The sequence below is a fragment of the Agromyces sp. S2-1-8 genome (assembly GCF_021129215.1).
Classification (GTDB): Bacteria; Actinomycetota; Actinomycetes; order Actinomycetales; family Microbacteriaceae; genus Agromyces; species Agromyces chromiiresistens.
Genome location: NZ_JAJOLP010000001.1, coordinates 2,567,015 through 2,622,826, shown reverse-complemented (window position 1 = coordinate 2,622,826; position 55,812 = coordinate 2,567,015). Strand labels below are relative to the sequence as shown.

Genomic DNA, 55,812 nt, shown 5'->3' with positions numbered 1-55,812 from the left:
CAACGGCCCGATCGAGACGCGTGCGCGACAGCGCTTCGTGCTCCTCGACGAGTGGTCGCCAGCGGGCGCGTCCGACCTCGGCGACGACGAGGCGCTCGCCCGGCTGTTCGCGGGGTACGCCCGGGGGCACGGTCCCGTCTCGGCTCGCGACTTCGCCTGGTGGACCGGGCTCACGCTCACGCAGGCTCGCGCCGCGGTCGATCTGGCGGGCGGCGCGGTCACCGCATGGGACGACGAGCGATTCGTCGCAGCCGACGCGCCGAACACGGGCCGTTCCGCGTCGGGGCATCACGTGCTCGCGCCGTTCGACGAGTACTTCCTCGGCTATGGCGATCGCTCCGCCTTCTGCTCCCCCGACGACGCGCTGCGCGTCGTGCCGGGCAAGAACGGCCTGTTCCTGCCGATCCTGGTGCGCGACGGCGAAGTGGTGGGCACGTGGCGCCGCTCCCCCGAGCGGCGTGCCGGCACCACCGTGACGCTCGCACCCTTCCTGGCTGGGTGCGAGCTCGACGGGTTCCGGCCCGCCCTCGATCGCTGGGCGGCGTTCTGGTCGGCCCGGCTCGCCGGGGTCGAGGTGGAGCCGACCGAGGTGGGGCCGACCGCCTGACGGCACGGCGCCGCACATTCGCGCGGGGACGCGTCCCCATGGCGCCGCCGGAACGACGAAGGGTCGGACGCCCGAGGCATCCGACCCTGTCGATCGCGCCGCGCGACCTACTGCTGGAAGTCCGCCTGCAGCTCGAGCGTGATGGTGACCTGGTCGCCGAGCAGCACGCCGCCGGTCTCGAGGGCGGTGTTGTACAGGAGGCCGAAGTCCTCGCGGTTGATGACGGCCTTCGCCGACGCGCCGCCCTTGTAGTTGCCGTAGGGGTCGCCGCCGAAGCCGCCGAACTCGAAGTCGAACGTGACGGGCTTCGTGATGCCGCGGATCGTGAGGTCGCCGTCGACCTTGAAGTCGCCCTTCTCGACGCGCACCCCGGTCGAGACGAAGTCGATCGTCGGGTAGGTCTCGGCTTCGAAGAAGTCGCCGGTGCGCAGGTGGGCGTCGCGGTTGGGCTCGTTCGTCGACACCGACGCGACCTCGGCCGAGGCGGTCACGGACGACTCGAGCGGGTTCTCCGCGGTCACGAAGGTCGCGTCGAAGCGCTCGAACTTGCCCTTGACCTTGCTGATCATGAGGTGGCGGATCTGGAAGCCGACCTCGCTGTGGGCGGTGTCGATCTTCCAGGTGCCAGCGCGATAGCCGGGGATCTCGATCGTCGGGGCGGTGGTCGTCATAGCTCGCTGTTCTCCAGTTCGATATCTCGGGGCCGATCGGCCTCACGTATGCAAACGCATGGATCTGCCGGATCTATTCCCGGAACCGGGGAACTTTCTTCGCGGACTCCCGACCCGCTCGACATTCAGCTCAGTTCGCGCCGCAGGGCGAGCACGCGCGTCACGGCGTCGTCGAGCCGCGCCTCGGAGATGCGCCCGGACGCCACGGCGTCCGTGATCGCCCCGACGAGCCCGTCGACCGAGATGCCGAACTCGGAGGGATCGGCGGGAAGCACGTAGAGCAGCAGGTCGGCACCGGCCGCCACGGCGCGCACCGCGTTCTCCCCGGGGTCGGCGTACTCGGGGAGCCCGTTGTGCTGCAGCATCAGCATGTCGTCGGTCACCACGACGCCGTCGAACCCGAGCTCGTCGCGGAGGATGCGGTGCCACGCGGGCGAGAGCGACGCCGGCGCCGGGTCGATGGCGGGATACGCGAGGTGTCCCGTCATCACGAGCTCCGCCCCCGCGTCGATCCCGGCGGTGAACGGGAGCGCCGGGCCGGTACGCCACGCGGCGAGGTCGAGCGGCGCGCTCGGAACGCTCGAGTGCGAGTCGCCGGGCGCGGCACCGTGCCCGGGGAAGTGCTTGAGCGTCGTGGCGACGACGCCGCGCTCGCCTCGGACGGCCGCCGCGACGCGATCGGCTGCCGCTTGCGGGTCGGTGCCGAGCACTCGTCCGGCGATGAACGAGTCGGGGTCGTCCGTGACGTCGGCGATGACGCCGAAGTTGACGTTCGCCCCGCCCGCGTCGACGCTCTGCGCGCGAGCCGCGAACGCCGCGGTCGTGTCGGACGACGGTGCAGCGCGGAGGGTTCCGGCACTCGCCGCCGTGTCCCAGTCGAGACGCTGCACCTCGCCGCCCTCCTCGTCGACGGCGATGAGCGGCGGGAGTGCGGGATCGACCGTGAGCGCACCGGTCAGTGCGCGCAGCGACGCCGCGTCGCCCGCGATGTTGTCGCCCATGAGGATGACTCCCGACACCCCCTGGTCGAGATAGGTGCGCAGCGGTCCAGGATCGGTGCCGGGTGCGTGCAGCATCAGGAGTGCGGCCGCCTTCTCGGCCGCGGTCATCGTCGAGACCCGGTCGGAGACCCAGTCCTCGGAGGCGTCGGCCGTCGGCGTGGCCATGGCCGTCGGCGTCGCGGATCCCTCGGTGCCGGCCGTCGCTCGCGTGGGCGCGCTCGCGGGTGCGCACCCGACGAGGAGCGCCGCTGCGACGGCGAGCACGGCGGGCGGGAGAAGGCGGGGGGAACGCACCCGGCGAGTGTACGCTGCGTGTCTGATCGGGCGCCGAGCGGGGGCGTGGGTAGACTCGCGGCCTCGGGAGGGGTGAGTCGATGCGCCGCAGACGCCTGATCGTGCACGCCGCGACCGCGCTGATCCTCGTCGCGGCCATCGGAGCGACGGCGTCGCCCGCTGCGGCTGAAGACTATCCCAGCTGGGACGAGGTCGAGGCGGCGAAGCAGAGCGTCGCGGCCAGGGCGGCCGAGGCGGATCGCATCACGGCCATCGTCGACGGTCTCGAGCAGGAGGCCGGCCGGCTCGGCGACGTCGCCGTGGAGGCCGCCGCGACCGCCGCGACGGCGGAAGCCGAGCACCGCGCGGCCGCCGCTCGGGCCCGGCAACTCCGATCCGACGCGGACGCGGCGGCCGGGACGGCCGACGAGGCCACCGCACGGTTCGCCCATCTGAGTTCGGTGCTCGCGCGCACCGGGGGCGCCGATGTCGCACTCCGGCTCTTCGTCGAGGCGGGCGACGGCGGTGACGTCGGAGATCTCCTGGACGGACTGAGTCGCGGCGCGCAGCTCAGCGACCTCGCAGCGGGACTCGCCGCGCGGGCCGATGCCGCCCAGGCCGAGTCGGCCTCGGTCAGCGCGCAGGCGGATGTCGCCGAGCGCGAACGCGGGCGTCTCGCGGCGGCGGCGGAGACCGCGGCCGATCAGGCGCGCGCCGCTCATGAGGCGGCCGAAGCGCGCGTCGCCGAACAGCGGCAGGCGCTCGACACGCTCTACGCGCAGCTCGCGAGCCTGCGCGACCGCTCGGTCGAGCTCGAACGCCGGTACCGCATCGGCGAGCAGGCGCGTCTCGAAGCCGAGGCCCGCGAACGCGCGGCGGCCGAGGCGGCCGAGAACGCCGCCGACTCCGGCGGCGGATCGGGCGGCGATGCTCCGCCGCCGGGCATGGTCGTCGACCCCGATGCGGCCAAGGCGTACGCGGCGGGCGCCGTCGGTCGCTTCGAATGGGGCTCCGCCCAGTTCGAGTGCCTCGTGCTGCTGTGGACGCGCGAGTCGAGCTGGCGGGCCGATGCGTACAACGCGTCGAGCGGAGCGTACGGGATCCCGCAGTCGCTGCCCGGCAGCAAGATGGCCGCCGCCGGCGCCGACTGGCGCACCAACGCCGCGACGCAGATCGAATGGGGCCTGTCGTACATCTCGGGCCGCTACGGCGCCCCGTGCGGTGCGTGGGCGCACTCCGAGCAGTTCAATTGGTATTGATGGATTCCGACGACCTCCTCTTCCGCCGACATGCCGCCGAGGGTGTGCTCCTCCTCGGCGGCGGCGCGGCCATCCTGCTGCAGCTCGCCGACCCCCGTGTGGCGCACGGCGTGGCACGGCACAGCGACTTCGCGCATCGGCCGCTCGACCGGCTGTTCGGCACGCTCGACTACGTCTACGCGATCGGGTTCGGCGACGACGCGATCGTGCGCGAGGCCGTGCGGCGGGTGAACCGACGCCATGGCCCCGTGCGCAACGGCGGGGGCGCGGAATCCCCCGCCTACAGCGCCTTCGACGCCGATGCCCAGCGCTGGGTGGCGTCGACGATCCTCGCGACGGCCCTCACCCTCCAGGAACGTCTCTGGGGTCCGCTCGACCCGCACGTCGCCGACGTCGTGGTGCGAGGCTACGGCGAACTCGGCATCGGCCTGCAGGCCGGCCGCGCGGGATGGCCCTCGACCCGGACCGGGTTCGATGCCTGGTGGAGCGGCCGCCTGGCGACGGTCGAGGTCGGTGACGAGGCACGCCGCATCGCACGCACCCTCCTCACCGCTTCGCCGGCGCTGCCACCCGGCTCGCGGTTCCTCCTGCCGTTCGTCAGGCTGATCACCGCGGCGCTGCTGCCGCCCTCGGTGCGAGACGCGTACGGCTTCCGCTGGACGCCGCGCGCCGAGCGCGTGAGCCACGCCTGGCTGCGCGCCGTCGCGATCGCCTGGCCCCACCTGCCGGCGAGCATCAGGCACGCCCCGATGCGGGCCTCGCTCACGCGCGCGAGCCGCGCGAACCGGTACGCTGGGCGGTGAGGCAGAGGACGACGATGACCCCGCAGGCACCGCACCGCAACGATGCGCTCGACAGCATCGATCGCCGAATCGTGGCCGAACTCAGCCGCGACGGACGGCTCTCCGTGCGCACGCTCGCCGACCGCGTGCACATCTCGCGCACGGCCGCCCACAACCGCCTGCAGCAGCTGCAGCAGCGCGGCGTCATCACGGGCTTCGGGGCGCAGATCGACCGCCGCTCGATCGGGCTCCACATCTCGGCGCTCGTCGTCGTGCGCATCGGCGACGTGTCCTGGGAGGAGATCGCGGCGAAGCTCGCGACGCTCCCCTTCGTCGAGAAGGTGCAGGCGGTCTCGGGCGACATCGACATCATCCTCACGGTGAGCGCGCCCGATCACGAGCAGCTGAGCCAGGCGATCCTGCGCGACATCCACGACATGCCCGGTGTCGTGTCGACGCGCAGCCATCTCATCCTCGAGGAGATCGACGGGCGACCACCCGCGCAGACCCTGGACATCTGGCGCACCTGACCGCACCGGTCGCGGACGATCGGCACGCATTCGGATCGTCGCAAGCCGTTCGTTCACGCTTGCGTGACACGCCCGCCGCCGCGGGCGAGCATGTCGCACGATGGGCACATGAGCCTCAATGTCGAGCACCTCCCGACGCGCACCCTTCCCGCCGAGAAGCCGCTCCGGCTCCTCGACAACGCCGGCCACGCGGTGTCCGGCGAGTCCACCGGCGGGTTCTCGCTGCCCGACGTCGAGACCCTCCTCGACCTCTACCGAAAGATGGTCGTCGCACGACGCTTCGACGTGCAGGTCACGGCACTCACCAAGCAGGGTCGGCTCGCGACCTATCCCTCGGCGTTCGGCCAGGAGGGTTGCGAGATCGGCGCCGTCGCGTCCCTCGACGCCGTCGACTGGCTCTTCCCGACCTATCGCGACAGCATCGCACTCCTCACTCGCGGCATCGCGCCCGGCGAGATCCTGCAGTCGTTCCGGGGCGACTGGCACAACGGCTACGACCAGCATGCGTACCGCACGGCCGCGCAGGCGACGCCGCTCGCGACGCAGGCGCTGCACGCGGTCGGGCTCGCGCACGCCGCCCGCCTTCGCCACGACCCGATCGTCGCGCTCACCTTCATCGGCGACGGCGCGACGAGTGAGGGCGACACGCACGAGGCCTTCAACTTCGCCGCGGTCTGGCAGACCCCGACCGTCTTCGTCGTGCAGAACAACCAGTACGCCATCAGCGTGCCGCTCGCGCGCCAGACGCGCGCGGCGACCCTCGCCGACAAGGCCGTCGGCTACGGCATGCCCGGGTTCCACGTCGACGGCAACGACGTGGCCGCGATGTACGCGGTCACGACGGCCGCGGTCGAACGGGCGAGGGCCGGCGGCGGCCCGACGCTCGTCGAGGGCGTCACCTACCGCATCGAATCGCACACGAACTCCGACGACCCGACCCGCTACCGCTCCTCGCGCGAGGTCGAGCACTGGAAGCGGCGCGACCCGATCGAGCGGCTCGAGAAGTACCTGGTCTCCGAGGGCGCCCTCACCGAGAGCCTGCGCGCCGACATCACGGACGCCGCCGAAGATCTCGCGGCCGCGACGCGCGAGGTCATGACCGTCGAGGCCGAGCTCGACCCGCTCGAGCTGTTCGATCACGTCTACTCGCGGCCGCGTGCCGCCCTCGCCGAGCAGCGCGCCTTCCTCGAGGCCGAGCTCGCCGAGGCCGCGCAGGAGGCCGGCCGATGACCGCCACCGCGACCGCAGGCGCCCGCGCCGAGGCATCCCCGACCGAACTGACGATGGCGGGGGCGCTGGGCGCCGCACTGCGCGATGCGATGGCCGCCGACGACCGCGTCGTCGTCTACGGCGAGGACGTCGGCCCGCTCGGCGGCGTGTTCCGGGTGACCGACGGCCTGCAGGCGCAGTTCGGCGAAGACCGCATCTGGGACTCGCCGCTCGCCGAGTCGGGCATCATCGGCACCGCCGTCGGCATGGCGATGTACGGCCTGCGCCCGGTCGTCGAGATGCAGTTCGACGCGTTCAGCTACCCCGCGTTCGAGCAGATGGTCTCGCACGTCGCCAAGATGCGCAACCGCACCAAGGGCCGCGTCACGCTGCCGATGGTCGTGCGGATCCCGTGCGCCGGCGCGATCGGCGGCGTCGAGCACCACTCCGACTCCTCCGAGTCGTACTGGGCGTCGACACCGGGCCTCACGGTCGTCATGCCCTCGAACCCCGCCGACGCCTACTCGATGCTGCGCGAGGCGATCGACAGCGACGACCCCGTGGTGTTCATGGAACCGAAGAGCCGGTACTGGGCGAGGGCCCCGCTCGCACTGCCGGTGACGACGGCGCCCATGGATCGTGCCGTCGTCGTGCGCGAGGGCACCGACGTCACGCTCCTCGCTTACGGGCCGACCGTCCGCACCGCGCTCGAGGCCGCCGACGCGGCGATCGACGAAGGGCTCTCGATCGAGGTCGTCGACCTGCGGAGCCTCTCCCCCTTCGACGACGAGACGGTCGGCGCGTCGGTGCGCAAGACGTCGCGCGCCGCCGTCATCCACGAGGCCGCCCAGTTCGGCGGCTACGGAGCGGAGGTCGCAGCCCGGGTGACCGAGCGCAACTTCCACCATCTCGCGGCGCCGATCCTGCGCATCGCGGGCTTCGACATCCCGTACCCGTCGCCGAAGCTCGAGGAGCACCACCTGCCGACGGCCGACCGCGTGCTCGCAGCACTCGACACCTGGGAGTGGGACGCATGACCCGCGAGTTCATCCTGCCCGACCTGGGCGAGGGCCTCACCGAAGCCGAGATCGTCGCCTGGCTCGTCGCGCCCGGCGACGAGGTCGCGATCGACCAGCCCGTCGTCGAACTCGAGTCGGCGAAGTCGGTCGTGCAGCTGCCGACGCCCTTCGCCGGCGTCGTCGAGTCGCTCGGCGGCGAGGTCGGCGAGACGTTGCACGCCGGCGCGGTGCTGCTGACGCTCGATGCCGCGACCGCGGCGACCGCGGCGACCGCCGGGGATGACTCGACCACGGCGGCCTCGGCGGCCGACGTCGCCTCGCCGGGTGCGGTTCCGGTGGCCGCCGAACCGGGCGTCGCCGCTCCGACCGATGTCGCGACCGAGGAATCGGGCGCCGTGCTGATCGGCTACGGGACTCGCACGAGCGGCGCAACCAAGCGCGCGGCCTCCGCGCCCGCACGATTCGGCCGTCGCCGCAGCGGCGGCGCTGGCGGCGGAGCCTCGACCGGCGCCGGTGCGAACGCGCCGACGATGCTCGACCCCGCGCGACGCTCCCCCGTCGTCTCCCCCATCGTGCGCCGTCTCGCACGTCAGCACGGGTTCGACGCGAGCCGGCTGACCGGCACTGGCCCCGACCACCTCGTCATGCGGCGCGACGTCGAGGCGTACATCGGCGAGCAGCAGGCGCAACGCCCCGGAGCCGACACTGCGCCGACTCGCGTCGGGGCATCCGCACCCGACGCCGCCCCGGCTGCCGCCCCCACCATGGCGGCCGGCGACGAGCGGCTGCCGCTCGACCGCGTCGCGCGGGCCGCCGCCTCGCACTTCTCGCGCTCCCGCCGCGAGATCCCCGAGGCGACCGTCTGGATGGACGTCGACGCGACCGCGCTCGTCGAGGCCCGGCGTCACCTGAACGAGGCGACCGGTGAACGCTTCGGCACCACGGCGCTCGTCGCGCGCTTCGTGGTGGCCGCGCTGCGCCGTCACCCCCGGCTCAACTCGAGCTACGACGCCGAACGCGGCGAGCTCGTGCTGCACGGCGCCGTCAACCTCGGACTCGCCGCGCAGACGCCACGTGGGCTGATGGTGCCCGTCGTGCACGACGCCGAGCGCATGACCCTGCGCGAACTGCGCGACGCGATCGGCGTGCAGACCGAGGCGGCGACGACGGGCGCGTTCGCCCCGAACGCCCTCACGGGGGGAACGTTCACGCTGAACAACTACGGCACCCTCGGGGTCGACGGTTCGGCTGCGATCATCAACCACCCCGAGGCGGCGATGCTCGGCATCGGGCGCCTCGTGGAGCGCCCCTGGGTGGTCGACGGCGCGTTGGCCGTGCGGACGGTGACGGAACTCACGCTTTCGTTCGACCATCGGGTGTGCGACGGCGCCGAGGCTGCGGCGTTCCTGACGTTCGTGGCGCGCTGCATCGAGCACCCGATCTCGGTGCTCGCCGAGCTCTGAGGCGGGCGGGCCCCGTCGATCGGCCGATCAGAAGAACTCGTCGGGCGTGCCCGCGGCGCGCTCGACGTCGCGGGTGTCGACACCCGCGGCGCGCAGCTTGGCGACCGACACCCGGAGGCCCGACTCCATCTGCGCCGCCCAGGCGTCGGACTCGCGGGCGCTCGTCTCTGCGGCGCGGGCGCGCGCGTCGGCCGACTCGGCCGCGTCGCGCGCGTCGCGCACCTGGCGCAGCGCGAGCGAGATGCCGTAGTAGGCGGCCACCATGGTCGCGATCGGCGCCGCGACGATCGCGAGCGCGCTGATCGCACCGGCCGACGGGCCGAAGGCGACGACGAACGCGAACGCGATGAACAGCACGACGATCGCGACGAGCACGACGAGCATGAATCGCAGGTCGCGGCCCCAGGGACGGACGTCGTTCGACGGGGCGGGCGGCATCGCAACGGTGTCGTCGGTCGACTCGGGTGCCGGTGCGAAATCGGGCACCGTCGGCTGGTCGTCGCGGCTCGGACGGGCGTACGCGTCTGACATTCGGACTCCGCTCCTACGTTCTGATCGACCCCCCAATTCTGGGCCGCCCCTGTCGGGGGGTCAAGGAACCGCGCCGGGCGCGGGCGGATGCCTCAGGCGGCGCGCCGCCTGGCGAGGCCGCGTTCGATCGTGGCGATGATCGCCGGGTCGTCGGGCTCGGTGGTCGGCCGGAAGCGGTGCACCTCGCCATCGGGGAGGATGACGAACTTCTCGAAGTTCCACTTCACGCGGCCGGCCTTGCCGCGGGCATCCTGCACCTTCGTCAGCTCCTCGTAGAGCGGGTGACGGTGACGGCCGTTGACCTTGGTCTTCTCCATGAGCGGGAAGCTCACGCCGTACGTCATCGAGCAGAACTCCTTGATGTCGTCGGCCTCGCCGGGCTCCTGCCCGGCGAACTGGTTGCACGGGAAGCCGATGACGGTGAAGCCCTGGTCTTCGTACTCGCGCTGCAGGGCTTCGAGCTTCTCGTACTGCGGGGTGAGCCCGCAGCGCGACGCGACGTTCACCACCATGACGACCTCGTCGGCGTGGTCGGCGAGCGAGGCGGGCTCGCCGTCGATGGTCGTGAGCGGGATGTCTCGGATCTGCACGCCTTCGAGCCTACGCCGCCGCGCGCTCGGTGTGGGCGGGTGCCGCTACGATCGCAACGCCCTACCGGAAGGATCCGACCCGATGCACCGCGCCCCGATCGCCGTTCATGCCTCCTCCGACGGCGGCCGGCGATGATGGGGGTCAGTCATGCGGTGAGCGGAGCGGCCGCCTGGATCGCCGTGACCGGCACCGTGCCGTACCTCTCGAGCGGTGCCCTTCCGCTCGACCCGGTCGCCGTGCTCGCAGGCTCACTGGTCTGCGCCGGAGCGGCCCTCCTCCCCGACGCCGATCATCACAGCGCGACCATCGCGCAGTCGGTGCCGGTGCTCGGCCGGTTGACCGCCCGCACCGTCGAGGCCGTCTCCGGCGGGCACCGGCACGGGGCTCACTCACTCCTTGGCGCATTCGTGGTCACGGGCGCGGCGTGGGCGCTCACCTTCGCGACCGTGGAGGTCGACGGAGTGGGTCCGCTCTCGATCGGCGTCGCCGCAGGCGTCGCCGCGCTCACGTGCTTCGGCGTCAAGGCGCGCGACTTCGTCGATTCGTGGTTCACCGCATGGATCGCGGGTCTCGCGCTCGCACTCGTGCTCATCGTCGTGGCGCCGGGCGGACTCGCCTGGTTCCCGCTCGCGGTCGCGCTCGGGTTCGTCGCCCACCTCGCCGGCGATGCGCTCACGACGGGCGGCCTGCCCGGTCTTCTCTGGCCGTGGATGCCGCGGCCGCCGTCCTTCGTGCGTGCCGTGCCGCTCGTGAACCGCGTCTGGCTGCCGAACGGGTTCGTCGCGCTGCCTTTGCTCGGCGACACCGGGTCGTGGCGAGAGAAGGCCCTCGGCGGGCTGCTGGCGCTCTATTGCACGGTCGCGGTCGCCGCTGAGGTGCTGCGCGCGATCGGCATCGAACTCGGGGCGTGACCTCTCGCGTCCGCCGGAGTCCCGCGCGGCCGCGGCCATGCGGCCATGCGGCCGCGGCAGACTACCGGCGGCGGCTGCGCTGCCCCGGGCGCCGCCAGCGGCGCGCGCGCTGCTCGGATGGGCTTCTACTGGCTGTTCGGGTATTCGGCGAGGTCCCGGTGCTCCTGAACGCCGGTCTCAACAACCACGGATCAAACTCAGCACGTACGACGTTGCATTGCGGGTGACTAGCGAGAGACGTTCAGGGGCCACGGGGCTCGCGAACGAGCGACGACCAACTCGCTCGTGGATTGGTTTGGGCGGCGTCGTGCCAATTGCCTGTAGTCAACAAAGCGCCGACTGAGGCCTGTCCGCTGGGAGGGCCAGGCAACGTCGTTCATCGTTCGAACACGACCTCGCCCCCGACGACGGCCAAGGCGGTCTGCAGCGACACGATCGCTTCAGCGGGCAGCTCGAACGGGTCGCCCGTCGCGACCGCGAGATCGGCCCGCTCGCCGACCCGGACCCGACCCGGACGCCCGAGCACGAGCTCGGTCGACCCCGACGTGTAGGCCGCGAACGCCTGCTCGAGCGTGAGCGCCTGGTGCTCGGCGTCGAGCGTCGGCGGCACGGCCCCCTCGGGGAGCGGCGGCAGCGGGACCCCGGGAGGCGGCGGCGCCCAGCGGTTCATGACGACGTGGATCGCGAGCCACGGATCGGGCGGTGACACCGGCCAGTCGGAGCCCATCGCGAGCTCGGCCCCGCCGTCGGCCATCGCGCGGAACGGGTAACCGGCGAGCATCCGCTCCTCGCCGATCATCGGCACGACGTACGGGTCGGGAGCGGCCCACAGGCCCTGGATGTTCGCGGTGATGCCGAGCGGGCCGAATCGCGCGGCGTCCTCGGGCCGGACCATCGACAGGTGCGCGATGTGGTGGCGGGGCGCCGCCCACCCCGCGCCGTCAGCGCGTGCCGCCTCCCGTGCCGCCTCGATCGCGTCGAGCGCGACCCGGATGCCGCGGTCGCCCATGATGTGCAGGTGCAGCGCGAAGCCTGCCGCGTCGAGCTGGGCGACGAACGCCCGGATCACGTCCTCGTCGAAGTGCAGCTCACCGGCGAACCCGTCGCCGTGGTTGCAGTAGGGCTCGAGCAGCGCTGCCGTCTCGCCGTGTGGCACACCGTCGATCATCGCCTTCGCCGTCGAGGTGGAGAATCCCGCGAGAGCGTTGCGCGTACGCAGCTCGACGAACCGGGCCACGAGCGCCGGCACCTCGTGGAGCTGCAGCCCGGGCGCGATCCAGAGCGCCCCCGAAACCGAACTCCGCAGCTCGCCCGAGGCGATGCCGCGCAGGTACGCGGGCGTGCAGTCGGCCTTGCCGTTGTACTCGCCGAGGATCGCCTCGTGCCAGCCCGTCACGCCGATCGACCACAGGTACTCCTGCGCGTTCAGCAGGCCGGCGAGCACCTCGTCCTCGGTGGCCGGCGGGATCACCCGTCCGACCAACTCGGCCGCGGTCTCGTTGAGGTACCCGGTCGGGTCGCCGTCGGCGTCGAGGTGGATGTGCCCGTTGTGCGGCTGCGGGGTGTCGCGATCGACGCCCGCGAGCTCGAGCGCCCGCGAGTTGACCCACAGCGTGTGGTGCCCGGCGTCGCTCAGCGCGACGGGGCGGTCGGGCACGATCGCGTCGAGCACCTGCCTGGTGGGCGCCGGGAACAGCTCGTGGCTCCACCCGCCACCCGTGAGCCATCCGGCGTCGCTGCGCTCGGCGCCGGCGCGAATCAGCTCGAGCGTCTCCTCGACGCTCTGCGCCGGCGTGAGGTCGAGGCTCAGCCGTTCGACACCCGCGAACGCCGCGTGCACGTGCGCGTCCACGAACCCAGGGTGGATGACGCCGCCTGCGGCGTCGACGATGCGTGTCGCGTCACCGCGGAGCGCGAGCACGTCGGCATCGGCACCGACGCGCACGATTCGGTCGCCCGCGACGGCGACCGCGGTGTGCACGGTGCGCACGCGCCCGTCGAAGACGCGCCCGTTCACGATGACGAGGTCGGCGGGTTCGGTCATGTCGGTCTCGATTCTCTGCATCAAGCTCGGGGTTCGGGATCCCTCGGGCGAGGCATCCGGTCGGGTGACGCCGCCTCAGACGAGGCGGAACACGCGGATGATGACGAAGCCCGGCTCGGCCCGGGCGTACCCGACGAACTGGGACTCGGTGAGCCACTGCAGCTCGGGGTGGTCGGTGCGGAACTGGAACGCGGTGCGGTAGTAGAGGTCCTGCTCGGCCACGTCCTCGCCGGCCTCGATGCGCGCCCAGGTCGCCTCGTCGGTGCGCCAGATGCCCCGGTTCACGACCTCGACGGCGGCCGGGCCCGAATCGAGCGAGGCCTCGATGACGTAGCGGGCGTCGAGCTCGACGACGAGCCCGCGACCGACCCACCAGTCGCCGCCGCTGTTCAGCACGACACCGCCCAGCCGGGGCCCGTCGAACGTGCCGCCCGAGACACGGGCGAAGTGCCGCCCCTCCCCCGGCGTCGACCCGCCGAGCGGCAGCTCCTCGTCGACCTGGCAGCGCAGCTCGAAGCAGTACTCGAAGGCGGGTTCCATCAGCGAGGTCGACATGGGTGGGGTGGCTCCCTTCGTTCGGGGATCAGGCGGGATCAGGCGTCGGGGACCATGGCGCTCGAGCGCGTGGCGGTCGGCAGTGACTGCGTACGACCCAGTCTGCGCCGTCTGGGCGTCCAGCCCTCGCGCGGGATCGAGTCGAGCAGCAGTCGGGTGTACTCGGCCGAGGGATCGTCGAGGATCTGCGCGGCGGTGCCGCGCTCCTCGATGCGCCCCTGCCGCATGACCACGACCTGGTCGCACAGGCGCCGGATGACCGTGAGGTCGTGTGTGATCATGAGCAGCGCGACGCCCGTCTCGCGACGGATCGAGTCGAGGAGCGTCAGGATCTCGACCTGCGTCGTCACGTCGAGCGCCGACACCGCCTCGTCGAGCACGAGCAGCACGGGGTCGGCCGCGAGCGCACGGGCGATCGCGACGCGCTGCCGCTGCCCGCCCGAGAGGGCGCGCGGCCGACTGTCGAGCAGGCTCGTGTCGAGCCGCACCTGCGACATGAGCTCGGCGACGCGGGCCTCGACGGCGACCTTCGCGTCGCGCGGTCGGTGCACCCGCACCGCCTCGACGAGGCACTGCCGCACCGTCTGGCGGCGGTCGAGCGACTGGTACGGGTCCTGGAACACCATCTGCGCGATCTTCGCGCGGCGCCGTCGTTCGGCGCCGCGGCGCGCGGGCACGCTCCAGTCCTCGCCGTCGACCGTGATCGTGCCGCCGTCGGCGCGCTCGAGCCCGAGCAGCAGGCGCGCGGTGGTCGACTTGCCCGACCCCGACTCGCCCACGATGCCGAGCGAGCCGCCTGGTGCGAGCTCCATCGACACGTCGTCGACGGCGACGAGGGTCTCCCGGCGGCCGTTCGCACCGCGCACCTGGTACGCCTTGCGGAGGTTCGCCAGCGTCATGATCGGGTGCGACGCCGGGGCATCCGCCTCGATCGGGGGCGCCTCGTCGAGCGACGCCGACATGAGCACCCTCGTGTAGTCCCCCCGCGCGTCCTGCCGCATGGTCGCGGCGCGCAGCGTCTCGACGATGCGCCCGTGCTGCATGACGTTCACCCGGTCGCAGACGGCTCCGGCGAGCGCGAGGTCGTGCGTGATGAACAGCAGCGAGAGCTCGCGATGGGCGCGCAGGTCGGCGATGACGGCCATGACCTCCTCCTGCGTGGTCACGTCGAGCGCCGTCGTGATCTCATCGGCGAGCAGGAGGTCGGGGTCCATCGCGAGCGTCGCGGCGATCATGACGCGCTGCAGCAGGCCGCCGGACAGCTCGGCGGGATGCTGCAGCATGCGCCGGGCGGGATCGGTGATGCCGACCTCGTCGAGGAGGTCCATGGCGCGCTTCGCCGCGGCATCGGGCTTCACGTCGGCGACGTGCACGAGGGCCTCCGTCATGAAGTCGCCGATCGTGCGGAGCGGGTTGAGGTGCGCCCGCGGCGTCTGGAACACCATGCCGAGACGGCGGGCGCGCACGTCGCGGAGCTCGCGCCCGCTCATCGCCCCCAGGTCGCGCCCGTCGATGCGGATCGTGCCGCTCGTCGTGAACCCGTCGGGCAGGAGGCCCGCGACGGCGCGCACGGTGAGGGTCTTGCCCGACCCCGATTCGCCGACGAGACCGACCGCCTCGCCGCGGCCGACCGAGAGCGTGCTGCCGAAGACGAGCTGACGCGGGCCGTCGGCGCCGGCCGCGAACACGTCGAGGCCCTCGATCTCGAGCACGGGTGCGTTCATCGTTCCTTCTCCTCGGCCCAGACGGTAACGCGGGCGCCGACGATGCCGACGGCGAGCACGGTGACGACGACGAGGATCGCCGGGAAGATCGACTGCTCGGGGGCGCCCGCGAGGATGCTCGCCTGGCCGCTCGAGATCATCGATCCCCAGTCGGGCGCGGGCGGCTGCTGCCCGAGGCCGAGGAACGAGATCGCGGCGAGGTCGAGCATCGCGTACCCGAAGCCCACCGCCATCTGCGCTGCGACGATCGGGATCATCGCCGGCACGAGATGGCGGAAGCAGATCGCGAGACTCGAGACGCCCTGCACCCGGAGCGCCGCGATGTACGGCTTGCCGAGCTCACGAGAGGCGGCGGTACGGGTCAGCCGGCCGACGACGGGGACGTAGGCGATCGCGAGCGCGACGACCGGGGCGACGAGCCCCTTGCCGAACAGCGTCACCGCGAGCACCGCGATCACGAGGCCCGGGATCGCGAAGATGACGTCGACGAGTCGTGCGATGCCGCCCGACACCCACCCGCCGAACCACGCCGCGGCGAGCGCGAGCCCCACTCCGAGGAGGGTCGAGAGCAGCACCACGACGACGGGTGCGAACACGCTCGCCCCGGCGCCGACGAGCACCCGCGAGAGGATGTCGCGGCCGAGGTCGTCGGCGCCGAAGAGGTGCGCGGCGCTCGGTGCACTGTTCACGGGGCCGACGTAGAGCTCGTACGGGTCGTAGGGTGCGAGCCACGGTCCGGCGACCGCGACGATGACGACGACCGCGAGCACGGCGAGCGCGACGACGAACGTCCAGTCGCGCTTCGCCGCGCGACGGGCCCCGGCGGGCACGGCCCCCTGTGCGATCTGCGCGACGCTCATGCGAGGGCACCTCCTTCGACGCTCGTCGGGTCGATGAGCGCGCTGACGAGGTCGGCGGCCGCGTTCAGCACGACGAAGATCGTCACGAGCAGGAGCGACACGATCTGCACGACCGGCAGGTCGGCGCGGGCCGCCGCCTGCACGAGGAGCGATCCGATGCCGCCGAGCCCGAAGGCCACCTCGGCGATCGCCGACGCCGCGAAAAGGCCCGCGATCGTCGTGCCGGCGATGGCGAGGATCTGCGGCGACGCGTTGCGGAAGACGTGCGCCCCGAACACCCGGCGACGCGGGATGCCGCGCACCTTGGCCGTGTCGACGTGCTCGGAGTGGAGCTGTGCGACGAGCGCGCTGCGGGTGACCCGGCTGATGTAGGCGATGAACAGCACCGCGAGCGAGATCGCGGGCAGCACGAGGTGCCACAGGCGATCCCAGACCCCGTCGCCCTCGCCGTACACGGGGAACCAGCCGAGGCTCTTCGCGAAGATCCAGATGAGCAGGATCGCGACGACGAACGTCGGCAGCGCCATTCCCAGCGACGTCGCCGTCGCCACGGCACGGTCGACCGCGCGGCCCCTGGTCGCGGCCAGGATGCCGGAGCCCACGCCGAACACGAGGATCAGCACGACCGTCAGCAGCACGAGCTGGAGGGTGATGGCGAACCGCGGCGCCACGAGCGTCGTCACCGCCGTCTTGTAGACGAACGACCGCCCGAAGTCGCCCTGGATCGCCCCCGTGAGCCACTCCCAGTACCGCTGCCAGACCGGGTCGTCGAGGTGGTACTCGGCCCGGATCTCGGCGATGAGCTCGGGCGTCGGCTTCGCGCCCCCGGCGAGCGCCGCGATCGGGTCGCCGGTGAGCAGCACCGCCGAGTAGATGACGATGCTCGCGAGGAGGAGCGTCAGCAGCAGGCCGCCGAGCCGCCCCAGCAGCATCCGTGTCAGGGTGTTCACCGCGCCGTTCCTCTCTTCGTGCTCTGTTCGCGGACGCAGCCCCGCATGCGCAAGCGCCGGCCGGCCTACTGGCCGCCGAGGTGCAGCGCCCAGGGGCTGCTGTACGCGGCGACCGACGTGGTGACGCCCGTGAGGTCGTCGTTCAGGTAGGTGAGCTGGTACGTGCCCGCGAGCGTGACCTGCGGCTGGTCGGGCGCGTAGACGGCCTGCGCGGCGACGAACTCGTTCGCGGCCGCCTCCGCGTCGGTCGCGTTGCGCGCGGCCATCATGTGCGCAGTCACCTCGCCGTCGTCGTAGCCGCTCCAGTTGAAGATGCCGCCCTGTTCGGCGGGCAGCACGAACAGCGACGGGTAGCCGAGCACGCCCGGGGTCTCGAGGTACCCCTGGGTGGCGACGAAGTCGACGCCCTCGCGCTTGGCCGGGTCGTAGAACAGCGCACCGAAGTCGGAGGCCTGCATCTCGTCGATCACGAGGTCGAGGCCGATCTTCTCGCCCGCGGCCTGCATGATCGTCGCGGTCTGCTCGAACTCCTTGGCGCCCGCGGGCACGGCGATGACGAGCGGCTCGCTCACGTCCTCGCCGCTGTCGGCGACGAGCTGCTTCGCCTGCTCGAGGTCGACCTCGGGGTCCGTGAGCGCGTCGTAGCCGGCCTGGTACACGTCGGCCTCCGCCATCGACTGGAACGAGAACTCCGGCACGAGCGTCTTCTGCACGTAGCCGAGGCCGTTCACGACAGTCTGCAGGTACTGGTCGCGGTCGATGGCGAGACTCAGCGCCTGGCGGATCTTCGGGTTCGCCGCGGGACCCGTGGCGGTCGTCGGGCCGAAGCTGTACGACGCGGTCGAGTGGCCGATCGTGAGGGTGCCGGCGCCGTCGCCCTCGAAGACCGCGCGCGAGCTCGGCGAGACGTTGATGGCCCCGTCGATCTCGCCCTGCGTGAGGGCGGTCGCGAGCGTCGACCCCTCGTTCACGAAGGTGTAGGTCAGCGTCTTCACGAGCGGCGCGCCGTTCCAGTAGTCCGCGTTCGCGGTCGTCGTGATCGCGCTGCCCGGCTTCCAGCCGCCGTCGGCGAGCTCGTACGGGCCCGTGCACATGAGGCCGCCGTCGGGCGTGCCGAGCGCGTCGCCCGCCGCCTCGCCGAACGCCCGCTGCATGACGGCGCCGCCCTGGCCGGCGAGCGCGTCGCGGAAGGTCGAGTCGGGGGCGACGAAGTGCACGGTGACCTCGTTCGGGCCGGTCGCGACGATGCCCGTGGCGGGATCGGGCACGACGAGCGCGAAGGCGCCGTACCACTGCGACTCGGGGTTCATGCCCTGCTGGAGGCTGTAGACCACGTCGTCGGCCGTCACGGGGCTGCCGTCCCAGAAGGTCACGTCGTCGCGCAACTCGATGACGAAGGTCACGGGGTCGACGAACTCGGCGCTCGTCGCGATGCCGGGCTCGATCGAGAAGTCGGGCTGCAGCGAGAGCAGGTTGTCGCACAGGTTGGGGATGATCAGGTTCGCCGAGGCGGCCGGGTTCAGGGTGGCGGGCTCGCCCTCGGCGATCGCCCACGTGACCTCGTCGACGGCCTTCGTGCCGGCGGGCAGCGAGTCGACGATCGTCAGCTCGCCGGGGTCTCCGTCGACATCGGCGCCGTCACGCGGGGTGCACGCGGTCAGGGCGAGCAACGCGGCGCAGGCGACGGCGCCTGCCGCGAGTCGGGGTCCGTTCATGGTGGGGTCCGTTCGGTCGGTGGTGCGAGGGTGATGGGGATGACGCCGCCGGTGTTCAGGCGAGCAGGAAGACGCGGATGCAGACCTGGCCGTCCTCGTCGCGGGCGAGGCCGACGAACTGGTGCTCGGCGAGCCAGCGGTGCTGGGGCGCGTCGGTCTGGAAGACCGGCGCCGTGCGGAAGTAGAGGCCCGGGTCGTCCTCGGGCACGTGCTCGCCACGGTCCATCCGCTCGAGCACCTCGGGGGTCGCCCGGAAGTACCCGCGGTTGAGGATGTCGATCACCGCGCGGTCGTCGGCTCGGATCAGGTACCGGGCCTCGAGCTGGGCGGTGCCGAAGCGTTCGACCGCCCAGTCGCCGCCGCCGGCGAGCACCTCGCCGTTCAGCCGCGGCCCGGTGACGCTGCCGCCCGAGACGGGCGTGAAGGAGAGCTGCTCGTCGGGGCCGCGGCCGATGTGGAAGTCGGGGTCGATCGTGGCGCGGATCTCGAAGACGTACTCGAGGTTCGGCCACGACGTGGGAGCGATGGGGTTCACGGCAGTTCTCCTTCGAGGACGGTGAAGTGCAGTTGGAATCCGTCGGCTCCGCCGACGACGAGCGACTGGGTGTTCGGGCGGGTCGCCCCCCACGTCCACGGATCGGCACCCGTGCCGGTCTGCGGCAGGAACTCGGGGTAGTCGCTGCTCGAGACGTGAACACGTAACCGGTGCCCCGCCCGCAGCCGGTACCCGACCTGGCCGAGGTCGATCTCGATGACCGCGGGGTCGGCGTCGTTCGCCTCCAGCAGCTGCACCTGGCCGCGTGCGATGCGGAGCGCGGTGCGGTCGGGTGCGACGTCGAGCACCCGCACGAAGCAGTCCATGACGGGGCCGTCGGACGCGATGCGGAGCTGCGCCGAGACCGGGCCCGCGAGGTCGACGTCGGCCACGGCCTCGTCCGACTCGAAACGCAGCACGTCGGCGCGGTCGCCGAGCTCCGCCTCGTCGGGGGCGAAGAGCAGGAACGAGAACGCATCGGGCACACTCGAGGGCACGAGGTCGTCCGGGTCGTGAGTCCACCTGAGCACCGACTCGGTCGGGGCGGGCGCGGCGGCGAGGCATCCGTCGCCCGTCGCGTACCGGCTGACGCGACGCGCACCCTCGGGCGGCCAGACCGGGCTCTCGCGCATCTCCCCGGTGCCCGCGAGGCTCCAGGTCACGCGCGGCAGCTCGGCCGCCGCCCCGTTGCCGCGCACGAAGACCTCGAAGAACGCGAGCGCAGGGTCGAGCGTGCGCGGCAGCAGGTCGCGGATCTGCGCGTCGCTGCGATCGGCGACCCGGTCGCCGTCGGCCTCGTGCAGCTGGTAGCTCTCGTGGTCGATCGACTCGATGCGCAGGTAGTGGTGCGCGTCCCAGTTCGGGCGCTGCGAGATCCGCTCGACGTCGGCCCACGAGAGCGGTGCGCAGTTGTCCCACCAGCCGATCGTGTGCAGCGAGGGCACCGAGCGCCCGGCGAACGGGTCGCCGTTCGGGAAGCGCCTGAGCAGGACGGGGTTCGGGTACCACTGGTCGTAGCTCAGCCCGCGCGCGCCGACCTGGCTCATGAACTCCTCGGCCTGGGCGGCGAAGTCGCGGCGCGACCAGTCGGGCTCCCACTGCAGCATGTCGTTGTCGAAGAACTGCGTGAGCGGGTACATGTAGGTGACCCCCCACTCGACCGCGCGCGTGCGTCGCGAGGGGTCGCGGTGCACGGGCTCGCCAAGGCCGGTGCCCGTGACGCGCGGGGCGATGGCCTTGAGCGCCGGGTGCCCGCTCGCGGCGGCGGCCCACTGCGTGTAGCCGTAGTAGCTGTCGCCCCACATCGCGACGCGGCCGTTCGACCACGGCTGACAGGTGATCCACTCGATCGTGTCGTAGCCGTCGTCGACCTCGTTCACGAAGAGCAGCGCATCGCCCTCGGACCGGAACTTGCCGCGCACGTCCTGCGCGACGACCCGGTAGCCGTGTCCGGTGAGGTACTCGGCGACCTGCGGGATGAAGCAGTAGACGCCGGACTTGTCGTACGGCAGTCGGATCAGGATGGTGTCGCCGGGTGCAGTATCGGCGGCATCGGGTGCGCCGGGAAGGTAGACGTCGCCGGCGAGCAGCACCCCGTCGCGCATTCGGATCCGGGCGGGGACCGAGAGCGGGCTCTCGGGCGCCGGGGGGATGCGCTGGATGTCGGGCATGTCACTCCTTCGAGACGGGGCGTCCTGCGACGCGGTGACGGTCACGTTACGGACGTGGATCTAAATAGTCAAGTCTGACTAGACAAGAATCGCGGAACCGCTACACTCGGCAGAGTCGAGTGCGAGGCATCCGCATCGCAGGAGAGGAGAAACCCGCCGATGGCACGACCCTCCGTCGCCGCCGAGCGCCGCGAGCAGATCCTCGACGCGACCATGGCGACCATCGCCGAGCACGGCATCCACGGCACGACGCTCGACCGCATCGCCACCGCGACCGGCATGTCGCGCGGCCACGTGCGCCACTTCGTCGGCAACCGCGACAAGCTCCTGCTCGACACAGCGACCGCACTCTTCGCCGACCAGACCGGCGAGGTCGGCACGATACTGCCCGCCGGCACGTCCGACCTCGAGTCGGCGCTCGACTACCTCTTCGGCCCGGCGTTCAACTCACCCGACCGCGAGAACGCGGTCGTGCTGGGGTTCGTACAGCTCTCACGCACGGACCCCGAAATCGCGCAGGTGCTCACCAGCGCCTATACAGCCACGCGGGTGCAGCTCGCCGACCTCGTCGCCTCAGACCATCCCGATGCATCGCCGGATACCTGCACGACCGCGGCGTACGGCGTGTTGACCTGCGCACTCGGCTCGGTGTTTCTCGGCGATTTCGACGCCGACCCCACGCGCGCCGCGCGCTCCCGCGCGGCCGCCGAAGCGCTTCTCGCCGCGCTCTGAGGTTGGGCGCATACACGCCCAATGCGCACCGCCGCGACGTCCATGCAATTGTGCGCCGCTCCTCGGGCTTGATCAGTTCGGAATGCGGACGTCCTGCCGACACTCGGTTGCGGTCGCTGATCACTTGAGGAAGATCCTCAACAGAATGATCAGCAGCCCGAGCGCAGCGGTGGCACACGCACCGCCCATCGCCAGTACCAGATGACCCGTCGGTTGGCGAACGCGATCCACCTGAGAATGGCCAGAACGAGAACACCCATCCAGAGGGTGGACAAAGATGCGACCTCCACTCCCAGCACACTCCGAGAGCCCCGAGGGCGAGCGAGATCAACGGCGGGACCGTCGCGTACAGCAACCCAATCGATCGCCCAAATGCGAACCGGATGGACTCCCGCACACGGATCGGCTCACCCTCCGCGCGAGCTCCCTGGACGGCGATGGCAACGATATACATCTGCGAGAGCCAAAGGACGAGCATGCTGACGATGGTGACGCCCATGGTGTTCAACGAACGCCCACTGTCGTCCGACACCGCGATGACGACGCTGACGAGCACCATGCCGGAGACAAGCTCCGGCGTCACAAGCCCATGCCGCAAGCGAGGCATCGACCACGGACTCTCGAAGCGAGCGGGGCCCGCTCGATCAGCCATTCATTCACCCCCGCGGGCCCACTCCGCGGAAACTGAAGGTGATTCGCGAGCCGATGCGCCGTGCCTCACCAGACCCTATGTCGACCCGCAAATCCCCGCACCGACGATCGATCTCGGATTCTTGGCGAGCGGGCCGACGGCAGTCACCGACTCCGTCGTGCGATCTTGGTGATGCACCATCATGGGCCCGGTGTCATGATGACGGGACGTGACCAGCGAGGGGGAATGCGCATGTCGATCGAAGCAAGCACCAGGACGGGGCTGACGAGGGATCAGTTGGCCGAGGAGGTGACGCGCCTTTCGACGCCCGACCGCTTGTCGACGCCGTTCGGTGACTTCGAGTTCTTCGACGGCGTGCCTACGCCCGAATCGGTTCAGACCATCTTCGACGGGCTCGACCTCGTCCGCGGCATCACAGCTTTCCTCGACACGATCCCGGGTGCGTCGCTTGTCGCCATGCGGCACGGGCTGCGCGTCGCCGGCGTCGACTCGCCCGACAAGATCGCATTCACCGATCCGAAGTGCAACTCTGGTGCGCTGTGGCTCACGCCGAACACCGAGACCACCTACGGAGTTGCGTTCCTTGACCTGCGGGCGTGGGGTCCAACGGTCATCGAGGCACCCCCGCAGGCGCTCGGCGTCGTCGACGACTTCTGGTTCCGGTACGTCGCCGACATGGGAATCGCGGGCCCCGACAAGGGCGCCGGCGGCAAGTACCTCTTCCTCCCTCCGGGATACGACGGCGAGCGGCCCGACGGGTACTTCACCTACGAAAGCCCGACGTTCACGAACTTCGTGGTGATCCGCGCCCTGGGCGGGGTGCCCGCCATCAAGCAGTCCCGCATCTATCGACAGAGCGATGCCGCCGCTCCGCCGGAGAACACCTTCGTGAACATCGCCGACCAGGTGTTCAACACGATCCACTCGAACGACTTCTCGTTCTTCGAAGAGGTCGCCGAGATCGTCGCCGAAGAACCCACCGCGGCACTCGACCCGGAGCGCGCGGGGACGCTGGCCGCCCTCGGCATCGCACAGGGGAAGCCCTTCGCGCCCGATGAGCATCGGCGCGGCGTGCTCGACGCCGCCGCCCGCATTGGTGCCGGGATGGCGCGCGCCAACCTCTACCGGCCTCGCAACCCGGAGTCGTACCGCTGGGACGGATCCTCGTGGAAGGAGGGGTTCGTCGGCGGCAGCTACGAGTTCCTGAGCGACGGTGCGCGCAATCTCGACGCCCGCACGCTGTTCCACTACGCGGCGACCGTCATCACGCCGGCGATGGCGCACGCGCAGGTTGGTGCCGGCTCGGCCTACATCTACACCGCGCAGGACGCCGACGGCGCGCTGCTCGATGGAGCCGCCACGTACTCACTGACGATCCCTCCGAACCCGCCGGCGAAGAACTTCTGGGCGTTCGACCTCTATGACACCCAGACCCGGTCGCTGTTGCAGTCGACGCTCTACCCAGCTCTGTCGAGCCTCGGCGAAGGCCTCCAGGCCGAAGCCGACGGTTCGTACGTCCTGTGGTTCGCGCCGACCGCCCCCGATGGCAAGGAGTCCAATTGGATCCCTACGCTGCCTGGCAAGTCGTGGTGGCCCCTGCTGCGCCTCTACGGCCCGCTCGAGTCATGGTTTGACAACACGTGGCGCCTGCCCGAGATCGTTCGTGTGAGCGAGTGAGTCGCGATTGCAGATGAGTACGCGGCCACGGCGCCCGTTCGCCGGGTGCCGTGGTTGCGTGTCCCACAGGCCGAGATCGCTGAAGGTTGCCGAGCACTATCGAGGTGTCCGGAGCCTGAACGGCGCGCTTTTCGTAGTACTGCTCGGTCACCCTAGACCGTTTGTGGCCGGCGAACCGGGCGGCCCCTTCGATGCCGAGTGCGTCTGCAACCGCCGTCACCGCGGACTTGCGGAGCGCGTGCGGCACGAGTGCCTCGTCGAGCCCAGCCCATTCCCGGACGCGCCGCAGGGAACGGTGCACATCTTGGTTCCGCTGGGTGCCCCGGTGCGGGTTTGGAAGACGAACTCGTTGTCGCCCGATGCGATCTTGCGACGGCGGAGCATCGGTAGGAGTTCGTCCGGAACTGAGATGCGCCGTCATCCAGACTCCGTCTTCAGATAGTCCTCATAGCGCTTGGGCAGGCCTTTGGAGTCAACGACCTTCCCGGCGATCGTGATGCTCGGCCGGTCCGAGTCGAGATCCACGAATTGCCACTTGAGTCGGACTGCCTCGCTCACGCGGGCGCCGGTGGCGAGGATCAGATCCACGACATCGCCGAGCAGATCGGATGGCCGCGGTCCCATCCGATCCGCGCGGTTCTGGTAGTCGCGAATGATCGCCCGGAAACTCTGCAACTCCACCGCGTCGGGAGCGTAGATGGGCTTCGGGCGCCGCTTAGCGCTCTTCACCTCCCACGCCGGACTGGCGACCATGAGGTCATTCATCACGGCATACGAGCAGATCTGGCTGATCAGCGCCTTGCATGTGTCGGCTTGTCGAGGCGTGCGCCGATGGTTTGCCTTGTAGACCGGAGAACTGTGCTCGCCTTGACCTCCCGTAGGGCGAGCGATCCCATCAGCGGTGCGATCTTCTTCTCAATCAGGCGGGAGTTCTCGTGCCGTGTCGTGTCTCGCTGTACCCCGGTGAACGCGACGTGCTGCATGTACTCGTGCGTGAGCTCGATGAAGAGCGACTCCGGCGTGAGACCGTCATTCGCCCCGTAGGCCGCTTCGTACTCATCGCCGACCGCTGCGACCAGCGTGCGACGTGCTCGCGCCCGAGATGTCGCGCGGGTGCGGACCTTGCCGTAGCTCCCATCGATGCGACGGAAGACGACGGTGCCACGAACTCGACCGTCGGGCAGGTCATGGTACGTGATCTCCCCGCGTGAGCCGGGTTCCATTCTTCTGCGTGGCATCATGCTCACCGTCTGTATTCGCAGGGTAGGAAGCCATCACCATCGTCACCGTCGGTCCGTTCGGACCTGCAACCAGGCCTGAACGTTCTCGCGGCTGTATCGCAGATGCTTGCCGAGCTTGGTGGCCTTCGGGCCGGTTCCTTCGAGACGCCAGTGGTAGATCGTCTCTTTGGACAGTTGCAAGTACTGCGCCAGTTCGTCGACGCTCAGATAATCCCCGAGCTCGTCGACGAACCGGGCCGCCGGAACGGTGTGATCGGTTGATGTGGTCATACTCCTCGGGAGTGCGCATCACGCCGAAATGCTTGCTGTCCGGGGACTTCACATGTGGAATCCTGTGGAAGCCAGTCCCCCGAATCGAAAAAGGCCCCAAAAAGGCCCCAACGACCCTCTTCTCGCCCTGTTCAACGAGAAAACCCCTGACAAATCTTGCGATTCGTCAGGGGTTCTTGGTGGATCTGAGGGGACTCGAACCCCTGACCCCCTGCATGCCATGCAGGTGCGCTACCAGCTGCGCCACAGACCCGTTCGGGATGAACCCGTTTCGGTGCTTCCCGCTCTCGCGGGCAACGAGACGAGCTTACACCAGGCGATGCCGCCGTGCGAAATCGAGCGGTGCACCCCGGGCGATTCGCGCCGCGATCAGGATTTCGCCGTGAGCAGCGGCTCGACGGGAAGCGCCGGGCAGTCGTTCCAGAGGCGTTCGAGACCGTAGTACATGCGCTCCTCGCGGTGGAACACGTGCACGACGAGGTCACCGAAGTCGAGCAGCACCCAACGGCCCGCGTCGTGGCCCTCGCGGCGACTGGCACGGCCGAGGACCTCTTCGATGGCGTCGGCGATCGCCACCACGTTGCGCTCGGAGTTGCCGGTGACGAGCAGGAACACGTCGGCGAACGGGAGCGGCCCCGAGACATCCAATGCGACCAGATCTTCGCCGCCCTTCGCGTCGGCCGCGCGCACCGCACGGGCCAGGGAGTCGAGGGCTTCAGAGGATGCGGTCATTCGCTCACTTCCGGGTAGACGGTCGGCGTTGGCGCCGGGGATCAGAACAGGCCCGACATGGCGCCGATGACGAGGGTGCCGACGACGCCGAGTGCGAGTACTCCGGCGGTCACTGCGAGCACGAGGGGCACGTTCATGCCCTCCTTCTTCGGCGGGGCCATCATCGTGCGCGCCGCGCCTTGCGTGCTGATGGCGCTCGTCGCAGCCACCGGCGCGACGCCGGTGCCGACCTCCTCGATGCTGTCGAACAGCCGGTCGACGTCGGACGAGTCGATCTGGCTCGGGTGCACGCCGGTCGCGCCGTAGCTGCGGGGAAGGTCGATCGAGCCGGTCGCCATGACTTCGCCGGTCTGCGCGAGCGTGTCGCCGAAGGCGCCCTGGTCGGGCAGGGACGGCAGGATGAGCGCGTTCGTCGTCGTGGGCACGCCGTGACTCAGCGAACCGCGCGAGAGGAGCTGGTCGAACGGGCCGGACGGCTGGTCGTCGGGCACGTTGAGCTGCGAGGTCCAGTGGGCCGGTGCTGCCGGCGCAGCGGGCTGGGCGGCAGGCAGCTGCGTCGGGGCCGGCTGCGGCCGCGGCGCGGCGGATGCGGGAGCGGCGAACGGCTGCCCGGTCTGCGGGTTCACGATCTGGGGTGCGGCCGACGCGACCGGCGCTGCGGCAGCAGGCGGCGCGGCGTCGTCGAACTCGTCGTCGAAGTCGTCGAGCGCGGTGCCCTCGAGCATCGCGCGGAGCTCGCGTCGCGTCAGGGTGCGCTCGGGCGTCTGCCCGGGGGCGGGCACGGCCGCCTGGGCGGGCTCGGCCGGCACGGGAATCGCCGGCGCCGGAACCGCTGGCATCGGCGCCGCCTGCTGCTGCGCAGGAGCCTGCGGCTGGGGCGGTACGGCGGGGTGCGCCGGAACGGGAGCGCTCGGACGCGGCGCGAACGGGCTCTGCTGCGGCAGTTGCGTCGGGGTCGGCGCCTGCGGTGCGGCGATGACCGCATCGAATCCGCCCGCCGGACGAGGCGGGGCGTAGCTCGGGCTCGGCGCGGCCTGGGCGGCGGCGGCCACGGGAGCCGCGAACTGAGGATTCACCGGCTGCGGTGCGGATGCCGGTGCGACCGCCGGCTGCGGTGCGGGAATCGGCGCCTGGGGTACAGCGGGGGGCGGCTGCGGTGCGGCGAACGGCTGTGCAGGAGCGTCGGGGGTCGTCGAAGCTGCCTGCTGTTCGCGCAGGCGCTCTCGTTCCCGCAACTCACGGCGCGTGAGCGGCGGTTCGTTCGACGACGTCATTCGACACTCCGGTAGAGATGGTGCTTGGAGATGTACTGGACGACCCCATCGGGGACCAAGTACCACACCGGGAAACCCCGGCGCACCCTGCTCCGGCAATCGGTCGACGAAATCGCCAGAGCCGGAACTTCAAGCAAGCTTACGTCTTGCTCCGGCAAACCCGAAACGCTCAGGACATGTCCCGGGCGACTCACAGCAACGAAGTGGGCCAGCTCCCAGAGCTCGTCGACGTCCTTCCACGAGAGGATCTGGGCGATGGCATCGGCGCCGGTGATGAAGAACAGGTCGGCGTCGGGTCGCTCGCGACGGATGTCGCGGAGGGTGTCGATCGTGAACGTCGCCTTCTGCCGGTCGATGTCGACCCGGCTCACCGTGAAGCGGGGGTTCGACGCGGTGGCGATGACGGTCATGAGGTAGCGGTGCTCCGCCGGGGTCACGACCGTCTTGTAGCTCGGCTGGCCGGTCGGCACGAAGATCACCTCGTCGAGGTCGTGCGACTGCGCGACCTCGCTCGCGGCCACGAGGTGGCCGTGGTGGATCGGATCGAACGTGCCGCCCATGATCCCGACGCGGGATCGGCGGCCCGGCACCGTCACCGGGCGACCACTCGCCTCAGTGACCGTGCCCGTGCGCGTCGCCCGAGTGACGGGCGGCGTACGCCTCGGCCTTGGCGCGATGGCGGTTGGCGACGTCGCGGTACGACGCGGCGACGAACCCGAGGATGGCGAAGATGATGAGGGCGATGAGCCCGTACACCCAGGACTCGACCGGCAGCTCTCGCGCGTGCACCGTCTCGGTGAGCACCGTTCCGGTCAACGCTGCGGTGGTGAGGCTCATTCGGCCGTTCCTTTCGAATCCTGCGGGTAACGCTCCCGCCAGTCTAGCGAGGTCGAGCGGTGCGGCGCGCTCAGGCGCGCACGTGGCCTGCGCCGCGCACGATCCACTTCGTGCTCGTGAGCTGCGGCAGGCCCATCGGGCCGCGTGCGTGGAGCTTCTGCGTCGAGATGCCGACCTCGGCGCCGAAGCCGAACTCCGCGCCGTCGGTGAAGCGCGTGGAGGCGTTCACCATCACGGCCGCGGCGTCGACCTCGTTGAGGAAGCGCTCGGCGTTGCCGAGGTCGTTCGTCACGATGGCCTCGGTGTGCTTCGTCGAGTACCGGCGGATGTGGGCGAGTGCGTCGTCGAGGGAGTCGACGACACCGACCGAGAGGTCGAGACTCATGTGCTCGGTCGCCCAGTCGTCGTCGGTCACCGGCACCGTCTCGGGCCGGATCGCCCGCACGCGTTCGTCGGCGTGCACGGTCACCCCGGATGCCTCGAGGCGGTCGATGACGGCGGGCAGGAGCCGCTCGGCGGCGTCGCGGTGGACGAGCAGGGTCTCGAGCGCGTTGCAGACGCTCGGCCGCTGCACCTTCGCGTTGTGCACGAGCTCGACGGCCCACGACTCGGGCGCGCTCTCGTCGAGGAACATGTGCACGACACCCGCGCCCGTCTCGATGACGGGCACGCGCGCCTCGTCGACGACGGCGCGGATGAGCCCGGCGCTCCCCCGCGGGATCAGCACGTCGACGTATTCGCGTGCCTGCATGAGGTGCCGTGCGCCGACGCGCCCGAAGTCGTCGACCGTCTGCACGGCGTCGCCCGGGAGGCCGGTGCGCTCGAGCGCGGCGCGCAGCACCTCGACGAGCACCGCGTTCGTCTGCTCGGCCGCGCTGCCGCCGCGCAGCACGACGGCGTTGCCGCTCTTGAGCGCGAGCACCGCGATGTCGATCGTCACGTTCGGCCTGGCCTCGTAGATCGCGCCGACGACGCCGAGGGGCACCCGCACCTGGTCGATGCGCACGCCGCTCGGCAGCGATCGGCCGCTGACCGTCTCGCCGATCGGATCGGTCAGTGCGATCACCTCGAGCACCGCGTCGGCGAGGGCGTTCACCCGGCGAACGTCGAGGGCGAGCCGGTCGAGCAAGCCCGTCGAGAGGCCCTCCTCGCGACCGGCCGCGAGGTCGAGGGCGTTGGCCGCGACGATGTCGGCGGCGCGCTCGCGCAGGATCCCGGCGACCTCGGCGAGGGCGGCGTCCTTCTCGGCAGTCGAGGCCCGGGCGAGCCGAAGCGAAGCGGTCTTCGCGGCGGCGAGCCGCTCGTCGAGCACGTCGGGATCGAGGTCGGGAATCGCCATGGTCCCAGCCTAGGCGAGGCGAGGCGAGCGGGGCGTCGTATGACGGGGCCGCATGCGGACGGTCAGCGGGCTGGTTCGAACCACGTGCCGACGTCGGCGCCCGAGAGCGCCTCGGCGACGAGCGGGGTCGCCGTGATGAGCACGGCAGCACCCGCCTCGGCGGCGACGCGCGCGGCCGAGACCTTCGTCTCGGCGCCGCCGGTGCCGACGCCCGCGCGGCCGATCGAGCCGATCTCGACGCCCTCGAGTCCGTCGCCGAACGCGACCCGGTCGATGCGCTCCGCACCCGGCAGGTGCGGCGGCTTCGTGTACAGGGCGTCGACATCGGAGAGGAGCACGAGCAGGTCGGCACCGATCAGCTCGGCCACGAGCGCGGCGAGCCGGTCGTTGTCGCCGAACCGGATCTCGTGCGTGGCGACGGTGTCGTTCTCATTCACGATCGGCATGATGCGCAGTGCCAGCAGCCGATCGATCGCCCGCTGGGCATTCACGCGCGGCGTGTCGTTCTCGAGGTCGCCCGCGGTGAGCAGCACCTGACCCGCCACGATGTCGTAGCGGTCGAGCGCGTCCTGATAGCGCACCATGAGCAGGTTCTGGCCGACGGAGGCCGCCGCCTGCTGGGTCGCGAGGTCGCTCGGCCGCGAGTCGAGTCGCAGGTAGGGCATGCCGGTCGCGATCGCGCCCGACGACACGAGCACGACCTCGGTCCCCCGGGCGTGCGCCGCGGCGAGCGCCTCCACGAGGGGGGCGATCTGCCCGGTGTTCTCGCCGCTGATCGACGACGAGCCGACCTTCACGACGACCCGACGCGCGGTCGGGATGTCTGCATGGGAACGGAGGGTCATCGATCGCCCCCGTCGGGGCCGACCTCGCCGTCGCCCTCGTCGCCCCAGATGCCGGCTTCGCGTTCGCGTTCGAGCTCGGCGCGGGCCTCGGCCTTCGCGTCCATGCGCTCGTGGTAGTCGCTCTTGCGCTCGGCGCGCGTCGCACGACGGCTCTCGTCGAGTCGCACGTCGGTGCCGCGCGGCGAGGTGATGAGTTCGGCGGTCGAGGTGAGCGTCGGCTCCCAGTCGAAGACGACGCCCTGGCCCTTTCCGATGACGACGGTCGAACCGGCCACGGCGCCGGCGCGCACGAGCTCGTCCTCGACGCCCAGCTTCGCAAGCCGGTCGGCGAGGAAGCCCACGGCCTCGTCGTTCGCGAAGTCGGTCTGCTGCACCCAGCGCTCGGGCTTCTTGCCGAGGATCCGGTAGATGGTGCCGTAGCTGCCGCCCTCGGCGCGAACCGTGAATCCGACCTCGTCGACCGCCCTGGGACGCATGACGATGCGCTCGGGCTCGGGTGCGGCCGCGGCCTCGGCACGGGCGCGGTCCACGAGCTCGCCGAGGGCGAACCCGAGCTGGCGGAGCCCCTCGTGACTCACCGTCGAGATCTCGAACACCCGGTAACCCCGCGTCTCGAGTTCGGGCCGCACGAAGTCGGCCAGCTCGCGGGCCTCGGGCACGTCGACCTTGTTGAGGGCGACGAGCTGCGGCCGCTCGAGCAGCGGGATCTGGCCCTCGGGCACCGGGTACGCGGCGAGCTCGGCGAGGATCACGTCGAGGTCGCTGATCGGGTCGCGACCCGGCTCGAGGGTCGCGCAGTCGATCACGTGCAGGAGCGCCGCGCACCGCTCGACATGCCGCAGGAACTCGAGCCCGAGTCCCTTGCCCTCGCTCGCGCCCTCGATGAGCCCGGGCACGTCGGCGACGGTGAAGCGGTGATCGCCCGCCTGCACGACCCCGAGGTTCGGATGCAGCGTCGTGAACGGGTAGTCGGCGATCTTCGGACGAGCGGCCGAGAGGGCTGCGATGAGGCTCGACTTGCCGGCGCTCGGGAAGCCGACGAGGGCGACGTCGGCGATGGTCTTCAGCTCGAGGCGGATCTCGTGCTCGTCGCCGTCCGTGCCGAGCAGGGCGAAGCCGGGTGCCTTGCGCTTCGTGCTCGCGAGTGCCGCGTTGCCCAGGCCGCCGAGGCCGCCGGCTGCCGCGACGAAGCGGAGACCGGGCTCGGCGAGGTCGGCGAGTTCGTTGCCCTCCTCGTCCTTCACCACGGTGCCGACGGGCACCGGCAGCTCGAGGTCCTCGCCGGCGGCACCCGATCGGTTGTCGCCCTGGCCGGGCTGCCCGTTCGCCGACGAGCGGTGCGGACGACCGTGGTACGCGAGCAGCGTCGTCACCTGCGGGTCGGCGACGAGCACGATGTCGCCGCCGTGCCCGCCGTTGCCGCCATCGGGGCCGGCGAGCGGCTTGAACTTCTCACGGCGTACCGAGACGCAGCCGTTACCGCCATGTCCGGCGCGCAGATACAGCGTCACCTCGTCGACGAAGCTGACCATGCCGAACCCCTCCTGAGCGTTGAACCGGGTGATGAAACGCGTGAGGGCGAGCCGAAGCCCGCCCTCACGAAGACCGTCGTCGGTCGGCTATTCGCCGACCGCCACGATGTTGACGACCTTGCGGCCGCCCTTGTTGCCGAACTGCACCGCGCCGGCCTCGAGCGCGAACAGGGTGTCGTCGCCACCGCGACCGACGCCCGCACCCGGGTGGAAGTGGGTGCCGCGCTGGCGGACGATGATCTCGCCGGCGCCGACGACCTGGCCGCCGAAGCGCTTCACGCCGAGGCGCTGCGCGTTCGAGTCACGACCGTTGCGAGTGGAGCTCGCTCCCTTTTTGTGTGCCATGTCTGATTCTCCTTGGACGCCGCGGCGGTTACTTGATGCCGGTGACCTTGACGCGCGTGAGCTCCTGGCGGTGGCCCTGGCGCTTCTTGTAGCCGGTCTTGTTCTTGAACTTCTGGATCACGATCTTCGGGCCGCGGAGGTCGCCCAGGACCTCGGCCGTGACGGTGACCTTCGCGAGCGACTTGGCGTCGGAGGTGATCTTGTCACCGTCGACGAGGAGCACCGGGGTGAGCTGGACGTTGCCGTCCTTGTCAGCCTTGATGCGGTCCATCGTCACGATGGTGCCGACTTCGACCTTCTCCTGCCGACCGCCGGCGCGCACTACTGCGTAAACCACTACTCGTACCTATCTCTGGGGGGCCTCTCGGCCCCGTCTGCCTGAAGGGATTGTCACTGCGCGGTCGCCCCAGCGGGAAGAAGGGTGGTGACTGCGAGAAAACACTGTGCGGGTTGTCCTGCGTGCAGAATGACCTGCTTGCGGAGTGAACCGCGAAGTGGCGCGCACTGGGATAAGCAGCGGCACCAACGGTCGAGTTTACCGGATGACCCGGAGGGGGTCAAACGCGCGCCGACGGCGCGTCGCGCGGCGTTGCGCGTAGCATCCCCTCATGACCGTCCTCATCGACACGCCGCTCTGGCCGAAGCACGGCACGGTATGGGCGCACCTCGTGAGCGACGAGTCGATCGAGGAGCTGCAGGCGTTCGCCCACCGGGTCGACCTGCCGCCGCGTGCGTTCGACCTCGACCACTACGACGTGCCCGTCGAGCGGTACGACGAGCTCGTGGCGGCCGGAGCCGAGCCGGTGAGCCCGCGCGAACTCGTACGTCGCCTGCGCGGGAGCGGCCTGCGGGTCACGCCGCGCGAGCGACGCGACCGCGCGGGCCGCACGTCATTCTGAGCCGTCGGATGCCTCGGCGTCGACGTCTCCGTCACGCCGGGTGATCACGGGGATCGAGCCGCCCGTGCTGAGCGCCGCGGTCGAGACCCGGCGGCTGCGCGCCCGGCCCTCCCCCGCCTTCTTGGGCGCGGGCAGCGCGTCGAGCACCGAGTCGAGGAGCACCTCGGCCTCGGCGGTCGGCACCGGGCGCTTGCGATCGGCGGCCGGAACGGGCAGGTCGATGATCGGGAGCACCGGCTCGGCCTCGTCGGTCGCCGGGGTCGTCGGCGCCGACTCGGCGACCGACGTCGTCGCGGCCTCCGTGTCGGGCCGACCGGCCTCCTGCGAGACGCGACGGTGGCGGCCGCGCCGACGACCGGTCGGGACGTCGGCGGCCGGCTGCGCCGTCGAGGGAGCCTCGGCGAGAACCTCCGCGACGGACTCCTCGTCCTTCGCGTCGGTGTGCGGAATCGTCGACGCCGCGATCTGGGCGAGCGCGTGCTTCGCGTCGTCGGTGATCGCATGCGTGCCGGCGTGCGGCGCTGTGGTCGTCGCAGCCGGCTGCGGCTGCGACTGGCCGCCCCCGCCCCGGTTGCGACGACGCTCGGGCTGCTGCGGAGCGCGGTGCTTCAGGATCGGCTCGTGGTGCACGATGATGCCGCGGCCGGCGCACACCTCGCACGGCTCGCTGAACGACTCGAGGAGTCCGAGGCCGAGCTTCTTCCGAGTCATCTGCACGAGCCCGAGCGAGGTGACCTCGGCGACCTGGTGCTTCGTGCGGTCGCGCGAGAGGCACTCCACGAGGCGTCGGAGCACGAGGTCGCGGTTCGACTCGAGCACCATGTCGATGAAGTCGACGACGATGATGCCGCCGATGTCGCGCAGGCGCAGCTGGCGGACGATCTCTTCAGCCGCCTCGAGGTTGTTCTTCGTGACCGTCTCTTCGAGGTTTCCACCCGAGCCGACGAACTTGCCGGTGTTGACGTCGACGACGGTCATCGCCTCGGTGCGGTCGATGATGAGCGAGCCGCCCGACGGCAGCCAGACCTTGCGGTCGAGCGCCTTCTCGATCTGCTCGCTGATGCGGAACTCGTCGAACGAATCGCGGTCGCCCGCGTACGCCTCGACGCGCTCGAGCAGGTCGGGTGCGACGGCGCGCAGGTACCGCTCGATCGTCTGGCGCGCGGCGTCGCCCTCGATGATGAGCTTCTGGAAGTCCTCGTTGAAGACATCGCGGACGATCTTGATGAGCAGGTCGGGCTCGGAGTGCAGGAGCGCGGGCGCCTGCACCTTCTCGAGCGTCTGCTGGATGTCGGCCCACTGGGCGATCAAGCGATTGACATCGAGGGTGAGCTGCTCTTCGGTGGCACCCTCGGCCGCGGTGCGCACGATGACGCCCTGGTTCTCGGGCAGCACCTCTTTCAGGATCTTCTTGAGGCGCGCGCGCTCGGTGTCGGGGAGCTTGCGGCTGATGCCGTTCATCGAGCCGTTCGGCACGTAGACGAGATAGCGGCCCGGCAGCGACACCTGGCTCGTCAGGCGGGCGCCCTTGTGGCCCACCGGGTCCTTCGTGACCTGGACGAGCACGCGGTCGCCGGGCTTGAGCGCGAGCTCGATGCGACGCGGCTGGTTCTTCTCGCCGTTCTCGGCGGCCGCCTCCCAGTCGACCTCGCCCGAGTAGAGCACGGCGTTGCGGCCTCGGCCGATGTCGACGAAGGCGGCCTCCATGCTGGGCAGCACGTTCTGCACCCGACCGAGGTACACATTCCCGATGAGGGATGCGTCCTGGTTGCGGGCGACGTAGTGCTCGACGAGCACGCCGTCCTCCAGGACGCCGATCTGGATGCGGCCGCCCTTCTCGCGGACGACCATCGAGCGGTCGACCGACTCGCGGCGGGCGAGGAACTCGGCCTCGGTGATGACCGCGCGACGGCGGCCGGCGTCGCGGCCGTCGCGGCGACGCTGCTTCTTCGCCTCGAGCCGGGTGGAGCCCTTGACCTTCTGGGGCTCGGTGATGAGTTCGGGCTCGCGGGGCTTGCGCACCTTGACGACGGTGTTCGCGGGCTCGTCGCCGGTCGGCCGGCCCTCTTCGCCCGAACGGCGACGGGTACGACGGCGGACGCTCGAGCCGTCCTCCGTCTGCGGCTCGTCGCGTTCGGGCACCTCGAACACGGGCGGCGCGTGGAAGATGAGCGACGTCGTCGTGAGCGTCGCGGGGATCGGCGACGCTGCGGGCTCGGACGGGGACGCCTCGGCCGCGGGCTCCTCGACGACCGGTGCCGCGGCGTCGGTCGCCTCGAGGCCGGCCGTCTGCTCGGCCTCGGCGGGGACCGCGGACTCGGTCGACGCAACCGTGCTCGACGCCGCCTCGGTCGCGCCGTCGAGGTCGGGGGCGGCCTCGGCCGTCACCTGCTCGGCGACCGGCTCCGTCGTGACCCGACGCGACCGCCGGGCGCCGAACAGGCCGCCTCGCCGCTTCGGGGCGCCACCGCGCGAATCGGGTTCGTTGCTGTTCTTCTCGTTGCCTTCCACCATCTCTGGTGCACTCCTACACCGGATGCCTCGGCCGCGCCGTGGATCCGTACTCCTCTGGAGCGGCCCCGCGCTTCGCGCAGTGCCGCTGAACCATCAATTCTGCGATCGGCGGTTGCCGTGATCGCCACGTCTTGCGGGTTTCTCCCGCCCACTCGGATGCATCGCACCCTCAAAGCCTTCATTGGCGCCGTGCCGGGCGCGGCCCGGACGACTCCCTCGATTATCGCATGCTCTGACAGCGACGTGGGGAATCGGCGTGCCATAATCCGAGCATGCCCGACACCCTCGAGCGCCGTCGGCCGCTCGCCCTCGCGATCTTCCTGCTCATCGCCGGCGCCCTCGGGCTGCTCGCCGCGTTCGAACTCTCGGTCGAGAAGGTGCTCACCCTCGAGGATCCGAGTCATGTACCGAACTGCAACGTGGGCGTGCTCGTGGGATGCAGCACGAACCTCGCGTCGTGGCAGGGCTCCGTGTTCGGCTTCCCCAACCCGTTCGTCGGGCTCATGGCGTGGCCGGTCGTCATCACGATCGCCGTCGCGATCCTCGCCGGCGCGACGTTCGCCCGCTGGTTCTGGGTGGGCTTCAACGTCGGCGTGGCCGGCGCGCTCGCGTTCGTCGGCTGGCTCATCTACCAGAGCATCTACGTGCTCGACGTGCTCTGCCCCTGGTGCATGCTCACGTGGGCGGTCACCATCCCGACCTTCTGGGCGGTCACGCTGTACAACCTGCGCGAAGGGCATATTCCGGGCTCGGCACGCGTTCGCCGGCTCGCCGGGGCGTGGCTGAAGTGGGTACCGCTCATCACGGTGGTCTGCTACGCCATCGTGATCGTGCTCGCCCAGGCTCAGATGAACGCGATCCCCCGCGTCATGATCGACCTGCAGAATCTCTGAGCATCCGGCCGGTCGAGGAGCGACGAAGGAGCGTATCGAGACCACGCGTGGCGGTCTCGATACGCGTGCTCCGGCGTCGCCCGCTCCTCGAACGACGAAACCTCAGGCGAACCAGAGCGCGAGCTCGCGCTCGGCCGACTCGGGCGAGTCGGAACCGTGCACGAGGTTCTGCTGCACCTTGAGCCCCCAGTCGCGGCCGAAGTCCCCGCGGATCGTGCCTGGCGCGGCGGTCGTCGGGTCGGTCGTGCCCGCGAGCACGCGGAAGCCCTCGATGACCCGGTTGCCGGCGACGCGGATCGCGACGACCGGACCCGACTCCATGAACTCGACGAGCGGCTCGTAGAACGGCTTGCCCTCGTGCTCGGCGTAGTGCTTCGCGAGCAGTTCGCGGTCGGCCTGCACGAGACGGATGTCGACGAGCGAGTAGCCCTTCGCCTCGATGCGGCGCAGGATCTCGCCGGTCAGGTTGCGCGCGACACCGTCGGGCTTCACGAGCACGAGGGTCTCTTCGATCGCAGTGGTCATTGCTGTTCCTTCCCCGGCGCGGTGAATTCCGCGCGCTGTCGGTCGATCCGGCTCCCGGCGACCATGCAGTACCACCACATGCCGCCGAAGAGCGCCCCGACGACGAACATCGCCGGGTTGATGAAGCCCGAGGCGACGATGAGCACCTGCAGCACCCAGCCGAGCGTGTACGCCCAGTCGAAGCGGAGCAGTCCGATCGTCGCGATCAGGCCGAGAATGATGACGCCGCCCGCGACGAGGGCCACCCACGGCGGCAGGGCCGACTCGACGCCCAGTGCGGCATCGCCCTGTGCGAGGCCCCAGACGACGAGCGCGGCGAGGAAGACCACGATCGTCTCGAAGCCGAGCACGATCGCGCCGAGGCTCTGGCGGATCGAGCGCGGCGGCCGGGCGGGCGCGGCCGAGGCGTCGGGCTCGGAGCCCTCCACCTCGTCGAAGCCCTGCACGTCGTCGCCGCTCATGCGCTCCCCCACTCGTGGTCCTCGGCGTACGCCATCGCCTCGCCGACGAGCACGATCGACCCGGTGACGAGCACGGCGCGCTTCGGCCCGGCCGCCGCCCAGCCGCGGGCCTGCTCGAGCGCGTCCTCGAGCCGGTCGACGACGACCACCCGGTCGCCTGCGCGAGCGGCGACGATCGGGCCGAGCACGTCGGCCGGCAGCGCCCGCTCCGAATCGGGTGAGGTCACGATGAACGGCCCCGAGATCGCGGCGAGTTCACCGGCGATCCCGGCGGCGTCCTTGTCGTCGACGACACCGAACACGACCGCGATCTCGTCGAAGTCGAAGACCTCGTCGAGGGCGGTGACGAGCGAGCGGGCGCCGTGCGGGTTGTGCGCGGCATCCACGATGATCGTGGGCTCGGTGCCGACGACCTGCAGGCGCCCGGGCGAGGTCGCCTCGCCGAGGCCTCGCTCGACGACCTCGTCGGCGAGCCGCATCGAACCGCCGCCGATGAAAGCCTCGACCGCGGCGACCGCGACGGCCGCGTTCTCGGCCTGGTGGGCTCCGAACATGGGCAGCAGCACATCGCGGTACTCCCCCGCGAGCCCGCGGATCGACACGAGCTGGCCGCCGATCGCGACCGCGGTCGAGATCACCGCGAAGGCGTCGTCCTCGACCGCGAGGGTCGACTCGGTGAGCTCGGCGGCGTCCTCGAGCACGCGCAGCGCCTCGTCGGACTGTCGCGCGGTCACGACCGACGCGGCAGGCTTGATGATGCCCGACTTGGTGCGCGCGATCGCCTCGACGGTCGAGCCGAGCCGTGCCTGGTGGTCGAGCGCGATCGGGGTGAAGACCGCGACCTGGCCGTCTGCGACGTTCGTGGAGTCCCACTCTCCGCCCATGCCCACCTCGAGCACCACGACGTCGACGGGCGCGTCGGCGAAACATGCGAACGCGAGCACCGTGAGCGCCTCGAAGTAGGTGAGCGGCTGCTCCCCCGCCTGTTCGAGCTCGGCGTCGACGATCGCGATGAACGGGAGGATCTCCTCCCAGTTGCGGGCGACCGCCTCGTCGGTGATCGACTCGCCGTCGATGCGGATGCGCTCGGTGAACCGCACGAGGTGCGGGCTCGTGAGCAGGCCCGTGCGCAGGCCGGATGCGCGCAGCAGGCTCTCGATCATGCGACTCGTCGACGTCTTGCCGTTGGTCCCGGTGATGTGGATCACGGGCGCCGACCGGTGCGGGTCGCCGAGCAGCTCGACGGTGCGCCGGGTGGGCTCGAGCCGGGGGCGCGGTGCGCCCTCGCCGACGCGCGCGATGAGCGACGCGTGCACCGCGTCGGCGGCGTCGCGCGCCTCGAGGTCGTCGGGGCCGGTCATGCGGGCTCCAATCCGATGGTCAGTCGCGAGTCGTCGCCGACGGCCTTGGCCTCGCCGTCGAGGTCGGCCGAGGCGAGCACCTCGAGCGAGGTCGCGAGGGTCTCGCCCGCGATGAGCTCGCGGTGGGTCTCGGCGGCGCGCGCGCCGACGGGGTCGAGCGTGAGGGTGAGGGCGATCCGGTCGCCGACCTCGAGGCCGGCGGCCTTGCGGGCCTCCTGCACGGCTCGCACGACGTCGCGCGCGAGGCCCTCGGCCTCGAGCTCGGGCGTCGTGGTGGTGTCGAGGATCACGAAGCCCCCGTCGGCGAGCAGGCCGAGGGCGCGCTCGCCGTCGCCCGATCCGGCTTCGAGCACGAGGTCGTACTCGTGCGGCTCGAGGGCGATGCCGGCTGCGACGACGGTCTCGCCGTCGAGCGACCAGTCGCCCGAGCGCGCGGCCTGGATCGCCTGCTGCACCTGCTTGCCGAGGCGGGGACCCGCGGCGCGTGCGTTCACCGTGAGGCGCTTGGTCACGCCGTACGTCTCGGCACTCCGTTCGTCGAGCTGCACCAGGTCGACGTTCTTCACGTTGAGCTCGTCGCGCAGGATGGCCTCGAACGGCGAGAGGGCCGAGGCATCCGCACCGACGACCGTGAGCCGGGCGAGCGGAAGCCGCACCCGGCGCCCGGCCTGCTTGCGCAGCGCGAGCGAGGTGGAGCTGATCTCGCGCACCGCGTCCATCGCGGCGACGAGCGCCGGGTCGGCCGGGAACTCGCTCGCCTCTGGCCAGTCGGTCAGGTGCACGCTGCGTCCGCCGGTGAGGCCGCGCCAGATCTTCTCGCTCACGAGCGGCAGCAACGGCGCTGCGAGGCGCGTGAGCGTCTCGAGCACGGTGTGGAGGGTGTCGAACGCCTCACGGCCCGAGCCGTCGTCGGCCACGCCCTGCCAGAACCGGTCGCGCGAGCGGCGCACGTACCAGTTCGTGAGCACGTCGCCGAAGTCGCGCAGCTTCTGCGCGGCGAGCGGCGAGTCGAAGTCGTCGAGGTCGGCCGTGACCGCTTCGACGAGGTCGCGCAGCTTCGCGAGCAGGTACCGGTCGAGCACGTCGGTGGACGTCGTCGATCGGGATGCCTCGTACCCGCCGTCCTTCGCCGTGTTGGCGTAGAGGGAGAAGAAGTACCAGGTGCTCCAGAGCGGCAGCATCAGCTGGCGGACGCCCTCGCGGATGCCCTCCTCGGTGACGATGAGGTTGCCGCCGCGCAGCACCGAGCTCGACATGAGGAACCAGCGCATGGCGTCGGAGCCGTCGCGATCGAACACCTCCGAGACGTCGGGGTAGTTGCGCAGCGACTTCGACATCTTCTGCCCGTCGCTACCGAGCACGATGCCGTGGCTCACGACGTTCGAGAACGCCCGGCGGTCGAAGAGCGCGGTCGAGAGCACGTGCATGACATAGAACCAGCCGCGCGTCTGCCCGATGTACTCGACGATGAAGTCGGCCGGGTTGTGCGTGTCGAACCACTCCCGGTTCTCGAACGGGTAGTGCACCTGCGCGAACGGCATCGAGCCCGAGTCGAACCAGACGTCGAAGATGTCGGTGATGCGTCGCATCGTCGACCGCCCGGTCGGGTCGTCGGGGTTCGGCCGGGTGAGCTCGTCGATGTAGGGACGGTGCAGGTCGGGCTTGCCGTCGGGACCGACCGGAAGCCGCCCGAAGTCGCGCTCGAGCTCTTCGAGCGAGCCGTAGACGTCGATGCGCGGGTGCTCGGGGTCGTCGCTCTTCCACACCGGGATCGGTGAGCCCCAGTAGCGGTTGCGGCTGATCGACCAGTCGCGAGCGCCCGCGACCCACTTGCCGAACTGGCCGTCCTTCACGTTGTCGGGAACCCAGTTGATGTCCTGGTTGAGCTCGCCCATGCGGCCCTTGAACTCGGGCACCTTGATGAACCAGCTCGAGACGGCCTTGTAGATGAGCGGGTTGCGGCACCGCCAGCAGTGCGGGTACGAGTGTTCGTAGCTCGCCTGGCGGAGCAGACGCCCCTCGGCCTTCAGGAGCTGCGTGAGCGGCTTGTTCGCGTCGCTCCAGAGCATCCCGGCGACGTCGGTGACGGCGGGCAGGAACTTGCCGCCCTCGTCGAGCGAGATGACGACCGGGATGCCTGCGGCTTCGCCGATCTTCTGGTCCTCCTCACCGTAGGCAGGTGCCTGGTGCACGATGCCCGTGCCGTCTTCCGTCGTGACGTAGTCGGCGACGAGGATGCGCCAGGCATTCTGCAGCCCGTACGCCTCGACGTCGGCGTAGTAGTCGAAGAGGCGGTCGTACGTGACGCCATCGAGGTCGGCACCGCGCACCGTGCGCGAAACGGCCGCACGGGCGTCGTCGGCGGAATCGTAGCCGAGCTCCTTCGCGTAGCCGCCGACGAGGTCGACGGCGAGCAGGTACTCGCCGCCGAGCACCTCGGGGGCCTCGGTTCCCTCGGCCTGCTCGCGGAGAACGGTCGCGTCGGGCGTGCCGTTGGGGCCGGCGGGCACGACCGCGTACTCGATGTCGGGCCCGACGGCGAGCGCGAAGTTCGTCGGCAGCGTCCAGGGCGTGGTCGTCCACGCGAGCGCCCGGACCGCGGTGAGCCCGAGCGACTCGGCCTTCGCGCCGGTGAGCGGGAAGGTGACCGTCACCGTCTGGTCCTGGCGCATCTTGTAGACGTCGTCGTCCATGCGCAGCTCGTGATTCGACAGCGGGGTCTGGTCGCGCCAGCAGTAGGGCAGCACCCGGTATCCCTCGTACGCGAGACCCTTGTCGTAGAGGGTCTTGAACGCCCAGATCACGCTCTCCATGAACGTGACATCGAGGGTCTTGTAGTCGTGCTCGAAGTCGACCCAGCGGGCCTGGCGGGTGACGTACTCCTCCCACTCCTTCGTGTAGCGCAGCACCGACTCGCGGGCCGCGCGGTTGAACGCCGCGATGCCCATCTCCTCGATCTCGCTCTTGTCGGTGATGCCGAGCTGGCGCTCCGCCTCGAGCTCGGCGGGCAGGCCGTGCGTGTCCCAGCCGAAGCGGCGGTGCACCTGGTGGCCGCGCATCGTCTGGAAGCGCGGGAAGAGGTCCTTCGCGTAGCCGGTCAGGAGGTGGCCGTAGTGCGGCAGGCCGTTCGCGAACGGGGGGCCGTCGTAGAAGACCCACTCGGGGGCGCCTTCGCGCTGGGCGATGGAGGCCTGGAAGGTGCCGTCGGCCTTCCAGAAGGCGAGCACCTCGCGCTCGACGGCGGGGAAGTCGGGTGAGGGGGCGACACCGTGGTCGTCTGGGGTGCGGGGGTACACGCTCGCTCCTTGTGGGACGGATGCTTCACGAGGACGCCGGCCGCTCGATCGAGCCGCCACCGCGGTACCACCTCGTTTGCGAATCGGCCCTTCGACAGGCTCGGGCACCGATTCACCCCTCATTGCCGGCTGTGACGGGCCGCCCCGTTCGGTTCTACTGACGCTCGGCGCTCGCTTCGACAGGCTCAGCGAACGACGACCGCGTTCTTCCGAAGACTCCCCGGTGATGGCCGGATCGACGTCGTTGGCCTCAAGAATACCGTGTCGACGGCGGGCCCGCGGGACGCATCGGGCGCACGACGCCGATCTGCGGGGCCGAGCGGTAGGCCGCGCGGACGAGTTCGAGCAGCGCCGCCTCGGGCAGCCCGTGCTCGCGGGCCTCCTCGACGAGGTCGTGCACGGCGCCCGCGAGCGCCGCGTGCCCGCCGATGCGCACCGCGACGACCGCGCCCCGTCCGCGGTGCACCTCGATGAGCTGCTCGTCGCGGAGCCGGTGGTAGGCGCGCAGCACCGTGTGCACGTTGAGCCCGAGCTCCGACGCGAGCGTGCGCGCCGCCGGCAGACGCTCGCCGCCGGTGAGCCGACCGTCGATGATCGACGACCTGAGCGCGGACGCGAGCTGATCGGCCAGTGGGGTCGGTGATGCGGCGTCGAGTCTGATCAGCACCGAAACATCCTAATTATTCTATTGCAATGCGAACAAGTTGCTTGTCGTGGCCGAAACGCGGTGTCAGGATGGCCCAGGGCCGGCGTCGTCCCGCTCACATCCCATCTCCCCTTCGAGGACTCGATGCACGCTGCACTCCACCCCCTCCGCCGCCCCCGCACATTCGGCCTGGCCGTCGCGGCACTCGTCGGCGCCGTCGCGCTCGCCGGCTGCCAGGCGGCCGAACCCGACGCCTCCGACGAGCCGGTCGCCGGCGGCACGCTGCGGTACGCCTCCGGCGACGCCGAACCGACGTGCCTCGACCCGCACGTCGGCGGCAACTACCCGCAGGCCCTCGTCGCGACCCAGTTCCTCGAGTCGCTCGTCTCGCTCGACGAGTCGGGCGAGATCATCCCCTGGCTCGCCGAGTCGTGGCAGGCCTCCGACGACGGGCTGACCTGGGAGTTCACGCTCCGCGACGACGTGGAGTTCACCGACGGCACGCCGTTCGACGCCGAAGCCGTGAAGGCGAACGTCGAGCACCTGAAGGACCCGGCGACCCAGTCGTCGACCGGCTACCTCGCGCTCGGCAAGGTCGACCGGGTCGAGGTCGTCTCCCCCGAGGTCGCCCGATTCGTGCTGACGGCGCCCGACAGCGCCCTGCTCGAATCGCTCTCGCAGCCCTGGCTCGCGATCGAGTCGCCGGCCGGCCTCGCCCGGGGCATGGATGAGAACTGCCAAGCGCCCATCGGCACCGGCCCGTTCGTGGTCGACGGCTGGGAGAAGCAGGAGCGCATCTCGCTCGTGCGCAACGACGACTACGTCTCGCCTCCCGCCGACGCCCGGCACGAGGGGGCCGCGTACCTCGAGGCGATCGACTGGCGGTTCATCCCCGACGCCGCCTCGCGCTACGCCGCGCTGCAGGCCGGCCAGGTCGACGTCATCGACAACCCGCAGCCCGACACGGCGGCGGCTGCGGAGAAGTCGGGCGACCCGACATGGATCGACGCGCCCCGCCCCGGCGCATCGAACCGCATCGAGCTCAACTCCGGCCAGGCGCCCTTCGACGACGAGCGGGTCCGCGAGGCGTTCATCGCCGCCGTCGACGTCAACGACGGCATCGACTCGCTCTACTTCGGCACCGCCGAGCGGTCGTACTCGCCGCTCTCCTCGGCGGAGGCGCTCGCCTATTCCGACCCCGACCTGTTCGAGACCGACCTCGACCGCGCGAACGCGCTGCTCGACGAGGCCGGCTGGGCCGAGCGCGACGACGACGGCACCCGCGTGAAGGAGGGCGAGCGCCTCGTGGTCCGGTTCCCCGTGAGCACGAACCAGTCCGTGCCCGCGGAGCAGTCGCTCTTCGAGCAGGTGCAGGCGACGGCGAAGGAGGCCGGGTTCGACGTGCAGATCTCCCTGCTCGACCTGTCGAGCTGGTACGGGGCGCTCTTCGCCCACGAGTACGAGATCGTGAGCGCGCCGTACACGAAGGTCGGCCCCGACGTGCTGCGCATCCTGTACCACTCCGACAGCATCACGCCGGCGCCGAGCGGCTACTTCGCGAACCTGGCGCAGGTGAACGACCCCGAGATCGATGCCCTGCTGACGGACGCCGCGTCCACGAGCGACGCCGCCGAGCGGGCCGACCTGTACGAACGGGCCCAGGCGCTCATCCTCGGCGGGCACTACCTGCTGCCGCTCTACGACCAGCAGAACAGCTTCCTCGTGGCGAACTCGGTGCACGGAGCGCGTGCACTGCCGACCGTGTCGACGCCCACCTTCTATGACGCCTGGATCGCCGACTGACACGATGCCGGTCGACGGCGGGTCATCCCCGTCGTCGACCGGCCCCCCGGCCGCCCGCGGCGGCGGACCGGCCGTGCGCCACGTCGCGCTGCTCGTCGGCGGGGCGGTGTTCGTCATGTGGGCGGTCGCGACCCTCACCTTCTTCGCCATCCGCCTGATCCCGGGCGATCCGGCGCAGGCGATCCTCGGCGGGCCCGGTTCGCAGGCCTCGCAGGAGGCCCTCGACCAGGTGCGCCTCGACTACGGGCTCGACCAGCCGCTCCTGGCGCAGTACCTCGCGATGCTGGGCCGCCTCGTCACCGGCGACCTCGGCACCTCGTACGCGCTCAAGGTGCCGGTCGCCGAGCTTCTCGGTGCCCAGGTCGGCGGCACGATGCTGCTCGCCGTCTGCTCGCTCGCGCTCGCGTGGGTGCTCGCGCTGGCGCTGTCGCTCTGGTCGACCGGCCGGGGGCGCATCGCCACGGCCGTCGGACAGGGCATCGAGCTCTTCGCCGCGGCCTTGCCGCACTTCTTCCTCGCCGCCGTGCTCATCGCGGTCTTCAGCTCCGGACTCGGCTGGCTGCCCCCCGTCGCGACCGGCACGCCGGTCGGCCTGATCCTCCCGGTCGCGACCCTCGCCGTGCCCCTCGCCGGCTTCCTCGCCCAGGTCATGCGCGAGAGCCTCCTCGACGCGATGCGGCAGCCGTTCGTCGTCTCGGCCCGCGCCCGCGGCGAGAGCGCGCTCGGCGTGCGGTTCCGGCACACGCTGCGCCACGCCGCACTGCCCGGCATCAGCCTGTCGGGCTGGGCGCTCGGATGGCTGCTCTCGGGCGCCGTCGTCGTGGAGACGATCTTCGCGATGCCCGGGCTCGGCCGAACCCTCCTGCAGGCGGTGACGCTCCGCGACATCCCGGTCGTGACCGGCGTCGTACTGCTCGTCGCGCTCGTCTACGTCGTCATGACCGTCGTGACGGATCTCGCGATGCGCGTCGCGGATCCGCGCCTCGCCGGGGAGGCGCGATGAGCGATCTCGAACTCCAGCAGGCGACCGTCGATGCTGCTGCGGCCGAGGCCCGGCCCACCGGGCGCCCGCGAGTCGGCACGATCATCGCGGGGGCGTTCGTCGCCTTCCTGCTGGTGGCCACGTGCTTCCCGTGGCTGCTCGAGACGTACGATCCGAACGCGATCGCGCCGGCCGACGCGTTCCAGCCGCCGTCGGCAGCGCACTGGTTCGGAACCGACGAATCTGGACGCGACCTCTACAGCCGCGTGATCGCGGGTACGGCGACCTCGCTCGCGATCGGCGTCGCCGCAACTGCGATCGGGCTCGCGCTGGGGCTCGTGCTGGGCGTCGCGGCGAGCTTCGGCGGCCGTGCCGTCGACTTCGGGGTCGGTCGGCTCGTCGAGGTGCTGTTCGCGTTCCCCGGCTTGCTCCTCGCCCTCCTCGTCATCGTCGTCGCCGGGCCGGGGCCCGTCACCGCCACGATCGCCGTCGGCCTGTCGACGGCGCCCGGGTACGCACGCATCATCCGCGGTCAGCTGATCTCGATCCGCTCCGCGCCGTACGTCGAGGCGGCCACGGTGCTCGGACGCACCAGGCCCCGCATCCTCGGTGCGCACATCCTGCCCAACGCCCTCCTGCCGCTCGTCGTCCTCGCGACGCTCGGCATCGGGCAGGCGATCGTCTGGGCCGCGGCGCTCAGCTACCTCGGACTCGGCGCCGAACCGCCGGCCGCCGAATGGGGCGCGATGCTCTCGGCCGGCCGCACCTACCTCGCCACCGCGTGGTGGATGACCGTGTTCCCCGGCCTCATGATCGTCGGCACGACGATCGCGACGACGGTGCTGGGCCGCGCGCTCGCCAGGCGGGAACGGGGCGTCCGATGAACACGACGACCCGCCGTCCCGTGCTCGAGCTCGACGGCCTCTCGGTCGACTTCGGCGACGCCCGCGTCGTCGACGGCGTCGGCCTCTCGATCGCGCCGGGCGAGTGCGTCGCCCTCGTCGGCGAGTCCGGTTCGGGAAAGTCGGTCACCGCCAGGAGCCTGCTCGGCATGGCCGGCGACGGCGCCCGCGTCCGCGCCGACGTCCTGCGCATCGACGGCCGCGACCTGCGCGGAGCGACCGAACGCGACTGGCGCACGGTGCGCGGCCGCACCGCGGGCCTCGTGCTGCAGGATGCGCTCGTCGCGCTCGACCCGCTGCGCCCCGTCGGCCGCGAGGTCGAGGACGCCCTGCGCATCCACGACCGGATGCCTCGTGCCGAACGCCGCGCCCGGGCGGGCGAGGTCCTCGACGCCGTCGGCATGCCCGACCCGGCCACGGCCGCCCGCCGGCGCTCCGGTGAGCTCTCGGGCGGACTCCGCCAGCGCGCGCTCATCGCCTCGGCCCTGGCGCTCGACCCACCGCTGCTCATCGCGGACGAGCCGACGACGGCGCTCGACGCGACGGTGCAGGCGCGCGTGCTCGACCTGCTGGCTGCGATCCGCGATCGCGGCACCGGGCTGCTGCTCATCAGCCACGACCTGGCGGTGGTGTCGCGGCTCGCCGATCGCGTGCTCGTCATACGCGAGGGGCGCGTGCTCGAGCAGGGCGCGACGGCCGCGGTGCTCGGTGCGCCGAGCGACCCGTACACGCGGCAGCTCATCGCCGCCGTGCCCGCCGACGTGCCGCGCGGTGTCGCGCTCAGCGGACCGGGCCCGAAGCCCGCATCCGATCCGACCGAGCCGAGAACCTCGGCCGTGCCGACCGGTCCGACCGAGCCGGCACGCGGATCGTCGGTCGTCGGTGCCGCCCCGAGCGACGACCACCGCGGTGCGGCGCTGAGCGCCGCACCGCTCCTCGTCGTCGATCGCGTGGGCAAGTCGTTCACCCTTCCCGGCCGAGTGCGGTTCGCCGCCGTCGACGACGTGTCGCTCGTCGTCTCACGGGGCGAGACGGTCGGGCTCGTGGGCGAGTCCGGATCGGGCAAGACCACGCTGGCGCGCCTGGTGCTCGCGCTGACTTCGCCCGACACCGGCACGATCACCTTCGACGGCGAACCGTGGTCGGCCCTCGACGAGCGCGCACGACGACCACGGCGACGGCGGGTCGGGGCGATCTACCAGGACGCGCTGAGCTCGTTCGACCCTCGATGGACCGTCGGCCGCATCCTCGCCGACGCCGACGCCGACGCGGAAGCGCCTTCCGATGCCGATCAGCACGGCGTCGCGGCATCCCCGACCGCCGACCGCACCGCCGTCCGCACCGGCCGAGCCCGACGCATCGCCGAGCTCCTCGACCGGGTCGGCCTCACCTCCGGTGTCGCCCATCGCGAGCCGCTCACGCTCTCGGGCGGCCAGCGGCAGCGCGTGGCGATCGCTCGCGCGATCGCGGCTCGCCCCGATCTGCTCGTCTGCGACGAGCCGGTCTCCGCACTCGACGTGACCATCCAGGCGCAGATCCTCGACCTGCTCGACGAGCTCCAACGCGAACAGGGGCTCGCGATGCTCTTCATCTCGCACGACCTCGGCGTCGTCGGCCACATGGCCGACCGCGTCGCCGTGATGCGGGCCGGCACCATCGTCGAACAGGGGCCGGCCGACCGGGTGCTCGTCGCGCCCGAGCATCCCTACACCGCGCGGCTGCTGGCCGACGCACCGCGCCTCGCGCACTGACCGCGCCGCGCCGCAGCCCCGCCTCACGGGGCGTTCCCCGGTGCGCTCCGCTAGGCTTGAGCGTCACATTCAGGCACCTCATCACGGACTCGGTGCCGCAGATATCGAACCGGAGCATCATGACCGACACCTCGCGCATCCCCGACAAGCCCGCTCTCGAAGGCCTCGAATCGGTCTGGGGAGGCGCGTGGGAGCGTGAGGGCACCTACCGGTTCGACCGCGGATCGGCCACGCGCGAGTGCATCTACTCGATCGACACTCCCCCGCCGACGGCCTCGGGTTCGCTGCACATCGGCCACGTCTTCTCGTACACCCACACCGACGTCGTCGCCCGCTTCCAGCGCATGCGCGGCAAGCACGTGTTCTACCCGATGGGGTGGGACGACAACGGCCTGCCGACCGAGCGCCGCGTGCAGAACTACTACGGCGTGCGCTGCGACCCGACTCTCCCCTACGTCGAGGACTTCGTGCCGCCGTTCGAGGGCGGCGACGGCAAGTCGACGAAGGCCGCCGACCAGGTGCCGATCTCGCGCCGCAACTTCATCGAGCTCTGCGAGCGACTGACCGTCGAGGACGAGCAGCAGTTCGAGGCGCTCTGGCGCATGCTCGGCCTCTCGGTCGACTGGACCCAGACGTACCGCACCATCGCCGACGAGGCGCTGTTCACCTCGCAGCTCGCGTTCGTCCGCAACGTCGAGCGCGGCGAGGCCTATCAGGCGCTCGCGCCGACGCTGTGGGACGTGACCTTCCGCACCGCCGTCGCCCAGGCCGAGCTCGAAGACCGCGAGCAGCCTGGGCACTACCACCGGGTGTCGTTCCACCGCCCCGACGGCGGCATCGTCGAGATCGAGACGAGCCGGCCCGAGCTCATCCCCGCGTGCGTCGCGCTCGTGGCACATCCCGACGACGAGCGCTACCAGCCCCTCTTCGGCACGACGGTGACGACGCCGGTGTTCGGCGTCGAGGTGCCGGTCGTCGCGCACCACCTCGCCCAGAAGGACAAGGGCACCGGCATCGCCATGATCTGCACCTTCGGCGACGTGACCGACGTCGTCTGGTGGCGCGAGCTCGACCTGCCCAACCGCGCGATCATCGGATTCGACGGCCGGGTCATCGCCGAGGCGCCCGAGGCGATCACCTCCGAGGCGGGGCGCTCGGCGTACGCCGAGCTCGCCGGCAAGACCACGTTCAGCGCGAAGCAGGCGGTCGTGCAGCAGTTGCGCGACTCGGGCGACCTGCTCGCCGACCCGAAGTCGATCACCCATCCGGTGAAGTTCTTCGAGAAGGGCGACAAGCCGCTCGAGATCGTGTCGACGCGCCAGTGGTACATCAAGAACGGCGCGCGCGACGAGGCGCTGCGCGAGCGACTCCTCGCGCACGGCCGCGAGATGGACTGGCACCCCGACTTCATGCGCGTGCGCTACGACAACTGGGTCGGCGGCCTCTCGGGCGACTGGCTCGTTTCGCGCCAGCGCTTCTTCGGCGTGCCCATCCCCGTCTGGTACCCGCTCGACGCGCAGGGCGACCCCGTGTTCGACGAACCGATCGTCGCCACCCAGGACCTGCTGCCCGTCGACCCGTCGTCCGCACCCGCGCCCGGCTACGACGAGGCGCAGCGCGGAGCGCCCGGCGGCTTCATCGGCGAGCACGACGTGATGGACACGTGGGCGACCTCGTCGCTCACCCCGCAGCTCGCGGGCGGCTGGGAGCGCGATCCCGAGCTCTGGAGCCTCGTCTTCCCCTACTCGCTGCGCCCGCAGGGCCAGGACATCATCCGCACCTGGCTCTTCTCGACGACGCTGCGCGCCGAGCTCGAGCACGGGGTCGCGCCGTGGGCGAACGCGGCGATCTCGGGCTTCATCGTCGATCCCGACCGCAAGAAGATGTCGAAGTCGAAGGGCAACGTCGTGACGCCCGCCGGACTGCTCGAGCAGCACGGCTCCGACGCCGTGCGCTACTGGGCCGCGTCGAGCCGACTCGGCACCGACGCCGCGTTCGACCCGCAGAACCCGACCCAGGTGAAGATCGGGCGCCGGCTCGCGATCAAGGTCCTCAACGCCGCGAAGTTCATCCTCGGCTTCGAGGGCTCGGCGGACGCCCCGGTGACGGTGCCCGTCGACCGCAGCATGCTCGCCGAGCTCGCCACGGTCGTGGACCGCGCCACCCGCGCGCTCGAGTCGTACGACCACGCTCGTGCGCTCGAGGTCGCGGAGACCTTCTTCTGGACCTTCTGCGACGACTACCTCGAGCTCGTCAAGGAGCGCGCGTACGGCGAGCCCAGCCCCGAGCAGGCCTCGGCCGTCGCCGCGCTGAAGACGGCGCTCGGCGTGCTGCTGCGGCTCTTCGCCCCGGTCATCCCGTTCGCCACCGAGGAGGCGTGGAGCTGGTCGCACGACGGCTCGGTGCACCGGGCCGCCTGGCCGACCGCCGACGAGCTCTCGTCCCGCGGTGAGGCGAGCGGCGAGCTGCTCGAGCTCGCGAGCCTCGCGCTCACCGGTATCCGGCGCGCGAAGACCGACGTCAAGGCCTCGCAGAAGACGCCCGTCGCCCACGCGACGATCGCCGCGCCCGCCGCGACGACCGCGCTGCTCGAGCACGTGGCATCCGACCTGCGCGCGGTCGGGCGCATCGCCGAGCTCGCCTTCACCGAGGCCGACGAGTTCGACGTCCGCGACGTCGTCTTCGAGGCGCCGTCCGAATAGGGGGAACCATGACCAACGAGATCCGGATGGCCGGAGACGACGACTTCTTCGGCTGGCTGCCGCTCTTCGAGGCGTACTGCACGTTCTACGAGACCGAGCTCGACGACCAGAAGGCGCTCATCGTCTGGAACTGGCTGCGCGACGAGCACAATCCGCTGCAGGCCGCGCTCGCCGTCGACGAGGAGGGCACGCCCGTCGGGCTCGCGCACTTCCGCCAGGTCCCCGAGTCGCTGAGCGCCACCTACGGCATGTACCTCGACGACCTCTACGTGGCCGAGTCGCAGCGCGGCACCGGCACCGGCCGTGCGCTCATCGAGTTCGTGCACGCTCGCGCCGCCGAGGTCGGCCACGGGGGCGTGGCGTGGATCACGGCCGCCGACAACGAGACCGCGCAGCAGCTCTACGACCGCCTCGCGAAGCGCACGAGCTGGGTGACCTACGAGATGGAGGCCTGATGCGACTCGGCACGAGGTGGGCGTTCGGCGACGAGCCTCCGGCCTCGGTGCCGGGCGACCTCCGTCCGCGCATCGCCGCAGCCGAGGCCGCGTTCGAGGGCGATCCCGCTGGTCGCCACTGGACCCTCACCTGGCTCGAGGGACGCCCGATCGCCGAGCTCGACGACGGCACCGTCGTTCGCGAGGTCATCGCCGACGCGCTCGACGCCGACGAGGACTGGTAGCGCTCCTCGACCGGCGGTACCCGCTCAGGCCCGGGCGAGCACCTCGCCGTGCGGCATGAGCAGCCACCCGTCACGATCGGCCGCCCAGTCGCGCCACGCCTGCGCGACCCGCCGGAGCTCGTCGGGGTTGGAGTGTCCCGACTCGATCGCGTGTGCGGCGAAGCTCGACTCGGTCGCCCGCTCGGCCCACGAACCGCCCCACCACTCGCGCTCGAGGTCGCTCGCGAACACCCAGACGGAGCCCGACGCGGTCACGTCGGCGAATCCCGCCTCGCGCGCCCACCGCTTGAGGTGGCGGCCGGCGTGAGCGTCGCCGCCGTTCCAGTCGTGCACGTCGTGGTACAGCGCGAGCCAGCGATCGAGGCCCGCCGAGGCCGGGCTCCAGATGATCCCGCCGTAGTCGACGTCGCGTACGGCGAGCAGTCCCCCGGGCCTGAGCACGCGCCGGAACTCGCGCAGCGCGTCGACGGGCCGGGCGAGATGCTGCAGCACCTGGTGGGCGTGCACGACGTCGAAGGCGTCGTCGTCGACGTCGAGCGCGTAGGCATCACCCGTGCGGAACTCGACGTTGCCGACCCCCTCGCTCGCTGCGAGGCCGGCGGCCTGCGCCACGACGTCTTCAGACGCGTCGATGCCGACGACCCTTCCCGGGCGCACGCGGCGCGCGAGGTCGACGGTGATCGTGCCCGGGCCGCAGCCGACGTCGAGGATGCGGGCGCCGGCATCGAGATGCGGGGCGAGGTACGCCGCCGAGTTCTCGACGGTGCGCCACGCGTGGATGCGCAGGACGCTCGCGTGATGGCCGTGGGTGTACGCGTCGCGGGTCGACGGCGATTCGCTCTCCATGACCCGAGCCTACGCGCGCAGCGTTTCGACGGCGGCCGCGATCCGGCGCTCGCGCGTCTCGGGGCGCTTCGCCTCGGCGACGCCGCGTGCGAGCTCCTTCCGCCGCGAGTACGACAGCGCCTCGAAGGCCCTCCTCGCGGGCGGCTCGGCGTCGAGGGCGGCCGCGAGGTCGGCCGGCACGTCGACCGCGCGCTCGGCGGTGTCGAGGTCGACGGTCGCCTCGACCGCATCACCGATGTCGACGCCGAGCTCGGCGCGCACCGCCTTCGACAGCCCGATGACGTTGCGGCCGTCCATCACGGCCAGGCGCACCCGCGCGGTGCGGCCGGCGATGCCGACGACGACCGCGGCGCGCTTTCCGCCGCCGAGCGCGTCGACCTGGGCATCGGTCAGTTCGAGGGCGGTCGCCGGGCCGAACGGGACGAGCACGGTGCTGATGCGAACGGTCATGGATCGATCATGGCGCGCGCGACGCGCGGATGAGAAGCCCGGCGGCGCGCGGCGACACGGATCCACGCGCCGCCGCCCCGATCGGCCGCGCCCGTAGTGTTGACGGATGGACGACGCCCATCGCAACCCGCTGCTCGACCCGAGTCCGCTCCCGTACCGGTTGCCCCTGTTCGAGCTCATCACCCCCGCCGACTTCCGGGAGGCGCTCGAACTCGGCATGGGCGAGCAGCGCGAAGAGCTCGACCGCATCGCCGGCGACGCCGACGTGCCGACGTTCGAGAACACGATCGTCGCCCTCGAGCGCTCCGGCGCGACGCTCCGCCGGGTGCTCCCGGTCTTCGAGAACCGCAGCTCGGCCGACGCCGACGAGGCCGTCGACGCGATCGAGGCCGAACTCGCGCCGAGACTCGCCGCGCACCGCGACGCGCTGCTTCTCGAACCCCGCCTGTTCGCGCGAATCGACGCGCTCGTCGCGCGACTCGACGCCGGCGGGTTGGAGCTCGCCGACGACGAGTCATACCTGCTGCGCCGCCGGCATCGCGTCGCCGTGCTCGCCGGCGCCCGACTCGACCCCGACGGGCGCGCCGCGCTCGAACGCCTCAACGAACGCATCGCCGGACTCACGACCGCCTTCCAGCAGACGCTCCTCGCCGACACCAACGAGCGGGCGCTCCATCTCACCGATGAACACGACCTTGCGGGGCTCGACGACCGGCGCCGCGCGACGGCTCGTGCGGCGGCGGTGGTACGCGGGCTCGACGGCTGGCTCCTCCCCCTCGTCCTGTCGACGCAACAGCCCGCACTCGCCGAGCTCGACTCCCCAGCGTCGCGCGACCGGCTGTTCGCCGCGTCGCGGGGTCGCGGCACCTCGGGCGGCGACCACGACACCCGCCAGATCCTGCTCGCGCTCGTCGCGCTCCGCGCCGAGCGGGCGAAGCTGCTGGGCTTCGCCGACCACGCGAGCGCGGTCACCGCCGACGAGACCGCCGGGACGGCCGAGGCCGTCGCCGAACTGCTCGGGAGGCTCGCGCCGACCGCCATCGCGAACGCGCAGCGAGAGGCGACCGCCCTCGCCGGACGGGCCGAGCGGGACGGACTGCGCCCGTTCGAGGCATCCGACTGGATCTACCTCGCCCAGCGCGAACGGGCCGAACGCCACGACGTCGACCTCGCGGCGATGCGCCCGTACCTGGAGGCCGACCGGGTGCTCCGAGACGGCGTGTTCCACGCGGCGACCCTGCTCTACGGGCTCCGGTTCGCCGAACGGCCCGACCTCGTCGGCCACCACCCCGACGCGCGGGTGTTCGAGGTGAGCGAGGCGGACGGCGCCGCCGTCGGGCTGTACGTGCTCGACCTCTACGCGCGCTCCTCGAAGCGCGGCGGCGCCTGGATGAGCTCCCTCGTCGAGCAGTCGGAGCTCACGGGCGACCTGCCCGTCGTCGTCAACCACCTCAACGTGCAGAAGCCCGCCGACGGCGACCCGACGCTCCTCACCTTCGACGAGGCCGAGACGCTCTTCCACGAGTTCGGCCACGCCCTGCACGGGCTGCTCGCGCGCGTGCGGTTCCCGAGCGCCGCGGGCACGAACGTCTTCCGCGACTTCGTCGAGCTGCCGAGCCAGGTGAACGAGCTCTGGATGCTGCGGCCCGAGGTCCTCGGGAACTATGCGGTGCACCACGAGACGGGAGAACGGCTCGCCACCGAGTTCGTCGAGCGCCTCCTCGCGTCGCGCACGTTCGGCGAGGGATTCTCGACGACCGAATACCTCGCGGCCGCGATCCTCGACCAGGCCTGGCACCGGCTCGACGCAGAGACCGCCGCGGCACTGGCGCCCGCCGACGTCGCGGAATTCGAGCGCGCGGTGCTCGACGCCGCCGGGCTCGCCGACCCGCTGCTGCCGCCGCGGTACTCGAGCGGCTACTTCGCCCACGTCTTCGCGGGCGGCTACGACGCGGGCTACTACTCGTACGTCTGGAGCGAGGTGCCGGGCGCCGACATCATGGCCTGGTTCGAGGAGCACGGCGGCGCGACGCGCGAGAACGGCGACCGGTTCCGGGCGGAGATCCTCGGCCCGGGCGGCTCGCGCGATCCGCGCGAGTCCGTGCGCGCCTTCCTCGGCCGCGAGCCGCGGATCGACGCGCTGCTCGCTCGCCGCGGCCTGACCTGAAACGATGCCTCGTGCAGCGACTGCTGCACGAGGCATCCGTGCTCGTGGTTCGGGCGACCGGGTCAGATCGCGAAGCCGAGCGCCCGCATCATGTCGCGGCCGTCGTCGGTGATGCGTTCGGGGCCCCACGGCGGCATCCACACCCAGTTGATGCGGAACGCCTCGACGACCCCGTCGAGGGCCTCGGCCGTCTGCTCCTCGATGACGTCGGTCAGCGGGCAGCCGGCGCTCGTGAGCGTCATGTGGATGACGAGCGCGTCGTTCTCGTCGTCCCAGCCCAGGTCGTAGATGAGGCCGAGGTCGACGATGTTGACCCCGAGCTCCGGGTCCATGACGTCTTTCAGGGCCTCGGAGACCTCGTCGTAGCGCTCGGGCGCGAGTGAGGTGACCATGGTGCGATTCTACCCGTGGACTATTCGGCGGCGGCCGCGGACGCCGGCTCGGCGACCTGGTAGCGGTCGTAGCCCTCGTCCTCGAGGCGGTCGGCGAGCTCGGGGCCACCCTGCTCGGCGATGCGACCGGCGACGAACACGTGCACGAAGTCGGGCTTGATGTACCG

General features: G+C 71.1%; 54 protein-coding genes and 1 tRNA gene (2 of these 55 only partly in view). 20 read left to right on the top strand and 35 right to left on the bottom strand.

Annotated elements, in window-relative coordinates:
* On the top strand, positions 1-607 hold the 3' portion of the coding sequence (locus LR269_RS11950) for a winged helix DNA-binding domain-containing protein (protein WP_231431000.1). The gene continues 518 nt to the left of window position 1, outside the view; 607 of the gene's 1,125 nt are visible here — the last part of the coding sequence; its start codon lies beyond the left edge, outside the window; its stop codon occupies positions 605-607.
* A gap of 107 nt (positions 608-714) precedes the next feature.
* Here the strand turns inward: LR269_RS11950 and LR269_RS11945 are convergent, their stop codons facing one another.
* Positions 715-1,278 carry a YceI family protein gene (locus tag LR269_RS11945; protein WP_231430999.1) on the bottom strand — a complete coding sequence of 188 codons (564 nt, stop codon included), beginning with the start codon at positions 1,276-1,278 and terminating at the stop codon, positions 715-717.
* 125 nt (positions 1,279-1,403) lie between these two features.
* Positions 1,404-2,573, bottom strand: a complete 1,170-nt coding sequence (locus LR269_RS11940) for a glycoside hydrolase family 3 N-terminal domain-containing protein (protein ID WP_231430998.1) — start codon at positions 2,571-2,573, stop codon at positions 1,404-1,406.
* Between the two features lie 80 nt (positions 2,574-2,653).
* Between LR269_RS11940 and LR269_RS11935 the strand changes: the two genes are divergently transcribed.
* The 6 genes from LR269_RS11935 (at position 2,654) to LR269_RS11910 (ending at position 8,814) form a co-directional block, all read left to right on the top strand.
* Complete coding sequence (locus LR269_RS11935) at positions 2,654-3,811, top strand: hypothetical protein (RefSeq protein ID WP_231430997.1); 1,158 nt, start codon at positions 2,654-2,656, stop codon at positions 3,809-3,811.
* Positions 3,811-4,614 carry an oxygenase MpaB family protein gene (locus tag LR269_RS11930; protein WP_231430996.1) on the top strand — a complete coding sequence of 268 codons (804 nt, stop codon included), beginning with the start codon at positions 3,811-3,813 and terminating at the stop codon, positions 4,612-4,614. Before LR269_RS11935 ends, LR269_RS11930 begins: the two co-directional genes overlap by 1 nt.
* A gap of 14 nt (positions 4,615-4,628) precedes the next feature.
* Positions 4,629-5,123, top strand: coding sequence for an Lrp/AsnC family transcriptional regulator (locus LR269_RS11925; protein WP_231430995.1), 495 nt, complete (start codon positions 4,629-4,631; stop codon positions 5,121-5,123).
* A gap of 108 nt (positions 5,124-5,231) precedes the next feature.
* A complete protein-coding gene (gene pdhA, locus LR269_RS11920; protein ID WP_231430994.1) occupies positions 5,232-6,353 on the top strand; it encodes a pyruvate dehydrogenase (acetyl-transferring) E1 component subunit alpha in 1,122 nt (373 codons plus the stop codon).
* Entirely contained in the window at positions 6,350-7,369 is a 1,020-nt protein-coding gene (locus LR269_RS11915; RefSeq protein ID WP_231430993.1) for an alpha-ketoacid dehydrogenase subunit beta, read from the top strand. Before pdhA ends, LR269_RS11915 begins: the two co-directional genes overlap by 4 nt.
* The gene (locus LR269_RS11910; protein ID WP_231430992.1) at positions 7,366-8,814 is read left to right on the top strand and encodes a dihydrolipoamide acetyltransferase family protein; all 1,449 of its coding nucleotides are present in this window, start codon (positions 7,366-7,368) and stop codon (positions 8,812-8,814) included. The genes LR269_RS11915 and LR269_RS11910 overlap by 4 nt, the downstream gene beginning before the upstream one ends.
* 27 nt (positions 8,815-8,841) lie before the next feature.
* Here the strand turns inward: LR269_RS11910 and LR269_RS11905 are convergent, their stop codons facing one another.
* Together LR269_RS11905 and LR269_RS11900 are read right to left on the bottom strand one after the other, a co-directional pair.
* The gene (locus tag LR269_RS11905) at positions 8,842-9,345 is read right to left on the bottom strand and encodes a hypothetical protein (protein WP_231430991.1); all 504 of its coding nucleotides are present in this window, start codon (positions 9,343-9,345) and stop codon (positions 8,842-8,844) included.
* A 92-nt stretch (positions 9,346-9,437) separates the two neighbouring features.
* Positions 9,438-9,935 (bottom strand): glutathione peroxidase, encoded by a 498-nt coding sequence (locus LR269_RS11900; protein WP_275505787.1) that lies wholly within the window; start codon positions 9,933-9,935, stop codon positions 9,438-9,440.
* 132 nt (positions 9,936-10,067) lie between these two features.
* On the opposite strand from LR269_RS11900, the gene LR269_RS11895 reads away from it, so the two are divergent.
* Positions 10,068-10,847: a metal-dependent hydrolase gene (locus LR269_RS11895; protein WP_308191648.1), complete on the top strand. Its 780-nt coding sequence runs from the start codon at positions 10,068-10,070 to the stop codon at positions 10,845-10,847.
* 376 nt (positions 10,848-11,223) lie between these two features.
* Here LR269_RS11895 and LR269_RS11890 read toward each other — a convergent pair whose 3' ends face one another.
* The 8 genes from LR269_RS11890 to LR269_RS11855 form a co-directional block, all read right to left on the bottom strand.
* Positions 11,224-12,891 (bottom strand): amidohydrolase, encoded by a 1,668-nt coding sequence (locus LR269_RS11890; protein ID WP_231430989.1) that lies wholly within the window; start codon positions 12,889-12,891, stop codon positions 11,224-11,226.
* A 75-nt stretch (positions 12,892-12,966) separates the two neighbouring features.
* Complete coding sequence (locus tag LR269_RS11885) at positions 12,967-13,446, bottom strand: DUF3237 domain-containing protein (RefSeq protein ID WP_231430988.1); 480 nt, start codon at positions 13,444-13,446, stop codon at positions 12,967-12,969.
* Positions 13,447-13,484: 38 nt separating this feature from the next.
* The gene (nikE, locus tag LR269_RS11880) at positions 13,485-15,170 is read right to left on the bottom strand and encodes an ABC transporter ATP-binding protein (RefSeq protein ID WP_231430987.1); all 1,686 of its coding nucleotides are present in this window, start codon (positions 15,168-15,170) and stop codon (positions 13,485-13,487) included.
* Entirely contained in the window at positions 15,167-16,030 is an 864-nt protein-coding gene (locus tag LR269_RS11875) for an ABC transporter permease (RefSeq protein WP_231430986.1), read from the bottom strand. The genes nikE (LR269_RS11880) and LR269_RS11875 overlap by 4 nt, the downstream gene beginning before the upstream one ends.
* The gene (locus LR269_RS11870; RefSeq protein ID WP_231430985.1) at positions 16,027-16,980 is read right to left on the bottom strand and encodes an ABC transporter permease; all 954 of its coding nucleotides are present in this window, start codon (positions 16,978-16,980) and stop codon (positions 16,027-16,029) included. Before LR269_RS11870 ends, LR269_RS11875 begins: the two co-directional genes overlap by 4 nt.
* Positions 16,981-17,045: 65 nt before the next feature.
* Entirely contained in the window at positions 17,046-18,695 is a 1,650-nt protein-coding gene (locus LR269_RS11865; RefSeq protein ID WP_231430984.1) for an ABC transporter substrate-binding protein, read from the bottom strand.
* Positions 18,696-18,750: 55 nt separating this feature from the next.
* On the bottom strand, positions 18,751-19,230 hold the full coding sequence (locus LR269_RS11860; RefSeq protein ID WP_231430983.1) for a DUF3237 domain-containing protein: 480 nt from the start codon (positions 19,228-19,230) through the stop codon (positions 18,751-18,753).
* On the bottom strand, positions 19,227-20,900 hold the full coding sequence (locus LR269_RS11855; RefSeq protein WP_231430982.1) for a CocE/NonD family hydrolase: 1,674 nt from the start codon (positions 20,898-20,900) through the stop codon (positions 19,227-19,229). Before LR269_RS11855 ends, LR269_RS11860 begins: the two co-directional genes overlap by 4 nt.
* A gap of 159 nt (positions 20,901-21,059) precedes the next feature.
* Here LR269_RS11855 and LR269_RS11850 point away from each other — a divergent pair, with 159 nt between their 5' ends.
* Together LR269_RS11850 and LR269_RS11845 are read left to right on the top strand one after the other, a co-directional pair.
* Entirely contained in the window at positions 21,060-21,632 is a 573-nt protein-coding gene (locus LR269_RS11850; RefSeq protein ID WP_255679931.1) for a TetR/AcrR family transcriptional regulator, read from the top strand.
* Between the two features lie 883 nt (positions 21,633-22,515).
* Entirely contained in the window at positions 22,516-23,961 is a 1,446-nt protein-coding gene (locus LR269_RS11845; RefSeq protein ID WP_231430980.1) for a DUF1254 domain-containing protein, read from the top strand.
* A gap of 417 nt (positions 23,962-24,378) precedes the next feature.
* On the opposite strand, the gene LR269_RS11840 is transcribed toward LR269_RS11845, so the two are convergent.
* The 13 genes from LR269_RS11840 to rplU form a co-directional block, all read right to left on the bottom strand.
* Positions 24,379-24,726 carry a hypothetical protein gene (locus LR269_RS11840; RefSeq protein WP_231430979.1) on the bottom strand — a complete coding sequence of 116 codons (348 nt, stop codon included), beginning with the start codon at positions 24,724-24,726 and terminating at the stop codon, positions 24,379-24,381.
* A gap of 26 nt (positions 24,727-24,752) precedes the next feature.
* Entirely contained in the window at positions 24,753-25,184 is a 432-nt protein-coding gene (locus LR269_RS11835) for a hypothetical protein (RefSeq protein ID WP_231430978.1), read from the bottom strand.
* A 60-nt stretch (positions 25,185-25,244) separates the two neighbouring features.
* Positions 25,245-25,472, bottom strand: a complete 228-nt coding sequence (locus LR269_RS11830; protein WP_231430977.1) for an AlpA family transcriptional regulator — start codon at positions 25,470-25,472, stop codon at positions 25,245-25,247.
* 177 nt (positions 25,473-25,649) lie between these two features.
* Positions 25,650-25,725 (bottom strand) — tRNA-Ala (locus tag LR269_RS11825).
* 116 nt (positions 25,726-25,841) lie between these two features.
* On the bottom strand, positions 25,842-26,204 hold the full coding sequence (gene rsfS, locus LR269_RS11820) for a ribosome silencing factor (RefSeq protein ID WP_231430976.1): 363 nt from the start codon (positions 26,202-26,204) through the stop codon (positions 25,842-25,844).
* Positions 26,205-26,245: 41 nt separating this feature from the next.
* Complete coding sequence (locus tag LR269_RS11815; RefSeq protein ID WP_231430975.1) at positions 26,246-27,256, bottom strand: hypothetical protein; 1,011 nt, start codon at positions 27,254-27,256, stop codon at positions 26,246-26,248.
* A 218-nt stretch (positions 27,257-27,474) separates the two neighbouring features.
* Entirely contained in the window at positions 27,475-28,074 is a 600-nt protein-coding gene (gene nadD, locus LR269_RS11810) for a nicotinate-nucleotide adenylyltransferase (protein WP_275506952.1), read from the bottom strand.
* A gap of 16 nt (positions 28,075-28,090) precedes the next feature.
* Positions 28,091-28,315 carry a hypothetical protein gene (locus tag LR269_RS11805; RefSeq protein WP_231430973.1) on the bottom strand — a complete coding sequence of 75 codons (225 nt, stop codon included), beginning with the start codon at positions 28,313-28,315 and terminating at the stop codon, positions 28,091-28,093.
* A 70-nt stretch (positions 28,316-28,385) separates the two neighbouring features.
* Complete coding sequence (locus tag LR269_RS11800; RefSeq protein WP_231430972.1) at positions 28,386-29,654, bottom strand: glutamate-5-semialdehyde dehydrogenase; 1,269 nt, start codon at positions 29,652-29,654, stop codon at positions 28,386-28,388.
* Between the two features lie 62 nt (positions 29,655-29,716).
* Positions 29,717-30,499 (bottom strand): glutamate 5-kinase, encoded by a 783-nt coding sequence (gene proB / locus LR269_RS11795; RefSeq protein WP_231430971.1) that lies wholly within the window; start codon positions 30,497-30,499, stop codon positions 29,717-29,719.
* Positions 30,496-32,031, bottom strand: a complete 1,536-nt coding sequence (gene obgE / locus LR269_RS11790; protein ID WP_231430970.1) for a GTPase ObgE — start codon at positions 32,029-32,031, stop codon at positions 30,496-30,498. The genes proB and obgE overlap by 4 nt, the downstream gene beginning before the upstream one ends.
* Positions 32,032-32,118: 87 nt before the next feature.
* Positions 32,119-32,376 (bottom strand): 50S ribosomal protein L27, encoded by a 258-nt coding sequence (gene rpmA, locus LR269_RS11785; protein WP_056009138.1) that lies wholly within the window; start codon positions 32,374-32,376, stop codon positions 32,119-32,121.
* Positions 32,377-32,404: 28 nt separating this feature from the next.
* The gene (gene rplU, locus LR269_RS11780; RefSeq protein WP_231430969.1) at positions 32,405-32,713 is read right to left on the bottom strand and encodes a 50S ribosomal protein L21; all 309 of its coding nucleotides are present in this window, start codon (positions 32,711-32,713) and stop codon (positions 32,405-32,407) included.
* A gap of 271 nt (positions 32,714-32,984) precedes the next feature.
* Here rplU and LR269_RS11775 point away from each other — a divergent pair, with 271 nt between their 5' ends.
* Positions 32,985-33,275 carry a DUF4031 domain-containing protein gene (locus LR269_RS11775; protein WP_231430968.1) on the top strand — a complete coding sequence of 97 codons (291 nt, stop codon included), beginning with the start codon at positions 32,985-32,987 and terminating at the stop codon, positions 33,273-33,275.
* Here LR269_RS11775 and LR269_RS11770 read toward each other — a convergent pair.
* The gene (locus LR269_RS11770; protein ID WP_231430967.1) at positions 33,267-35,789 is read right to left on the bottom strand and encodes an Rne/Rng family ribonuclease; all 2,523 of its coding nucleotides are present in this window, start codon (positions 35,787-35,789) and stop codon (positions 33,267-33,269) included. The genes LR269_RS11775 and LR269_RS11770 overlap by 9 nt on opposite strands.
* A 272-nt stretch (positions 35,790-36,061) precedes the next feature.
* Here LR269_RS11770 and LR269_RS11765 point away from each other — a divergent pair, with 272 nt between their 5' ends.
* The gene (locus tag LR269_RS11765) at positions 36,062-36,682 is read left to right on the top strand and encodes a vitamin K epoxide reductase family protein (RefSeq protein ID WP_231430966.1); all 621 of its coding nucleotides are present in this window, start codon (positions 36,062-36,064) and stop codon (positions 36,680-36,682) included.
* 102 nt (positions 36,683-36,784) lie between these two features.
* Here the strand turns inward: LR269_RS11765 and ndk are convergent, their stop codons facing one another.
* The 5 genes from ndk to LR269_RS11740 form a co-directional block, all read right to left on the bottom strand.
* On the bottom strand, positions 36,785-37,207 hold the full coding sequence (gene ndk / locus LR269_RS11760; RefSeq protein WP_231430965.1) for a nucleoside-diphosphate kinase: 423 nt from the start codon (positions 37,205-37,207) through the stop codon (positions 36,785-36,787).
* The gene (locus LR269_RS11755; RefSeq protein ID WP_231430964.1) at positions 37,204-37,668 is read right to left on the bottom strand and encodes a DUF4233 domain-containing protein; all 465 of its coding nucleotides are present in this window, start codon (positions 37,666-37,668) and stop codon (positions 37,204-37,206) included. The genes ndk and LR269_RS11755 overlap by 4 nt, the downstream gene beginning before the upstream one ends.
* Positions 37,665-39,029, bottom strand: coding sequence for a folylpolyglutamate synthase/dihydrofolate synthase family protein (locus LR269_RS11750; RefSeq protein WP_231430963.1), 1,365 nt, complete (start codon positions 39,027-39,029; stop codon positions 37,665-37,667). The genes LR269_RS11755 and LR269_RS11750 overlap by 4 nt, the downstream gene beginning before the upstream one ends.
* On the bottom strand, positions 39,026-42,325 hold the full coding sequence (gene ileS / locus LR269_RS11745) for an isoleucine--tRNA ligase (RefSeq protein WP_231430962.1): 3,300 nt from the start codon (positions 42,323-42,325) through the stop codon (positions 39,026-39,028). The genes LR269_RS11750 and ileS overlap by 4 nt, the downstream gene beginning before the upstream one ends.
* 250 nt (positions 42,326-42,575) lie before the next feature.
* The gene (locus LR269_RS11740) at positions 42,576-42,992 is read right to left on the bottom strand and encodes a GntR family transcriptional regulator (RefSeq protein WP_231430961.1); all 417 of its coding nucleotides are present in this window, start codon (positions 42,990-42,992) and stop codon (positions 42,576-42,578) included.
* Between the two features lie 123 nt (positions 42,993-43,115).
* Between LR269_RS11740 and LR269_RS11735 the strand changes: the two genes are divergently transcribed.
* The 7 genes from LR269_RS11735 to LR269_RS11705 all read left to right on the top strand — a co-directional run bounded on the left by LR269_RS11735 (position 43,116) and on the right by LR269_RS11705 (position 51,790).
* The gene (locus LR269_RS11735) at positions 43,116-44,774 is read left to right on the top strand and encodes an ABC transporter substrate-binding protein (RefSeq protein ID WP_231430960.1); all 1,659 of its coding nucleotides are present in this window, start codon (positions 43,116-43,118) and stop codon (positions 44,772-44,774) included.
* A 4-nt stretch (positions 44,775-44,778) separates the two neighbouring features.
* Positions 44,779-45,777, top strand: a complete 999-nt coding sequence (locus LR269_RS11730) for an ABC transporter permease (protein ID WP_255679930.1) — start codon at positions 44,779-44,781, stop codon at positions 45,775-45,777.
* Positions 45,774-46,640, top strand: a complete 867-nt coding sequence (locus tag LR269_RS11725) for an ABC transporter permease (RefSeq protein WP_231430959.1) — start codon at positions 45,774-45,776, stop codon at positions 46,638-46,640. Before LR269_RS11730 ends, LR269_RS11725 begins: the two co-directional genes overlap by 4 nt.
* Positions 46,637-48,409: an ABC transporter ATP-binding protein gene (gene nikE, locus LR269_RS11720; protein WP_231430958.1), complete on the top strand. Its 1,773-nt coding sequence runs from the start codon at positions 46,637-46,639 to the stop codon at positions 48,407-48,409. The genes LR269_RS11725 and nikE (LR269_RS11720) overlap by 4 nt, the downstream gene beginning before the upstream one ends.
* Before the next feature lie 119 nt (positions 48,410-48,528).
* Entirely contained in the window at positions 48,529-51,111 is a 2,583-nt protein-coding gene (gene valS, locus LR269_RS11715) for a valine--tRNA ligase (protein ID WP_231430957.1), read from the top strand.
* Positions 51,112-51,119: 8 nt separating this feature from the next.
* Positions 51,120-51,566, top strand: a complete 447-nt coding sequence (locus LR269_RS11710) for a GNAT family N-acetyltransferase (RefSeq protein WP_231430956.1) — start codon at positions 51,120-51,122, stop codon at positions 51,564-51,566.
* Positions 51,566-51,790: a hypothetical protein gene (locus LR269_RS11705; RefSeq protein WP_231430955.1), complete on the top strand. Its 225-nt coding sequence runs from the start codon at positions 51,566-51,568 to the stop codon at positions 51,788-51,790. Before LR269_RS11710 ends, LR269_RS11705 begins: the two co-directional genes overlap by 1 nt.
* A 24-nt stretch (positions 51,791-51,814) precedes the next feature.
* On the opposite strand, the gene LR269_RS11700 is transcribed toward LR269_RS11705, so the two are convergent.
* A complete protein-coding gene (locus LR269_RS11700; protein ID WP_231430954.1) occupies positions 51,815-52,636 on the bottom strand; it encodes a methyltransferase domain-containing protein in 822 nt (273 codons plus the stop codon).
* A gap of 9 nt (positions 52,637-52,645) precedes the next feature.
* Entirely contained in the window at positions 52,646-53,086 is a 441-nt protein-coding gene (locus LR269_RS11695) for a YdeI/OmpD-associated family protein (protein WP_231430953.1), read from the bottom strand.
* Between the two features lie 106 nt (positions 53,087-53,192).
* On the opposite strand from LR269_RS11695, the gene LR269_RS11690 reads away from it, so the two are divergent.
* The gene (locus tag LR269_RS11690; RefSeq protein ID WP_231430952.1) at positions 53,193-55,253 is read left to right on the top strand and encodes a M3 family metallopeptidase; all 2,061 of its coding nucleotides are present in this window, start codon (positions 53,193-53,195) and stop codon (positions 55,251-55,253) included.
* 62 nt (positions 55,254-55,315) lie between these two features.
* Here the strand turns inward: LR269_RS11690 and LR269_RS11685 are convergent, their stop codons facing one another.
* Together LR269_RS11685 and sufC are read right to left on the bottom strand one after the other, a co-directional pair.
* Positions 55,316-55,645 (bottom strand): metal-sulfur cluster assembly factor, encoded by a 330-nt coding sequence (locus LR269_RS11685; RefSeq protein WP_231430951.1) that lies wholly within the window; start codon positions 55,643-55,645, stop codon positions 55,316-55,318.
* 20 nt (positions 55,646-55,665) lie between these two features.
* Positions 55,666-55,812: the final stretch of a Fe-S cluster assembly ATPase SufC gene (gene sufC, locus LR269_RS11680; protein ID WP_231430950.1), read on the bottom strand. Its footprint extends 633 nt past the window's final position; the window shows 147 of its 780 coding nt (coding positions 634-780); its start codon lies off the right edge, out of view — the gene reads right to left on this strand; its stop codon occupies positions 55,666-55,668.

Coding starts and splice junctions, on each gene's coding strand:
- LR269_RS11710 (WP_231430956.1), top strand. CDS start 51,120: ATGACCAACGAGATCCGGATGGCCGGAGACGACGACTTCTTCGGCTGG.
- LR269_RS11910 (WP_231430992.1), top strand. CDS start 7,366: ATGACCCGCGAGTTCATCCTGCCCGACCTGGGCGAGGGCCTCACCGAA.
- LR269_RS11775 (WP_231430968.1), top strand. CDS start 32,985: ATGACCGTCCTCATCGACACGCCGCTCTGGCCGAAGCACGGCACGGTA.
- LR269_RS11800 (WP_231430972.1), bottom strand. CDS start 29,654: ATGGCGATTCCCGACCTCGATCCCGACGTGCTCGACGAGCGGCTCGCC.
- LR269_RS11915 (WP_231430993.1), top strand. CDS start 6,350: ATGACCGCCACCGCGACCGCAGGCGCCCGCGCCGAGGCATCCCCGACC.
- LR269_RS11765 (WP_231430966.1), top strand. CDS start 36,062: ATGCCCGACACCCTCGAGCGCCGTCGGCCGCTCGCCCTCGCGATCTTC.
- LR269_RS11850 (WP_255679931.1), top strand. CDS start 21,060: ATGGCACGACCCTCCGTCGCCGCCGAGCGCCGCGAGCAGATCCTCGAC.
- LR269_RS11735 (WP_231430960.1), top strand. CDS start 43,116: ATGCACGCTGCACTCCACCCCCTCCGCCGCCCCCGCACATTCGGCCTG.
- rpmA (WP_056009138.1), bottom strand. CDS start 32,376: ATGGCACACAAAAAGGGAGCGAGCTCCACTCGCAACGGTCGTGACTCG.
- LR269_RS11835 (WP_231430978.1), bottom strand. CDS start 25,184: ATGGAACCCGGCTCACGCGGGGAGATCACGTACCATGACCTGCCCGAC.
- LR269_RS11890 (WP_231430989.1), bottom strand. CDS start 12,891: ATGACCGAACCCGCCGACCTCGTCATCGTGAACGGGCGCGTCTTCGAC.
- LR269_RS11925 (WP_231430995.1), top strand. CDS start 4,629: ATGACCCCGCAGGCACCGCACCGCAACGATGCGCTCGACAGCATCGAT.
- LR269_RS11725 (WP_231430959.1), top strand. CDS start 45,774: ATGAGCGATCTCGAACTCCAGCAGGCGACCGTCGATGCTGCTGCGGCC.
- LR269_RS11685 (WP_231430951.1), bottom strand. CDS start 55,645: ATGGTCACCTCACTCGCGCCCGAGCGCTACGACGAGGTCTCCGAGGCC.
- LR269_RS11755 (WP_231430964.1), bottom strand. CDS start 37,668: ATGAGCGGCGACGACGTGCAGGGCTTCGACGAGGTGGAGGGCTCCGAG.
- LR269_RS11805 (WP_231430973.1), bottom strand. CDS start 28,315: ATGAGCCTCACCACCGCAGCGTTGACCGGAACGGTGCTCACCGAGACG.
- LR269_RS11895 (WP_308191648.1), top strand. CDS start 10,068: ATGATGGGGGTCAGTCATGCGGTGAGCGGAGCGGCCGCCTGGATCGCC.
- LR269_RS11840 (WP_231430979.1), bottom strand. CDS start 24,726: ATGAATGACCTCATGGTCGCCAGTCCGGCGTGGGAGGTGAAGAGCGCT.
- pdhA (WP_231430994.1), top strand. CDS start 5,232: ATGAGCCTCAATGTCGAGCACCTCCCGACGCGCACCCTTCCCGCCGAG.
- rsfS (WP_231430976.1), bottom strand. CDS start 26,204: ATGACCGCATCCTCTGAAGCCCTCGACTCCCTGGCCCGTGCGGTGCGC.
- valS (WP_231430957.1), top strand. CDS start 48,529: ATGACCGACACCTCGCGCATCCCCGACAAGCCCGCTCTCGAAGGCCTC.
- LR269_RS11695 (WP_231430953.1), bottom strand. CDS start 53,086: ATGACCGTTCGCATCAGCACCGTGCTCGTCCCGTTCGGCCCGGCGACC.
- LR269_RS11690 (WP_231430952.1), top strand. CDS start 53,193: ATGGACGACGCCCATCGCAACCCGCTGCTCGACCCGAGTCCGCTCCCG.
- obgE (WP_231430970.1), bottom strand. CDS start 32,031: ATGGTCAGCTTCGTCGACGAGGTGACGCTGTATCTGCGCGCCGGACAT.
- LR269_RS11855 (WP_231430982.1), bottom strand. CDS start 20,900: ATGCCCGACATCCAGCGCATCCCCCCGGCGCCCGAGAGCCCGCTCTCG.
- LR269_RS11845 (WP_231430980.1), top strand. CDS start 22,516: ATGTCGATCGAAGCAAGCACCAGGACGGGGCTGACGAGGGATCAGTTG.
- LR269_RS11865 (WP_231430984.1), bottom strand. CDS start 18,695: ATGAACGGACCCCGACTCGCGGCAGGCGCCGTCGCCTGCGCCGCGTTG.
- LR269_RS11930 (WP_231430996.1), top strand. CDS start 3,811: ATGGATTCCGACGACCTCCTCTTCCGCCGACATGCCGCCGAGGGTGTG.
- LR269_RS11905 (WP_231430991.1), bottom strand. CDS start 9,345: ATGTCAGACGCGTACGCCCGTCCGAGCCGCGACGACCAGCCGACGGTG.
- LR269_RS11730 (WP_255679930.1), top strand. CDS start 44,779: ATGCCGGTCGACGGCGGGTCATCCCCGTCGTCGACCGGCCCCCCGGCC.
- ndk (WP_231430965.1), bottom strand. CDS start 37,207: ATGACCACTGCGATCGAAGAGACCCTCGTGCTCGTGAAGCCCGACGGT.
- LR269_RS11705 (WP_231430955.1), top strand. CDS start 51,566: ATGCGACTCGGCACGAGGTGGGCGTTCGGCGACGAGCCTCCGGCCTCG.
- LR269_RS11935 (WP_231430997.1), top strand. CDS start 2,654: ATGCGCCGCAGACGCCTGATCGTGCACGCCGCGACCGCGCTGATCCTC.
- proB (WP_231430971.1), bottom strand. CDS start 30,499: ATGACCCTCCGTTCCCATGCAGACATCCCGACCGCGCGTCGGGTCGTC.
- LR269_RS11700 (WP_231430954.1), bottom strand. CDS start 52,636: ATGGAGAGCGAATCGCCGTCGACCCGCGACGCGTACACCCACGGCCAT.
- LR269_RS11750 (WP_231430963.1), bottom strand. CDS start 39,029: ATGACCGGCCCCGACGACCTCGAGGCGCGCGACGCCGCCGACGCGGTG.
- LR269_RS11770 (WP_231430967.1), bottom strand. CDS start 35,789: ATGGTGGAAGGCAACGAGAAGAACAGCAACGAACCCGATTCGCGCGGT.
- LR269_RS11830 (WP_231430977.1), bottom strand. CDS start 25,472: ATGACCACATCAACCGATCACACCGTTCCGGCGGCCCGGTTCGTCGAC.
- nikE (WP_231430987.1), bottom strand. CDS start 15,170: ATGAACGCACCCGTGCTCGAGATCGAGGGCCTCGACGTGTTCGCGGCC.
- LR269_RS11945 (WP_231430999.1), bottom strand. CDS start 1,278: ATGACGACCACCGCCCCGACGATCGAGATCCCCGGCTATCGCGCTGGC.
- nikE (WP_231430958.1), top strand. CDS start 46,637: ATGAACACGACGACCCGCCGTCCCGTGCTCGAGCTCGACGGCCTCTCG.
- LR269_RS11885 (WP_231430988.1), bottom strand. CDS start 13,446: ATGTCGACCTCGCTGATGGAACCCGCCTTCGAGTACTGCTTCGAGCTG.
- LR269_RS11875 (WP_231430986.1), bottom strand. CDS start 16,030: ATGAGCGTCGCGCAGATCGCACAGGGGGCCGTGCCCGCCGGGGCCCGT.